We start from the raw sequence: 57,671 nt of genomic DNA on the forward strand, positions 1-57,671 counted from the left end.
TCTTGTCATTGAACACCTCAGGTCATGGTGGCGACTGTACCACCTAAAATGGTGTCCGGGATGATTAGACCACTACAGGGACATCAAACTCACCAACCAGCAGATTTTGACTATCCGGCCGTTCAGACCGGGCTATCTGATAGCAATGAGCTAAAGAGTACCTAGAGACCAGCCTTGCGTCCTTTATCCGCTGACGAATTCTGAAAAGAGTAAATTACCCCCACCTCACGCATCATCGATATCAAAGGCTCAGCTGCCTGCCGAAACCCGACTCTCGGTGAAGCTTGTTGCGTCGTGGCGTTGCTGCATGGGCTTGCGGTTAATTGTCCGCTGCAAGCCAGATAGAGGTAAAAACAGGAGCTGGAGAGAACCCGGAAGAGTGAGGGCACGGCACAAAAAATACGCAATCAAGTGATACTTGGTTGTTGGGTGCGTGATACCTGTCACTAAAAAATGCAATTAAATGGAATAGCATAGTCAAACATGACGTCTTGTATCGACTGATTGCATCATTTCTTTAGTGGCTTGGGGAACGCAAATGAAGAGCGTGGTCGGATTGATAGAAAGCAAATTGATGCCGCTGGCAGGGCGCCTCGCTCAACAGCGTCATCTGGGGGCAATTCGGGATGGTTATATCTCGTTTATGCCGTTCATCATCGTGGGTTCGATCCTGCTGGTCATCTCATCGTTTCCCAGCGACAGTTACAAAGCTTTTATGGCATCCATCTTTGGTGAGCAGTGGGGGGCGACGATTGAAGTGCCCTTTAATGCGATCTTCTCAACCATGGCGCTGTTTGTCTCTTATCTGGTGGCCTATCGTCTGGCGGAACGCAATGATATCGATAAAAGCTCAGCCGGTATCTTGTCGCTCTCCTGTTTCCTGATCCTGACGCCATTTAGCGTGGATGCGCAGGGTGCTGCGGTGATCCCCATGGAGTGGATCGGTTCCAAGGGTTTGTTTGTGGCCATGCTGGGCGCGATTGTCTGGACCGAGATATTCACCCTCTTCCTGCGTCGCAATATCGTGATAAAAATGCCGGAGGGGGTACCGCCAGCAGTACAAAAATCATTTGCTGCGCTTATCCCGGCCCTATGTATTCTCTCCATGGCGCTGGCTATCCGGGTCTTCTTTGCATCCACCGCTTATCACACCATTCATGAATTTATCTACACAGTGATTGCCATGCCGGTACGCCATTTTGGCACCTCCTATTTTGGCGCCATTTTGACGGTGCTCAGCATCAGCTCACTCTGGTCGGTCGGGATTAACTCCGGTTCCATGATTAACGGGATCCTGCGTCCATTCTGGATGGACAATCAGGCCGAAAACCTGGCTGCTACTCATGCCGGCTTGCTGCCCCCGCACGTTGTCACAGAGCAGTTTTACGACATGATCTGGATGGGGGGTTCCGGCGCGACCTTGTCGCTGGTCTTGGCGATGCTGATTTTTGCCCGTAGCCAGCACATCAAGAAAATGACCCGATTGGCCGCTGGCTCCTCCATTTTCAATATCAACGAACCCATACTGTTTGGCCTTCCGGTCATCATGAACCCCATCATGCTGATCCCGTTCAATCTGGTTCCTGTGGTGCTGGTGACCATCCAGTACATCGCGATGGCATCGGGTCTGGTCTCTACGACAACCGGGGTCTATATCCCCTGGACGCTGCCCCCTGTCATCAGTGGTTTTATCGTTACAGGCCATCTTAGCGGTGCCCTCATCCAGTTATTCAATCTGGTGATTGGCGCCATGATTTATCTGCCCTTCCTCAAGGTTCTGGATCGCCAGTATCAGGGGACAGAGAGCCCGGCCGAAAGTCATGGGGAGTCGTCACATTCACTGCAATCAAACAAGAAGGTAAGCAATGGTTAATCATCAATGGGGCATTATCGCCACCTGGCGGATGGCTTACGAAGGTCTGAGTGCCAGTGCCAGGCAGCTGGCTGACAAAGGGGATGCTCGCTCTGCTGTGTTGCAAGCAGTCAAACAGGTAGAGGATTATCCCCTCTACAAGTCAGTTGGATACGGTGGCCTGCCAAATCAGGATGGCGAAGTGGAACTGGATGCTGCCTTTATGGATGGCGACTCATTGGCCATGGGGGCCGTGGCTGGCGTGCGTAATCTGGCCAACCCGGTCATGATCGCGGCGGCGTTGAGCGAAGAGCGATTCAACAGTTTCATGGTGGGGGGCGGCGCTGAACAGTGGGCTATCCACAAGGGATTCGAGCAAAAGAAAATGTTGACCGAGCGGGCCTTGCAGCACTATCGCAAGCGCTGCCGCGAAACCCTGGCCCGTGGCCTCAATCCTTATACCGGCCACGACACAGTAGGCGTTATCACCCTGGATCATAGCCGCAAAATCTGTGTCGCAACCTCAACCAGCGGCCTCTTTATGAAGCGGCCAGGACGGGTGGGAGACTCCCCGGTCTCTGGTAGTGGTTTTTATGCCGACAGCACCATGGGGGCCGCGACGGCCACTGGCCTGGGTGAAGACTTGATGAAGGGGTGCATCAGTTACGAGATTGTTCAACGTATGGGGCGGGGGATGACGCCGCAGATGGCAGCCGAGTCTGCCGTCTATGAGCTGGAAGCCCGTCTGCTGGCCCGCTATGGGCGTGCCGGGGATCTGTCGGTCGTCTGCATGAATCGCGAAGGCGAGTTTGGTGCGGCAACCAATATCGACAGCTTCTCTTTTGTCGTGGCCAACCATGCCCTTGCACCGACGGTTTTTCTGGCTCGGCGTGAAGGCGATCATACCCTCTACAACGAGGCTGATGAGACTTGGTTGAATGCCTATCTCGCCCGTATCAGTGCCCCCGTGGAGGAATCCCATCATGCTTGATGCGTCAGTAACGCTCTGGTCTACCCCCTTGCCGGCGACGGCGCATTTGCTGCTGTGGCAGGGTGGGGCCCATGGCTATCGGGAGCAATCTGTCTTGCAGCCCATCGCGGCACTATTGGTTGAGTTGAACGGTCGTCAGAGCACCACGCTCGATGTCGGGTTGGCGGGGCTGTGCCAGCGTCTGACCTGGCTGGCGGCCGACCATCAGACGCTGCTGGAGCCGGCGGGATTGCGCGAGATGACCGATGCATTGATCCGTGTAGTACCCGGTGACGGAACCGAGTGTGTTGCCCTCGACATCACCCCCTTTTCGCTGGAAAACCCGGCGCAACGGACTGCGTTGCGCCACTGCATCGTCACGCTGCAAAACCAGTTCTACCAACTGCCTCTGCTCGGTTATCGCTCCGCCCCCAGCCATGCAGAGCCGGCACTGCGGCTGCTGGCAGCGCCAGAGCAGCATCCATTGGCCGAGGCGCTGCTGAAGGAGTGTTGTGCCATCAGCTACGGTATGCGACTTGCCCGGCGCATGGCTGATCGACCAAGCCAGGATTGTACGCCTGTGAGTGTGGCCGATGAGTTGGCGAGCTATGCCGCGCAGCATGACGAGGTCAGCTGTGAAATTCTCGATGAGGAGGCGATCCGTACCTTGGGATTGGGGGCATTGCATGCGGTTGGCAAGGGGAGCTTGAACCCTCCCCGCCTGGTCTTGCTCCGTTATCGGGGGGGCGGTGATGCCCAGCCTTACGCGATAGTGGGCAAGGGGGTCACCTTTGACAGCGGCGGCCTCTGGCTCAAAGAGGGCGAGGGCATGCGCACCATGAAGTACGATATGTGCGGTGCTGCCGTGGTGTTCGGACTGATTGATACCGTGCGACGTCTGACGCTGCCTCTCAATCTGGATGCCGTGCTGGTATTGGCTGAAAATATGCCGACGGATCGCGCCATGCGGCCTGGCGATGTCGTCACGACCTATGCTGGTCACACCGTCGAGATCATCAACACCGATGCCGAGGGGCGGCTGGTATTGGCGGACGGGATTGCATTTGCGGATCGTCAGCTCTCTCCTCGCTGCATTATCGATGTGGCCACGCTGACAGGCGCCGTCGTCAAGGCGCTGGGTTATGACATCAGCGGCTTGATGAGTAATGACCCTGCGTTGGGCTCAGCCCTGACCCGGGCGGCTGAGTCGAGTCGGGATCGCCTATGGGCATTGCCGTTTGACGACAGTTTTGAACCGCAAATCAAGAGCTATATAGCAGATTTCACCAATACTCCCCCGAATAACGCAGCGATTGCTGTCTCTGCGGGCTATTTTCTGAGTAAATTCTGTGGCAACCGTCCATGGGCTCATCTGGATGTGAGTGGTACCGCCTTGCGCCGTGGTGACTATACCCAGGCCAGTGGCCGCCCTATCCCTTTGTTGACGGAATTTCTAATCCAGCAAATCGCGCCCGCCCTGAATGGGTGAGCAGAAGGAGTTAAAAATGAAAAAGATCCTATTGGTATGTGATATGGGCATGTCTACCAGTCTGGTAGTGAAAAAAATGCAGGATGTGGCGGCCCGCCGTCAACTTGAGGTCGACATTCAGGCCAAAGGCATGCAGGAGTTCAAAGAGGCCATACAGTCGTTTGACTGTGCACTGCTGGGCCCGCAAATCAGCTACAAGTTGGCAGCCTGCAAGGAACAAGCCGCTCAATATGGCAAAAAAGTCGAATCTATCAATATGATGCACTACGGTATGCTGGATGGGGAAAAGATCCTCGACCATGCTCTGACGCTGATCTAAGGAGCGATCATGGAGCTCGAAGAACAGGTCATGACCCTGATTGTGAGTGCAGGTAGCTGCCGCAGCATGTTGATGGAGGCCATGAGGCATTCACGTAACGGGGAATTTGAACAAGCAGAGCAGTTGGTCGAGCAGGCGCGGGGGGCGCTCCACGCCGCTCATGCAGTGCAAACGAAGCTGATTGAAGCCGATGCTGGGGAGGGAAAACTGCCCGTCCAGATCGTGATGGTTCATGCCCAGGACCATGTGATGAACGCAGTCCTGCTGATGGATCTGACCCAGGAGATGATTGCGATTCATCGTCGTTTACCCCCAGTGACAACAAACTGTGATCAGTCAACAGCCATGGTCTGCTAAGGCATTGCTATTGTCAGGCATAAAGCTAAAAGAGGGAGGTGTGATACCTCCCTCTTCTCATTGTCAACCATCTTGCGCCGTCGATACATCACAACGAGGTCGCCAATCTCTGTGAGGCACAGAAGCGAAGCCAAACAGATTAGTCAATTTGCACACACTTCAATAGCAAGGCCAACCTCCTGACCCAAAAAACAGAAACATCAACCACGTTGCATTACTTAAAAATTGTGACATTTCACCAATTATTTCTTTTTTTAAAAAAAAGAGGCTCACACACCTCACAAGAAATTATAATTAATTGAAATAAAACAACTTATAAATCTATCACATCCCCTGCACCGACTGTTTTACGTGTTCTTATTCTGATATCCGCCATCAAAAGTGTGAACAGTGGCAACACCAAATGTCAATTAGACACTATTGATATAAGTATTGAAATACCAGGTAAATCCAGTGATTCATTACAATCATGTCAATAGGAGATGATTGATGTGTCTTGATAACACAACAGGCACGCATCTCGACCGATCTGTTCATTTGGTTTTCAAGCGTTGAGGGAAGGGTTATGGAAAAGAAGCGTATTTACCTGTTTTGCTCTGCCGGGATGTCCACTTCACTGCTGGTTTCAAAGATGAAGGCGCAGGCGGAAAAATATGATGTGCCGGTGCTGATCGATGCCTATCCGGAGACCCTGGCTGGCGAGAAGGGACAGGATGCCGATCTGGTGCTGCTGGGCCCGCAAATCGCCTACATGCTGCCGGAGATCCAGCAGCAACTGCCGGGCAAGCCGGTCGAGGTGATCGACACCCTGCTCTACGGCAAGGTCGATGGCCTCGGCGTACTGAAGGCGGCGGTAGCCTCCATCAAGAAGAGCCTCGCGCAGTAAGGAGACCCCTGTGAGCAACATCATCGCATCGTTGGAGAAGGTCATACTGCCCATAGCAGTCAAGCTGGGCAAACAACCTCATGTCAACGCCATCAAGAACGGTTTTATCAAGCTGATGCCCCTGACGCTGGTCGGGGCCATGTTCGTTCTCATCAACAACGTCTTTCTGAGCTTTGACGAAGGCTCCTTCTTCTACTCCATCGGTGTGCGGCTCGATCCTGCCACCATCGCCACCCTAGACGGCCTCAAAAGCATCGGTGGCAACGTCTATAACGGCACTCTGGGGATCATGTCCCTGATGGCCCCCTTCTTTATCGGTCTGGCGCTGGCCGAAGAGCGCAAGAGCGATCCCCTGGCATCGGGCCTGCTCTCGGTAGCGGCCTTTATGACCGTCACGCCGTTCAGCGTGGGCGACGCCTATGCGGTGGGCGCCAACTGGCTGGGCGGAGCCAACATCATCTCTGGCATGCTGATCGGTATCGTCGTGGCCGAAATGTTCGCCTTTATCGTCCGTCGCAACTGGGTGATCACCCTGCCTGACAGCGTGCCGGCCTCGGTCTCCCGCTCGTTCTCCGCGCTCATTCCAGGCTTTATCATCCTCTCCATCATGGGGGTCATCTCCTATCTGCTGAACGATGCGGGCACCAACTTCCACCAGCTGATCATGGACAGCATCGCCAAGCCGCTGTCCAATATGAGCGGTCTGGTCGGCTGGGTCTATGTGGTGTTCTCCTCCTTCCTCTGGTTCTTCGGGGTACACGGCATGCTGGCGCTCACCGCGCTGGAATCCGGCATTCTGTTCCCCTTCGCCCTGGAAAACGTCGCCCTCTACAACCAGTACGGCTCGGTTGAAGCGGCGCTGGAGGCAGGCAAACAGTTCCACTTCTGGGCCAAACCGATCACCGACTCCTTCGTCTTCCTCGGCGGCACCGGTGCCACCCTTGGCCTTATCCTGGCCATCTTTATGGTCTCCCGTCGCGATGACTACCGTCAGGTTGCCAAGCTGGGTCTGCCCTCCGGCCTGTTCCAGATCAACGAGCCCATCCTGTTCGGCTTGCCGGTCATCATGAACCCCATCCTGCTGGTGCCCTTCATTCTGGTGCACCCGGTACTGATGGGGATCACCATGGCGGCCTACTACGCCGGGATCATCCCGCCCATCACCAACATAGCGCCATGGACCATGCCGACCGGCCTGGGTGCCTTCTTCAACACCAACGGCAGCGTGGCAGCCTTCTGTCTGGCGATATTCAACCTGGGTGTCGCGACCATGATGTATATCCCCTTCGTGCTGATTGCCAACAAAGCGCAGAACGTCATCGATGAAGAAGAGGAGAGCGAAGAGGATATCGCTCTGGCTCTGAAGTTCTGATAACAGCCATTCCAATGACAGCAAGGGAGGAGCAAAACTCCTCCCCTAACAGCCTGGAGAAGTAACCCATGCAGTATCGTTTTCCGGATAACTTCTGGTGGGGCAGCGCCAGCTCGGCCCCGCAGATAGAAGGCGCCGCCAACCGCGGCGGCAAATCCGCCAATATCTTTGACTACTGGTTCTCCATCGAACCGCAGCGTTTCCACAACGGGGTCGGCCCGACCGACACTTCTACCTTCTATGACAACTTCGAGAGCGACATCAAGCTGCTCAAGCAGCTGGGGCACAACAGTTTTCGCACCTCCATCTCCTGGTCACGGCTGATCCCAGACGGGGTGGGCGAAATCAACCAGGAGGCGGTCAGCTTCTACAACGCCGTCTTTGACTGGCTGCTGGCCGAGGGGATCACCCCGCTTATCAACCTCTACCACTTCGACATGCCGATGTGCATGCAGGAGCGTGGCGGCTGGGAGAGCCGGGAAGTGGTGGCCGCCTATGTGCGCTACGCCACCCGCTGCTTCGACCTGTTTGGCGGTCGCATCAAGCACTGGTTCACCTTCAACGAGCCGATTGTGCCGGTCGAGTGCGGCTACCTTGGCCACTACCACTACCCCTGCGTGGTCGATTTTGGTAGGGCGGCCACCGTCGCCTACTACACCGCGCTGGCCCATGCCGGTGCCGTGCAGGCCTATCGCGCCTGCCAGCATGATGGCGAGATCGGCATCATCCTCAACCTGAGCCCGACCTATCCCCGCTCGCAAGATCCGGCAGATCTCGCCGCCTCCCGCATCGCGGATCTGCTGCTCAACAAGAGCTTCCTCGATCCGGCCCTGAAGGGGAGCTACGACCCCGAGCTGGTCGCGCTGCTAGAGCAGTACGACTTGCTGCCGCAGATCGAAGAGGGTGACAAGGCGCTGCTCGCCGCCGGCAAGGTGGATATCCTCGGCATCAACTACTACCAGCCGCGCCGGGTCAAGGCCAAAGAGGTGGCGTGGCAGGGTGTACCGCGCACGCCGGAAGATCTGTTCGACTACTACGAGATGCCGGGCCGCAAGATGAACCCCCACCGCGGCTGGGAGATTTACGAAAAAGGGATCTACGACATCCTCACCGACCTGCGAGTCAACTACGGCAACCTGCCCTGCTACATCTCGGAAAACGGCATGGGGGTCGAAGGGGAAGAGCGCTTTATCGGTCCCGAGGGACGGGTGGAGGATGACTACCGCATCCAGTTCATTCGCGAGCACCTCGAGTGGCTGCATCGCGCACTGGAAGAGGGCAGCGCCTGTCGCGGCTATCACCTGTGGACCTTTATCGACAACTGGTCGTGGCTCAACGCCTACAAGAACCGTTACGGCTTCGTCCGCCTCGATCTCAAGAGCCAGCAGCGCACCATCAAGAAGAGCGGCTACTGGTTTGCCGAGGTAGCGCGCAACCATGGTTTTAATTAACGGTTTCAATTAACGCATTTACGTAAGGAACGACACATGTTCGATCTGGACAACATCACTGAAGAGGCCACCACCAGCAACGATCTGGAAGAGGTGGTAATGGGGCTCATCATCAACTCCGGGCAGGCCCGCAGTCTCGCCTACACCGCGCTGAAAAAGGCCAAGGAGGGGGATCTGGCCGCCGCTCACCAGCTGATGGCCCAATCCCGCGAGGCGCTCAATGCCGCCCATCTGGTGCAGACCCAGCTAATCGAGGACGATCAGGGGGAAGGCAAGATCCCGGTCACCCTGGTGCTGGTCCATGCCCAGGATCACCTGATGACCTCCATGCTGGCCCGTGAGCTGATCAGCGAACTGATCGAGCTGCACGAAAAGCTGCAGAACCAATAACCTCCGGACGGGGCGAGAGGCCCCGTCATCTGCCCGCAGATCAGGAAGCGACTCATGAGCGTTAAAACAATCCGGGAAACCGAACTGTTTAACAACAAACCATTCCACATGTTCATCTACAACAAACAGGTGAGCGGAACCGGTTTGCACCAGCACGACTACTACGAGTTCACCCTGGTACTGACCGGTCGTTACTATCAGGAGGTCAACGGCAAGCGGGTGCTGCTGGAGCGGGGGGACGTGGTCTTTATCCCGCTCGGATCCCGCCATCAAAGCTTCTACGAGTTCGGCACCACCCGCATCTTCAACGTCGGGATCACCCGTACCTATTTTGACGAGCACTTCAAATACCTGCTGCCGGAACACTTCGTCGCCTCACAGGCCTATCCGCTCAAGAGCGAGTTCCTCAGCTACATCGAGTCGGTGCTGGTCTCGCCGGGGTTTAGGGAAGAGGCGCTGACCGAATTTCTCGAAGTGGTGACCTACGCGGTGATGAACCGGCTGCGTCACTACAAGGACACCTCCGCCAGCGATGATCTTCCGCTCTGGCTCCACGAAACCGTGGAGCGGATGCACGATCGCCCCCTCTTTGCCGAGGATGCGCTGGCCAACATGGTCTCCCTCTGTGGCAAGAGCCAGGAGTATCTGACCAGGGCCACCCGGCGTTACTACAACAAGACGCCGATGCAGATCATCAATGAGATCCGGATCAACTACGCCAAGATGCAGCTGGAGGTGACCAACAACTCGGTGGCCGATATCGCCTTCGAGACCGGCTACAACGACGTCAGCCTCTTTATCAAAAACTTCAAGAAGCTGACCTCGTTTACCCCGGGCAGTTACCGCAAATATCTCTATCCGAAATTCGAAAGTTCAGCCTGAGACCAGCGAGTTGCTGACCTAAACAACCCGGTTCAAGAGAACCAACCCATTGTTACCAGCCCCTGCCACAGAGGGCTGCGGCCCCTCTCACCCTGATGACAGAGCGGCCACCATCAAACCGATACAGATCGATGAAGAGGGATTTATGAGCGAGAAGATCAAGGTAGTCACCATAGGCGGCGGCAGCAGCTACACCCCCGAGCTGGTCGACGGTTTCATCAAGCGCTACGCCGAGCTGCCCATCAGCGAGCTGTGGCTGGTGGATATCCCCGCTGGCGAAGAGAAACTGAACATCATCTTCGATCTCTGCCAGCGGATGATCCGCCAGGCGGGCATCCCCATGACCCTGCACAAGACCCTGGATCGCCGCGAGGCACTGGTGGGCGCCCACTTCGTCACTACTCAGCTGCGGGTCGGCCAGTTGCAGGCGCGGGAGAAGGATGAGCGCATCCCCTTGAGCCACGGCATGCTGGGGCAGGAGACCAACGGTGCAGGCGGCCTGTTTAAAGGGCTGCGCACCATTCCGGTCATCTTCGACATCATCCGCGACGTCGAAGCGCTTTGCCCGGATGCCTGGCTGATCAACTTCACCAATCCGGCCGGCATGGTGACCGAAGCGGTGCGCCGTCATACCAACTTCCGCCGCTTTATCGGGGTGTGCAACATTCCGGTCGGTATGCAGATGTTTGTGCGCGATGCCCTCAAACTGACCGAGCAGGATCACCTCTCCATGGATTTGTTCGGCCTCAATCATCTGGTCTTTATCGGCGATGTGCTGGTCAACGGCGAATCCCGCTTTGACGAGCTGCTGGAAGGGGTCGCCGATGGCAGCCTGACCCGCGCCAGCTCGGTCAAAAACATCTTCGACTTGCCGTTCGACCCCGGTTTTATCCGCGGCTTGCGCCTGCTCCCCTGCTCCTACCTGCGTTACTACTTCAAGGAGAAAGAGATGCTGGGGATCGAGATGGGCGAGTTCTACAAGGGCGGTGCCCGGGCTCAAGTGGTGCAGCAGGTCGAGAAGAAGCTGTTCGAGCTCTACCAGAACCCCGAGCTGTGCGAAAAGCCCAAGGAGCTGGAGCTGCGTGGCGGCGCCTACTACTCCGATGCGGCCTGCGAGGTGATCAGCGCCATCTACAACGACAAGCAGAGCGAGCACTACGTCATCGTGCCCCATCAGGGCCATGTCACCAATATCCCGGCCGACTGGACGGTGGAGATGAGCTGCCTGATCGGGCGTGATGGCGCCATCCCCCACCCGCGCCTCACCCGCTTTGACGACAAGGTGAACGGGCTGGTGCACCTCATCAAGAGCTTCGAGATAGCCGCCGCCAAGGCTGCCATCAGCGGCGACTTCGATGACCTGCTGCTGGCGATGAACCTCAACCCGCTGATCCACTCCGACAACGATGCCCGCATCGTCGCCCGCGAGCTGCTGCTGGCCCACCGCGAACACCTGCCCAACTTCGCCGCCGCCATCGACGCCCTCGCCTGAGGCCAACACGCCCCGCCCGAACTGGCGGGGCGCTTAACCGCAAGGGAATCCTCATGAGCAAAAGATTGATCATCAACGCCGACGACTTCGGCCTCTGCCGCGCCCAGAACTACGGCATCGTAGAGGCGTTCGAGCACGGGGTCGTCAGCTCCACCAGCGCCATCGTCACCTCCCCCGCTATCGCACACGCCGCCTGGCTGGCCGAACGCTTCCCCGAATTGCCAGTCGGGCTGCACTTTATGCTCAGCTGGGGGAAGCCGCTCACGCCGCTCACCTCGCTGGTGAACGAGCAGGGCGAGCTCAACAAGGGGATCTGGCACAAGAGCGAGGCGGGAGAGCTGGATCTGGCCGAGATATCCGGTGAGCTGGCGAGTCAGTATCAGCGCTTTGTCGCGATTTTCGGCAAGCAGCCGACCCATATCGACAGCCACCACCATGTTCATATGTTGCCGACACTCTACCCGCTGGTGGAGGCTTTCGCCAAGGCGCATGGCCTGCCCCTTCGCATCGACCGGGGCGAAATAGCCCGCCACGGCCTGACCGTCACCCACCCGCAGAGCTGCGATCGGTTCGACGACCGCTTCTACGGCGCGCAGCTGACCCAAGCCAGCCTGCTGCAACTGCTCGATGAGGCCAGTGAACTGGGGGCCCATTCGCTCGAGATCATGTGCCACCCTTCCTTTGTCGATCTTGAAATGCAGGGCAGCTCCTACTGCCAGCCCCGCCTCAACGAACTGGCGATCCTGACCGACCCGTCCCTGCCCGCCCTTATCGCCGAGCGCGGTTACCGCCTCGCCAGCTATCGGGAGTGGCAATAGCCGCAGGCCATCAGGTGGACCGGTAAAAACCGCAGATGCAAAAAGCCCAAGCGGGTGACCGCTTGGGCTTTCTCTTTGAATATGGCGGAGGAGGTGGGATTTGAACCCACGGATGGTCGCCCATCGCCGGTTTTCAAGACCGGTGCATTCAGCCGCTCTGCCACCCCTCCGAACGGCGTGCATACTACGCTAAGCCCTTGTTCATATGCAATACATATTTCCTGTGGGATAGTGTGCGGGAGCAAAATGGCAGGTGGCTTGAAATTGTTCCTCGTCATCCCTATTTGTTCTACATACAATGCGTAAACATGCAGTAACAAACAGCGATCACGAGGCGGCTGCTCGCCGTCTCACCCGGACATCAAGAGGACACCCAAGATGGATACCCGTTCTATCTACACTGGCACCCAAAGTGCCGTACGCGATACCAACAAGGTGCTGCGTAACACCTATATGCTGCTCTCCCTCACTCTGGGCTTCTCTGCCGTGGTGGCGGGGGTCGCTACCGTGATGAACATGCCGCCGCTGCACTGGGCCGTGTTCCTGATCGGCGTCTACGGTCTGATGTTCCTGACCGAGAAGAATCGCAACAACGGCATGGGGCTGGTCTTCACCTTCGCCCTGACCGGTCTGCTGGGCTATAGCCTGGGCCCCATCATCAACATGTACATGAACAATGGTGGTGGCGAGATCGTGATGACCGCCCTTGGCGGCACCGCGCTCACCTTCTTCGGTCTGTCGGCCTATGCCCTGACTACCAAGCGTGACCTCTCTTTCATCGGCGGCATGCTGTTCGTCGGTTTCTGGGTACTGCTGGTGGCCATGATTGCCAACATCTTCCTGCAGATGAGCGCCCTGAGCCTGGCTCTTTCCGCCATGTTCATGCTCTTCTCCTCCGGGGCCATCCTGCTGACCACCCAGCAGATCGTGCGCGGCGGCGAGACCAACTACATCTCCGCCACCGTCACCCTGTATGTCTCCATCTACAACATTTTCCTGAGCCTGCTGAGCCTGCTTGGCGGCAACCGCAACTAATCAAAAACCCCGCTTCGGCGGGGTTTTTATTGGCTCCTGTTTCTGTCAGGATAAGTTGCAAATCAAGGATATGATGCGAAGCGGCCCTGATCCAAATCAGGGCCGCTTCTCGCTTGGCGGGGTAACATCCTGCCCTCGTTTCGTTCAAGGGTTGTTCCTGTTTCATGCCGATGGATCTCTCTGGCCTGCTGCGCCGACTGCTGACCGATAGTCACATCTACTTCGCTCTCAAAGTGCTGCTGGCCATTCTCGGTCTGCTCGCCTTCACCCTGGCCACCGGCAATATCCAGCTCACCGTGCTGCTCTCCCTCGGGGTCGTAGCGGGCGCCATCGCCGAAACCGACGACAGCCTGTGGGGACGGCTCAAAAACCTCGCCATGACGCTGATTTGCTTCATGTTTGCGTCCCTGTGCGTGCAGTATCTCTACCCCACCCCCTGGCTGTTTGCCATCGGGCTGGCCAGCTCCACCTTTATCTTCGTGATGGTGGGGGCGCTCGGCGCCCGCTACGCCACCATCAGCTTCGGCTCGCTGCTCATCGCCATCTACACCATGCTGGGGGCCGCCAAGGCGCCGGATCTCTTCTACCAGCCACTGGCGCTCGGCGCTGGCGCCCTCTGGTACGGGCTGGTCTCGTTTATCTGGCTCTGGCTGCTGCCCTACAAGACCCTGCACGAGCAGCTGGCCCAGAGCTACTTCGCCCTTGGCCGCTACCTGCTGGAAAAATCCCGCTTCTTCCCGGCGGACGAGCACGGCGCCCAGGCCATTCGCCATAATCTGGCCCAGCTCAACATCAATCTGGTGAGTGCGCTGACCCTCACCAAATCGGCCCTCAACGCCCGCCTGAGCCGCCGCCACCCGGCGAGCCCCGAGCTTGCCAGCCTGCTGCGCCTCTACCTGCTGGCGCTGGAAATCCACGAACGCGCCACCTCCAGCCACTACCCTTACAGCCGGCTGGAAGCGGAGCTCAAGCAGGGCATAGTGCTGGAAGGATTTCAGGAGGTGTTCCTGCAACTCTCCGAGGCGTGCCAGCGGCTCGGTTACGCCATTCTGGTGCACAAGCCCTACGCCCATAACAAGCGCATCCACTGGACGCTTGAGGCCCTTAGCGATCAGCTGGAGTTCACCAATCTCAAGCAGCACTACCCGAAAACCCTGCTGACGCCGATGAAGTTCCTGCGCCGCAATCTGGCCAGCATCAACCAGCTGCTCGGCAGCGCCGAAGTGCTGCAAAACCCCGAACAGCCGGAGCAGGAGCTGCCCGCGCTGGCGCGGCCACCCCGCCTGCCGCTGCTGACCCAGCTCAAGCAGCACCTCACCTTGCACTCCATGGTGTTTCGCCACGCGCTGCGCCTCTCCTTGGGGCTGGTGATTGGCTACGGCATACTGCAAGCCTTTGACCTGGAGAAGGGCTACTGGATTTTGCTGACCGTGCTGTTTGTCTGCCAGCCCAGCTACAGCGCCACTCGCCGCCGACTGGTGCAGCGGATGCTCGGCACCTTCGCCGGCATTCTGGTGGGCATTCCGGTGCTCTGGCTCTTCCCTGAGCTGCACATTCAGCTGGTGGTGATGGGGCTGGCCGCCTTCCTCTTTTTCACCCAGGTGCGCAACAACTACAGCGCCGCGGTCTGCTTTATCACCCTCTACGTGCTGATGGCGTTCAACCTGCTCGATGGCATCGGCTTTGCGATCCTCGGGCCACGGCTGCTCGATACCCTGCTCGGCTGCCTGATCTCCTACGGGCTGGTGGCCTGGCTCTGGCCGGACTGGCAGTACAAGCGGCTGCCAACGCTTATCGCCAACTCGCTCTCGGCCAACGCCCGCTACCTCTCGGCGGTGCTGGCAAGCCTCAAGCAACAGCGGGACGAGTCCATCGACTATCGGGTGGCGCGCAAGAGCGCCCATCTGGCGGACAGCGAACTGGCCACCGCCTGGCAGAGCATGCTGGTGGAGCCGCAAAAGCGCCGCCGCTTCCTCGATCTCTGCTTTACCCTCACCTGGCGCAACCACGCCCTGCTCTCCTACATCTCGGCGCTGGGGGCTCATCGCGACAAGCTGGAGGCCATCAGCGGGCTGGATGAGGTACGCCACCACATCTGCCACACCCTGGAGCAGGCCGCCGGCCATCTGGCGGGCAACCCCTCCAGCTCCATCGGTAGCCAGTGCCCGGTGATAAGTCCGGATAGCAGCGAGGAGCAGCTGATGCTGACCCAGCAGCTCAACCTGATCAGCGAGCTGGCGGATCAGCTGCTGCATCTGGCCAACGAGAGTCGGTTGCTCACCGGGGATCAAGGCGCTACCATGCCCGCCCAATCCTGATAGCCCCATTAGCGAGGAGCCCCCATGTCTGCGTCCGAAAAACATCAGCTGGAATTCAACGGCCAACTCATCGAGACCGATGCCAAGGGCTACCTGCTCAACAGCAACGACTGGAGCGAGGAGCTGGCGCTGGTGCTGGCAGCGCAGGAGGGGATCACGCTTGAGGAGCCGCACTGGGAAGTGGTGCGCTTTGTGCGCGCCTTCTATCTGGAGTTCAACACCTCCCCCGCCATCCGCGCGCTGGTCAAGGCGATGGAGAAGCAGTACGGCCCCGAGAAGGGCAACAGCCGCTACCTCTACAAGCTGTTCCCGGAAGGGCCCGCCAAGCAGGCGACCAAGATTGGCGGCCTGCCCAAGCCGGTAAAGTGCATCTGATCCCATGCATCTCATCCCATAACAACGGGGGCCGTAACTGCGGCCCCCGTTGTTTTTCATGCGTCTTTCTCACGCACCGCGCATTCATGCCACGCGCACTTCCAGCCAGCCTTATCCCCGCTTGTCAGCCAGCACGACCAGCTGCTCCGCCAGCCGGTGACCATGCAGGTAGGAGGCGATCAGCTCACTATCGGCACGGCCCAACTCAATCTGTTGATACCAGTGCTCCAGCATGGCGGCAAAGCCGCGCTGGGCCAGCACCGGCTGCCAGTCGCTGGGGCTAAGCATCTGTGCCTGCTTGTCGCGGGCGATGCTGCCGCGAGTGCAGTTCTCAAGGTGCAGGGAGAGGTTGTCGCCATAGGCATCGATGCGCTCCTCGGTGATCCCCGCGCTGCGGTTCATGCTGCCGCTGATGGCGCGATCGCCGCTCTGCCAGCTGACGCTCACCCCGGCCAACAGGCTGTTGTCCTTCGCATCCGGTCGCAATACCGCATGAAAGTCGCCGTCCGGCACGCCGCCATAGAAGCAGAGGCTGTCGAGCACATGGATAAAGTCGTCGAACATAAAATCCCGCGCCTTGCCCGGCAGGGCGAAGCGGTGTTTCTGCCAGTTCAGCTCAGTGAGCGGCTGGGCGCGCGCCTCGGCCATGGCGGGCAGATAGCGGCGGTTAAAGCCGGTAAAGAGGGTGCAATCTTGCGCGATGGCGAGGTTGGCCAGCGCCTCTGCCTCGGCCAGATTGTCGCACAGGGGCTTGTCAACAAAGGTGGGGATCCCTGCGCGCAGGCACTGCTCGGCCAGCTCGCGGTGAACGGCGGTGGCGGCGTGGATCATCACTGCGTCGGGGCGGCTGGCCAGCATGGCCGCCACATCGGTAAAGCACTCGGCGACCCGATACTGGCGGGCGAGCGTCTCCAGCACCGATGGACTCCGGGTGCAGAGCAGCGGGGTGACCCGCTCGTCGCTCGCCAGCAGCGGCAGATAGGCTTTTTGGGCGATATCCCCCAGACCAATCATGGCAATGCGCATCTCAACTCCTTTTCACTCGATAACGGGACAAGCGGATAACTGCCCGCACCATCGCAGGATTTGTCCCGCAGATCCAGCCTGCCGTTAGCAAACTGGCTGGCGTGCGCAGCTCTGTGCAAACGGCGACGTTATTTAGGCATGGCAAGATCGCAGACCGACTTGATCACCTCGGCCAGCCACTCGATGGCGAGATTGCCCTGACTTTTGCGGTGTCTGCCAACCACCACCTCGAACTGCTGCGGCGCCCCGGCCAGCTCCAGCATGCGAAAATCGCCGAGGGTGGCGATGGCCGACGGAATGCAGGCCGCCACGTCATTGACCGACATAAAGGCTTGCAGCGAGGTGTAACAGGGGAGCGTCGCCGAATCAAATTGGGACACCCACCTTTTTGAGCAAGCCACTATCAGGCTACTTGCAGGCCCAATAAGGGGAACAAATTGGGACACCCACCTTTTGCCCACCTTTTGGAGCAAGCCACTATTAGGCTACTTGCAGGCCCAATAAGGGGTGTGTATCCGAGCTGATGCCTGCAAAAGTAGGCTGGTGGGAGAGATTGTCAGGTTTAGAAAGCAACAGCCCCTGCACAGCCATTTATTGGACTATGTGCAATACCCGGAGCTATCAGCAGGGTGGATGCAAAGCTATCACAGCCTTGGTTGATGGCATCGTCGCTGGCCACAGTGGCGGGCAAACTGCTGACATTGATATCTGTCTCCCACCACTCTGATCCCTTGTCGCCTGAACAGCGTCACCTGCTTCAACCAGCGAACAGCATCGAGTCCCAATCGTTCCAGAATGGGTCCAAATTGGGCCGGAATATGACCCCGCTTGTCGGGCCGAATAGCACGACCAGTCCAATCAACCAGCATCAGGTAGTCGCTGAAGGTATAAGGCAGCTCTTCAGGCTTACCCTGGCGGGCAAACGGCAGCAAAAGTGGTGGCAAAACCTCAGTAGTAGCAGGCGCGTCAAGGCGCTGTTTGATACTGGTGTATTCACTCTGCTCTGGCCGATCGGTCAACGCAGCTCGTATCGGATTGAGGTCAACATACGCCATACAGGCCAACAAGGCGGATTCGGTGAGCAAAGCCTGACTCTTGAAGCGCCCCTCCCAGAAATGGCCCTTGCAACCATCTTCCTGATTGGCCTGACGGGCCAGATTTTCATTGAGTAGCCGAATAAACCAACTTATGGAGTGAAGCCGCTCCCGCCATTGGGCCAGCAATTGCTGCACGACAGCCAGTTCAGGCTCGATCAACGTCTCCCCCTGATACCAGCGCCTGACCAAATGCGGCCACTGGAATAGCCCCGCCCAGCGCTCAGCCACCTCCCGCTCACTCCAGTTGGCTGCGGTATCGGGCTCCACCTTGAGCACCAGATGATAATGATTGCTCATCACCGCATAAGCACAAATGCCAATTGCAAACAGCCGCGATAGTTGCCCCAACTTGTCGACCACCCACTGACGCCGATGCTCATAACTCTGGCCAGAATGGGCATCGTCACCACACAGAAAGGCTCGCCGCACACAGCGGCTGACCACATGGTAGTAAGGCGTATCCTGCAAGCTGATTTGACGTGAACGGGCAATGGTCATGGCACATCCCTCAACGGTGACCTCTTAAGTCAAGAACAGCCCTACGCCACTGTCAAAAAGGTGGGTGTCCCGAAAAAAGGGATTCTATTGCCCTCCCTATAGCCATCCTCTATCCCCTCCCCTTGCTTACTGCTTTATCAGAAGTCATCAGCCTGTCATCTGGCTGACATCCCGCGGTCATTTTCAAGCCATAGAGTTTTTCACTTATTTTTCATATGGATAGATAAGGAACATCATGACTTTCCCGCGCTCTTCTTATGTGGCTATTGCCGTCTCGCTGGTCTTGCTTGGCGGCTGCCAGTCAGAGAACGAATCGTCTGCCGACAGCCAGGGCAAAACCGCCTATCAATACAGCACCAAAGCGGTCTACAGCCCGCAGCAGCAGGCGGAGAGCTACGAGCCAGCGCCACAGGGGTTCAGCCCGGTCTTTACCGAGATGGTGGCGCGCCACGGCTCGCGCTCCCTCTCCAGCCCGAAATATGACGTGCTGACCAAGCTGGTCTGGGAAGAGGCGCAGCGTCAGGGGGCGCTCACCACTCTCGGGCAGGGGCTGGGAGGCAAGGTCGATCTGGTGACGGCCGCCAACCAGAAACTGGGCTATGGCCTGCTCTCGGCGCTGGGCAAGGAGGAGCACGCCAATCTCGCCACCCGGCTGGCGGCGCGGCTGCCGACCCTGCTCAACAGCAGCGAGCCCCACTGCATCAAGGTGGTCACCTCGGGCAAGGACAGGGCCAACGAAAGCGCCTTCTACTTTATGGAGAGCCTCAAGCGCGACGTGAACTATGTCAGCGACTCGGCGCAGTGCTACCTCAAGCAGGATGACCCCTCCAAGATCGACAAGAAACTGGTCAACAAGTTCGAGCTCTACTTCCACAAGACCACCCCCGAGGGGGATTACGCCCGCTACCTGCCCGCCTATGAGAACTATCAGCGTTTTATCGGCGACGAAGATGCCGCAATCGCCCCGGCCCCCGAGCTGGCCAGGGCGCTGGATCAGCTTAAAAACCTGAGCAAGACCAAAGAAATGGCCCGCAGCATGCTGGAGCGTATCTACAGCAAGGGCTTTGTCGACTATCTGGCGGGCGGCGTCGAGTTTGTCGCCGTCAACCCGGAAGATGGCGGCATGACCTATGTGCGCGACGAAGTGGATGCCGCCCTGATGCTCTACAACCTCTTTATCATCGGCCCCGGCATGATCCGCGAAGCGCAGGCACAGGGCAGCGAACCCTGGGCGCTGGAGCAGTTCCTCACTCCACAGGAGTCTGCCTGGTTCTCCTACCTCTCCGATGCGGAAGATTTCTACGAGAAGGGGCCGAGCTTTGCCAACCAGAGCGCCCCCTACGCCATTGCCCAGCCGCTGCTCGACGGCCTGTTTGGCGAGGTGCAGCGTCAGGTGGTGGAGGGCGAGCAGAGCCGACGGGCCACCCTGCGCTTTGCCCATGCCGAAGCCATTATCCCCCTCGCCGCCCTGATGAAGCTGGAAGGGAGCCGTCAGGGGGCCAGCCCGGATCAGCTGTTCAGCCAGCAGAACAACGAGTGGCGCGGCGGCTGGGTCTCCCCCTATACCGCCAATATTCAGTGGGATATCTACCAGAACGGGCAGCGGCAGGTGCTGGTCAAGATGCTCTACAACGAAAAGGAGATCGCCTTTAAGACGGGCTGCCAACCCTACCAGAGCGGCAGCCACTACTACGACTTCGAAGAGCTCAAGCGCTGCTACGGCTATAACGGCTAACCCTTCACGCGCCGGATATGGCAATCTCAAGGGGCGACCAGCAGGTCGCCCCTATTCACTCCCCTTCCCTGCTTGCCAGAGATGAATATGGCTATAAAGCCGCCTTCCGGTTCCATTTGCTGATCAAGCGCAAAAAATGATTAATTTCTGATAGTTAAATCATTTTAAGGCTCGCCTCGGCAGTTTCGTTTGGCTTACCATAGCCATTCAGAACCTGTTGAGCTGCGATGGGTAGCTGCCAGCGCAGGTCAAGGGAGCATATTGGAAGCTGTAATCCACGGGCGGTAGCGTGGAAATTGGTTGTGATACGCCTTACAAAGAGGGATGGATCTCCCGTATTTCATTTCTCTCGAGTGAATTTAAGATGTTCAATGGATAAAAAATCTCCTCCACCATATACTGTATGCATGTACAGCCTACTTACTGAAGGAGCTGCATCTTGATGCTAAGCAAATTTATTCGTTATGCACTAACAGCGAGTGCGGTAGCTCCTGTCTGCATCACATTTGCTTTTATTGCATATACGAATGGAAAGCCGATTTGGAGTGTAATCTATTTAACATTTGCTTTACTCACTATCTCTTCATGCAGATGGATTGTAAATTATGCAATAAAGACATGTGGGCCAACGACAAAAAATATTCGTTCTGTTTCACCTGCCGATAAAGAAATAACCAATTATTTTCTCACTTATCTTTTCCCTTTAATAAGTGGACCAAGTGAGTTTCTGAAAATAGAAATGTCTATTTTCTTTTATCTTAGTTTGTTTGTTTATATTAGCTTTTCTGAGTCATACAGCGTAAACCCTGTAATGTCATTTTTAGGTTATAAGTTTTATGAGGCTGAAGATGATACTGGTGTAGGCTTTATTCTTATCTCAAAAGAAATGATCATTAATGGAAATGTTGATTTTTTCAAGGTAGTAAAATTAACTGATCATACATATATTGCAGTCTAAATTGGAACATAAAGTATAGGATGTCTCATGGAATTATTTTTAATAACAGATGGTAGTGTCGCTGCAAATATACTAAAAATAAGTGCTGATACAGACACACAAACAGCCATACATACACTTTTCATTGAACAAAATGATGATTTCGAAGCAACCTTTACAGATGAAGTAGAGTTTTGTGGCGGTTATACAACAAATGAAAATGAATGTTTTTGCATCAATGGTTTCGATGATACATTAGGTGTTATTGATGCTATAAATAGGCCAAGTGCAATTCCTGAATGGGATCCTGAAACGATTTCAGTTTATAACATACGAGCTTTATTTGTAGGGATTCCAGGCAGAGGTGAGTCTGCTACAAAAGTGTTATTACAGTCTTTTGATAAGAGACAAATTATAGATAATACACGAACTCTTTTTCAAAATATAACTCGGGATAAAAAAACTTTTAGCTTGGCGAAATCTGAAGGGCTTTCCTTGGATGTGAAACTAACAGCGATTCTTCTTGGAGATAAGTTATTTTTCAAAAACTTCAATAATCTTCGTAGAATATTCAATGTCGATAGTTATTTCAGAGAAGCAACAAAAGAAGAATTGGTCATTTTTTCAAAACATTCCCACTTTAAGTTAAATGATGGATTTGATTTTGATGTGATCGCTGATTCAGTAATAAGAAAGAAGGTAACTCTGATAAACAAGTCATGTATTTTACAAAATAAAAGTGTTAATGAGCTTAGCAATGCAGCACAACAACTTGGCGTAGACATTGAGGTCGACTCCTCAGATATCAACAACCCCAAAATAGTAATGCCTATGTTGAGAAAAGATGTAAAACGTCTTTTAGCATTTTTAGATGAAGATTATTTCATTTCTCAGATAACACATACAAAATTCCGGTCAAATTCAAAAGTTATCGCAAAATAACCAATAGCAGTTTTTAAATTGAAGATCCTCACAATGAGGCTCTTCAACTTTATCCCAGATTATTAATCTCATAGGTGATAGAATATACTCTGACCATACAACGGCTAGATATAAACGAAGAACCCCCTAAGCTCTCTGTTAAAAATAATAAGGCCTTCAGAATGTTACAGCATATTAAAAAGTATTACAAAGGGAAATGCCCGCACTGCTCAAATATAATTGAGTTTCACAAGGTGATATTCTTAGTTGATAATGACCGTGGTGAAATGATCTCCCAATGCGAAAACTGTGATGGTACATTTAGAATTCCAAGTATAAATCCAGATGAATCATATATCGTATCAGGAGCAGAGAAAATTAGATTTCTTGACTATGATATTCATGAACCTACAACATATCAAGATATTCATGGCCTTATAGAATTTGATGGAAAGTTAGATGACTTAGTTGTTAAATATAACACTAGTACCAAATCTTTATACAACTGCGCAAATTGCAATAGTGGACTGGAAGTTGAGGCACATTCACATTTTGAAAGCATTTTTGAAAAAATGGCCAATCAATATTATAACTACACTGTACTTGATATTAAAGGCTACGGTTATAATCCAGAAAAAGCTATTGTTGCCATCCATTTTAATTGTCAGTGCGGTACACCACACATTGGTATATTCTACAAAGACTACAATCACAATGAGTTTTCATCGTCAGATTTTAATTTAGGAAATATTCGTGGTGCAAAACAGTTAGAAGACAATATAGATGGAACATATTCAAAAACAGAGTGCATGGAGATACTAAAGAAAATTTTAGTTAGATGGGAACTATTTCATGACAAAATATATATTATATCTCCTTTTGTAGGGCATCAATATATAAAAGAGGATAATTTACTTGACATATGGTTCAGCATCCTAAGTCAACTTTCAAAAAACAAAGCAAAAATAATAACCCGAACTGCATCACTGAATCTTTTCAAGAAGGCCATAAGCTCTGCTATTATGGATTATAAGACCCTGAATGAATATGATCTTAGCGTGAATTTAATTGACTCAGCAATCCCTCTTCAGCGATCCCATGCAAAAATATATTGCGCAGTGTCTGAATATGGCTGCGAAATAATACATGGTTCAGCGAACATAGCTTATGGACCTAGCACGGAACAGATTACTTTCAAAAAGTTCTCATCATATACTCAATTATATGATAAATTCTTGAAAAACTTGGAAATCAATACTATTGGTAGCAATGTATACCTACCAAATGAAATAGTTAGGAAAAAAAATGATTCAAATATACTTTTTGATGAGTTAAATGGATTCAATGTCAAAGAAATTAAAAAACCTGATTTTTTCAAAGATTTGCTTTAATGATAAAAAAGTATAATTATAATAGCTTGAATCTACAATTATTTCATAACACTGACCTCAAATTCTCATAAAAATTACGATGCGAATGAGGTATGGCAATATTATTCAACAAGCCCACATAAAAGGCGACCATCCGGTCGCCTTTTTTATTTCTATCGCTGTTCAATCAGGAAAACTTACCGCGCAGGTCGCTTGGCACCATTGCCTTTAGCCGCAGGCTTGCCGCCCTGAGTGGTGGGTTTGGCCCCCGGCTTGGCAGAGCCTGCGCGGGTCGGGGCCTTGCCCTTATGGGCGGGTTTTCCGGCAGGTTTGCTCTTACCCGCATTCTGGCCAGCATTCTTGCCTTCGCCCTGTGCGGCCGGTTTGCCGTTAGCCGCCCCTTTCTGTAGCTGGGAACCCACCGGCTTGCCGCCCGTCGGCTTGTTGCCTGCGCCATTACCGCGCTGATGGGCAATGTTACTGTGGCGAGTCAGGGCCGGTTTCATACCCTTGCCGCTGGCGGCGCGCTCGTTGCGCCGCTCATTCCTACCTTCTGGCGGCACCAGACAGCCGGGGCCATTGCCAATCAGGTGGCCCTTGCCCATGGCGAGCAGGGCTTCGCGGATCATCGGCCAGCCAGCGGGATCGTGGTAGCGCAGCAGCGCCTTGTGCAGACGGCGACGGCGCTCGCCCTTGGCAACAAACACATCGCCACCGGTGCGGCTCACCTTGTTCAACGGGTTTTTCTCCGTGTAATACATGGTGGTGGCGTTGGCGAGCGGCGACGGGTAGAAGTTCTGCACCTGATCGAGCTTGAAGCGGTTCTCTTTGACCCAGAGCGCCAGATTGATCATGTCTTCATCCGTGGTGCCCGGGTGGGCGGAGATAAAGTAGGGGATCAGGTACTGCTGCTTGCCCGCCTCTTTGGAGTATTTATCGAACAGCTCCTTGAACTGGTAGTAGCTGCCCATGCCCGGCTTCATCATCTTGGAGAGCGGCCCCTCCTCGGTGTGTTCCGGCGCGATCTTGAGGTAGCCGCCGACGTGGTACTTGGCCAGCTCTTTGATATAGCGGGGATCTTCAACCGCGATGTCGTAACGCACGCCGGAGGCGATGAGGATCTTCTTGATCCCCTTGAGGTCGCGCGCCTTGCGATAGAGGTTGATGGTCGGGCTGTGGTCGGTGTCCATGTGCGGGCAGATGGTGGGCCAGACACAGGAGGCGCGACGGCAGGTCTGCTCGGCTTTGGGGCTCTTGCAGCGCAGCTTGTACATGTTGGCGGTGGGGCCGCCGAGATCCGAGATGACCCCGGTAAAGCCCGGCACCTTGTCGCGGATATCTTCGATCTCTTTCAAGATCGACTCTTCCGAGCGGCTCTGGATGATGCGCCCTTCGTGCTCGGTGATGGAGCAGAAGGAGCAGCCGCCAAAGCAGCCGCGCATGATGTTGACCGAGGTCTTGATCATCTCGAAGGCGGGGATCTTCTCGTTGCCATAGGCCGGGTGCGGCACCCGCTGGTAGGGCAGGCCGAATACGCCGTCCATCTCCTCGGTTTCCAGCGGGAAGGCGGGCGGGTTGACCCAGACGATGCGATCGCCGTGAGCCTGCGCCAGGGCGCGAGCACAACCGGGGTTGGTCTCGTGGTGCAGAATGCGCGAGGCGTGGGCATAGAGCACCTTGTCCTCTTTCACTCGCTCGAACGCCGGCAGCTTCACATAGGTTTTTTCCCACGGCTTGGGCTTGGGCGGCTGCACCAGCACCGGCTGGGCTTCCTGCGCGGCAGGGGCCGATTCGGTGGCGTCGTCCGAGCATGGGGCCCCTTCCATATAAGGGTTCATGATGGGATCGATGCGGCCAATCTGGTCGAGCTTGCTCGAATCCACCCCTTTCCAGCCCGGCAGCGGCTCCTTGCGGATAACGGCGGTGCCGCGAATATCCTGCATGGTCTCGATGGTCTCCCCCGCTGCGATACGGTGAGCCACTTCCACCAGCGGCCGCTCGGCGTTGCCGTAGATGAGGATATCGGCCTTGGCATCGAGCAGGATGGAGCGGCGGATGGTCTCGGACCAGTAGTCGTAGTGGGCGATACGGCGTAAGGAAGCTTCGATGCCGCCGATAACGACGGGCACCTCCTTGAAGGCCTCTTTGCAGCGCTGGGTATAGACCAGGGTGGCGCGATCCGGTCGCTTGCCGCCCACATCCCCCGGGGTGTAGGCGTCGTCGTGGCGCAGCTTTTTGTCGGAGGTGTAGCGGTTGATCATGGAGTCCATGTTGCCCGCGGTCACCCCGAAGAAGAGGTTCGGTTTGCCCAGACGCATAAAGTCATCCTTCGATGACCAGTCCGGCTGGGCGATGATGCCGACCCGAAAGCCCTGCGCCTCCAGCATGCGGCCGATGACCGCCATGCCGAAGCTCGGGTGATCCACATAGGCATCCCCCGTCACCAGAATGACGTCGCAGCTGTCCCAACCCAGCTTGTCCATCTCTTTGCGGGACATGGGCAGGAAGGGCGCCGTGCCGTAGCACTCGGCCCAATAGCGGGGATAGGAGAAAAGGTTGGGTACCGGCTGCATTTTAACCACCTGGAACAATTCGGGTCGCGCATTATACCGGTTGCGGCCAAGGGGAGCGATGGCTTTTTGTCCCCAGCATTCGCACGGGAAAAGGCGCTTTGCCATCCAACACCCGCATCACGCCACCACAAACAAGCACGCCCGCAGGATGAGTGCGGGCGATCTTTGACTGCAACTGCCGCACGGTGAGCCAGGCAAATGCCGAGGGCTCACCGCCTGAATGGTTACTGACTCAAATCCTTGTCGATCCAGTATTTGGAGCCGGAGATGTTGGCATCGAACAGCAATCCCTTCTCGCCGATCTGGTAGATGGCCATGCCGCCGTTGTATTTGGCGGTCAGCTCGGCGCTCTCCTTGCCAGCTACCACACCCACTTCGGAAGTGGCCTCCCAACCCTGGGTCACGAAGGCATCGAATCTGGCCTTGTCTTCAAACAGGATCACCTGCTGATAGAACTTGCCACCGATACCGGCCGCCAGCCCCGCGCCAAACATCTTCATATAGGTGTGTTTGCCACTCTTGCGATTGATGGCCACCCCGGCGCCCTGATTGGTATGCAGCATCAGGGAGAACTTGCGCGAATCGAATACTGCGTAGCCATACGCCTTGTCAAACAGCAACTTGGCTGAAGGCTGTTCATTGAACAGCCGCACCAGTGCCGTGTCGGCCATGGTGTTGAGCGCCACCCGCGCCTCTTGCGGGGTTTTGGGCTCCAGCATCTCGTCGAGCTTCTTGTCGGCTACCTTCAGCCACTCCTTGCCGGTGGCGATGCTCTTGTCGGTCCAGACCCCGGCGGTGTTGAACGCCTCTTCACCCCAGGCAGAGATGGAGGCCCAGCTCTTTTTGGAGAAGTCGCTGACGTCCTGCCACACCTCCTTGCCCGTCTCACTCACGGCGGTGCCGAGATCGGCGGCGGCAGCCTTCAGTTTCTCCCAGTCGGCATGGCTGGGTGACACCACCAACGTCAGTGACAGGGCCAGCAACCAGTTACGCTTGTTCATTTTTTCACTCCCGTATTGTCGAGTGTCTGGGTTACCCGGTGCGATCCCCTACAACAGGCTACCCGGTGAAAATCACTCCCGCATTATCGGAAGGGGAATCCGGTTAAGCAATCATTGAGTCCTGTTTATCCCACCAAAGCGCGACAGCCGTTAATAAAAAGGCTGCTCATCAGAGAGGAGCAGCCTTGTTGAACACTGTGAAACCGGACGGGCTTATTCGACCATCATCACCTTGCAGGTGTTGGTACTGCCGACGGTTTCCATCTTGTCACCGTGGGTCAGCAGTACCATGTCCCCGCTTTGCAGCAGCCCCTTATCCTTGAGCACGGCCAGCGCGTCGCGGCACACTTCGTAGACCGGTTTGGTCTCGTCACCGTCGAACAGCACCGGGGTCACACCACGGTAGAGGTTGGCCCAGGCCAGGGTCTTGTTGTGGGGGGACATGGCGAAGATCGGCAGACCGGAGCTGATACGGGACATCAGCAGCGGCGTGGTGCCCGATTCGGTCAGCGCCACGATCGCCTTGACCCCTTCCAGGTGGTTGGCTGCGTACATGGTGGACATGGCAACCGCCTCTTCCACCGAGGTGAATGTGTAGCTCATGCGGTGGTTGGAGACGTTCAGGCTCGGGTGCTTTTCGGCACCGACACAGACGCTCGCCATGGAGGTCACTGTCTCGATGGGGAACTGACCGGCTGCTGTTTCGGCAGAGAGCATCACCGCATCGGTACCATCCAGCACGGCGTTGGCGACGTCCATCACTTCGGCACGAGTCGGCAGCGGCGCGTTGATCATCGATTCCATCATCTGGGTAGCGGTGATCACCACGCGGTTGAGACGACGGGAGTGACGGATCAGCTTCTTCTGCACGCCAACCAGCTCGGGGTCACCGATCTCGACGCCCAGATCGCCACGGGCAACCATAACGGCATCAGAGCCGAGGATGATATCTTCCATCGCCTCATCGGTGGCGACGGTCTCGGCGCGCTCGACCTTGGCCACGATCTTGGCATTGGAGCCAGCTTCGCGAGCCAGTTCGCGGGCGTAACGCAGATCATCACCGCAGCGCGGGAAGGAGACGGCCAGATAATCCACGTTCATCAGCGCGGCTGTCTTGATATCTTCCTTGTCTTTCTCGGTCAGGGCTGGCGCGGAGAGACCGCCCCCTTTCTTGTTGATGCCCTTGTTGTTGGAGAGCGGGCCCGCCACAGTCACAGTGGTGTGGATGCGGGTGCCTTCCACGCTCTCGACTTTCAGTTGTACACGGCCATCGTCCAGCAACAAGATGTCACCCGGCACCACATCGTTTGGCAGGCTCTTGTAGTCGATGCCGACCTGCTCCTGACAACCTTCACCCTTGCCCAGGGCTGCATCCAGCACGAACTTGTCACCGATGGCGAGATAGATCTTGCCATCCTTGAAGGTGGATACACGGATTTTCGGGCCTTGCAGGTCACCCATGATGGCAACGTGGCGGCCGAGCTTGGCAGCAATGTCACGCACCTGATTGGCGCGCTGGATATGATCTTCAGGAGTGCCGTGAGAGAAGTTCATCCGCACCATGTCGGCGCCGGCGCGGATAATCCCTTCGAGGATCCCTTCGCGGTCGGTGGCCGGACCAAGTGTGGTTACAATCTTTGTACGTCTAGGCATGAAAGACTCCAATATGAAGTTGAGATAACTTGAGATTCTGCCCCATCAAACCGATGGCTCGATGCACCCGCTTGCAAACCATCCGGGTGGTTTTTGTTATTAAGTTACAATACCACATCAAGACTACACCAAGGAGGGTGGCATAGACAGTCGGGGGCCAAAGCCCCCGACGATTCAGGAAGAGTGTGGTGTTTCAAAGCGGGATTCGCGCAATCCCTCTTTTACCTTCTTCAGGTTTTCACGAAATTTCATCCCCCGGCGCAGGGTAAATCCGGTTGCCAGCACATCCACCAGCGCCAGCTGCGCGATGCGGGAAGCCATCGGCATGTAGACATCGGTATCTTCCGGCACATCCATGGAGAGCACCAGGTTGCACTCGCGCGCCAGTGGGGAATCCTTGGCGGTCATGCCGATCACTGTGGCGTCGTTCTCGCGCGCCAGCGCGGCGATCTCGACCAGCGCCTTGGTGCGGCCGGTATGGGAGATCAGCACCACCACGTCCCCTTCGCTGCTGTTGATGCAGCTCATGCGCATCATGACGATATCGTCAAAGCTCACCACCGGGATATTGAAGCGGAAGAACTTGTTCTGGGCATCGCGGGCAACGGCTGAGGAGGCGCCAAGACCAAAGAAGCTGATCTTCTTGGACTGGGTCAGGATATCGACACAGCGGTTGATGGCCGAGATATCCAGGCTGTTCTTGGCGGCATCCAGACAAGCCATGGTGGATTCGAAGATTTTGGCCGTGTAGGTATCGGGGCCGTCTTCTGCTTCCACATGACGATTGACGTAAGGAGTGCCATTGGCCAGGCTTTGGGCCAGATGGAGTTTGAAATCGGGGAAGCCTTTGGTATCGAGGCGACGGCAAAAACGGTTGACGGTCGGTTCACTGACGTCGGCCATTTTGGCCAGGGCGGCGATGCTGGAGTGGATGGCGGTCTGGGGAGACGCCAGGATCACCTCGGCAACCTTGCGTTCTGATTTACTGAAACTTTCCAGGTTGTTCGTAATTTTATCAAGGGTATTCATCATCACCACCAGACGTTTTTGTAATTTAGCTTCAGTGTCTTTGCACTAAATCTACGGCTAAGCAGGTTTCCAATCAAGCTGATGACTATACAAGACAAGCGGTTATCGCAACTAACGCCTGCCGTACAAAGTATGACTCATCTCTAATTATTTCGTACTTTTCGTTACAAAACGTCACCTCACTGTGAAACCGCTTACAAATGTTGCAAAGCAACAACACTGTGAGCAGGCGCACGTTTGTATCGATCCGGCGGGTGAGTGAGCCTGAGCTCGGATAGAATGGGCCGTCATAATCCAACAATAATGTCGGGACACCACAGTCGTCCCCATCCTGTAACGAAGGAGTTGTTATGCAGCATACCCATGCGCTGGTCGGCGATGTCGGCGGTACCAATGCGCGTCTGGCCCTGTGTGAGCTGGCCACCGGTACTATCTCTCAGGCAAAGACCTACTCAGGTCTGGCCCATCCCAGCCTTGAAGCCGTGGTTCGCCTCTATCTGGAGGAACACAAGGTCGAGGTGGCGGAAGCCTGCATCGCCATCGCCTGCCCCATCAATGGTGACTGGGTCGCCATGACCAACCACAGCTGGGAGTTCTCCATCAGCGAGATGCAGAGCAATCTCGGGCTGGCGCGCCTGCAAGTAATCAACGACTTTACCGCGGTCTCGATGGCGGTACCGGTATTGGCCGAATCGGATCGCATCCAGCTGGGCGGCGCCGCACCGGTAGCTGGCAAACCCATCGCCATCTATGGAGCGGGCACCGGCCTTGGGGTTGCGCATCTGGTCAAGGCGGGCGATCAGTGGTTGAGCCTGCCGGGCGAAGGGGGTCATGTGGATTTTGCCGCCAACACCGAAGAGGAAGATGCGGTGCTGCAGGTGATGCGTGGCGAACTGGGCCATGTCTCGGCCGAGCGTTTCTTATCCGGCCCAGGCCTAGTCAATCTCTATCGCGGGCTGGTGAAATCCGATGGGCGTGAGCCGGAGCCGTTCGCTCCCAAAGACATTACCGAACGTGCGCTGGCGGGCGAGTGTCTGGATTGCCGCCGCACCCTGAGCCTGTTCTGCGTGCTGATGGGCCGCTTTGCCGGCAACCTGGCGCTCAATATGGGTACCTTTGGCGGCGTCTATATCGCAGGGGGCATAGTGCCGCGCTTCCAGGAGTTCTTCACCAGTTCCGGTTTCCGGGTTGCCTTTGAAGACAAGGGCCGTTTCAAATCCTACCTCAAGGATATTCCGGTATTCCTGATCACCCATGAAGGGCCTGGCCTGCTCGGCGCTGGCGCTTACCTGCGCCAGTCGATGGGGATTACCATCTGATTGTAAGGTGGAGTGAAACTGAAACATCCGTGGTTCAGCATCGATTCAGTGTGGATGGCATATAGTAATGGCACGTAACCAAGAGGGTTGTACTTCACAAGGAGTGGAAAGCGACTCTCATCCGCTGGATACGTTTGTCACCTGACAAGCCTGAACTGTTTCAACCGGCCTTTTGGCCGGTTTTTTTTATCTCTGTGCCCCGAAATTACTGGGACAACGCCTTCAGCTGTGCCTTGTCGGGCGGGTTGTTCCAGTCGATGGGGCCGTGGGTAAAGCGGTACTGCAGCCGTGGCAGGCTGGTCTCCAGCCACTCTTCCCTAAAGTAGGCATACCCATGATTCCAGTCAGGATCATTGGCCCAACCAGTTTGCAGGAAGTAGAGGCGAGTGCCCTGCCCTTCCGGCACAAAGCGCAGACAAACCTGAGTCTTCTGCTGACGAATATGGGGCAGACTGGGCGGAAAATTCCAGCTAAAGCTGAGCAAATCATAGGGCATGACAGCCATGACCCTGCACCCTTCACTGCCCCGTTCACCCAGTGGAGCATCCGGCCTGAAGTAGATTTCGAAGGGGCCATTCGGTTCGGCTACCATCAAACACTCGGGAGCCAGAAAACTGCGCAGACCACTCTCTGTCGTCCAGGCGTGCCACACGTCATCGATATGAGCCGGAACAAAAATGTTGCCTTCAATCTGTTTATTGTCCATAAATCAACAATCCTCACGCCATCCATACAGGGGACTTCGGCAGTATAGCCCCATGACAAATGTATTGGACAGCCCTTAATCACACCCTTGTCATTTGCCCCAGATAACCTTGCCCGCGTGCAACAGGGAACAGTGACCGCCCTTGGGAGAGCATGATGATCAGGCGCATGGAAGAACGTGATATCACCCCGCTGGCCAAGCTGTTTTTACAAGGCCGCAGACAAACCTTTCACTGGGTAGACCCCTCCCTGTTTCACCTGGATGACTTTATCGAGCAGACCCGGGGAGAAGAGATATGGGTGGCTGAGCGAGGGGGGACGCTCTGCGGATTTATCGCCGTATGGCAACCCGATCACTTTGTGCATCATTTGTACGTTGCGAGCGACTGGCATGGTCAGGGGATTGGGCGAGCGCTGCTCGAACATGGTCTGGCAAATAATCCCCGCACGGCATCACTCAAGGTGGCAACCCGCAATACGGCGGCCGTGGCCTTCTATCATCGGCTTGGCTGGCAGCATGGCGACGAGACCGGGTACTGCGAGCTCACCGGTCCCTGGTGCAAGCTGTGTCGTGAGTAGACAACAGCTCTCCAGACTGTCATGCATGGGCCCGTAAAGGGAAAATATCGATCCGGGATTGCATGGCAGAATATGAGAACACCACGACCCCAGTTGCGCGCGTGATCGCGACCACCGCTCGCACCGAGGATCCCCCGCAGGGCGTATGTGCTTTCTAGACCCGAAACAGCTTGAGCAGGGTATCGAGCTGACCGGAGAGCTGGCGCAAATCGCTGCTGGCTTCAGCCACTTGCACCACCCTGGCCGCGCTCTCGCTATTAAGGGTGGCAATCCGGTTCACGCTATGGCTCACCGCCTCTGCTACCGAGTGTTGCTCTTCCGAGGCTTGGGCAATATACATGTTCATCTCGCGGATCAGACTGACCTGGTTTTTAATTTTCTCCACCGATACCTGTACATCGGCGGCTTCGGCTCCCGCACGAGAGGCCTGCTCCTGGCTCAACTGCATCCCGGCACCGACATTCTGGGTCGCCTGTTGCAGCCGTTTGATGCTGGCACTGATCTCTTCGGTCGACTGACGAGTGCGCCCCGAGAGGGTTCGCACTTCATCGGCCACCACCGCAAAACCTCGCCCCTGATCCCCAGCCCTCGCCGCCTCGATGGCGGCATTGAGCGCCAGCAGATTGGTCTGCTCGGCAATACCATTGATCACTTCGATAATATTGCCGATGCTGCTGCTCTCGGTAGAGAGGGAGCGCATCAGCCCCGCCACCCGTTCCACCTCTCCCACCAGCTGATGAATCGCCTGATTGGCATGACCGGCCAGATTGTAGCCCTGCTCGACATAAAGGTTGGCCTCATCGGTCGCCGTAGCAGTCTTCACTGCATTACCTGCCACCTCCTGCACCGCCTGGCTCATCTCGGTAATGGCAGTCGCGACCTGATCCAGCTCCAGTTGCTGGGCATCACTGGCGCCCCGAGTATCCGCCGCAAGGGTGTCACAACGTTCCGCGGTCTGCAGCACGCCAGCAGAGAGCTCGTTGATTTCGGCCACCATCTCCTGAAGCTTGGCAATAAAGTGATTGATGTTGGTGGCCAGCGCGCCCATCTCATCCTGACGGCTGATCTTCAGACGCCGGGTCAGATCCCCCTCTCCTTTGGCCAGATCAAACACCGCCCGATTCATCTGATGGAGCGGCCTGAGCACATTGCGATGAATCAGTACCATCAGCAGGGCGATGATGCAGAGATCGAGCACCAGGATCTGCCAGACAGTGGTGATCAACTGCTGGCGCAGTTGGGCCTTAATGGCGGCATCACTGGTTTGCACCAGCAATCGGGCCACGGTATTTTTCTGGCCGCTGTCGTCATAGACCAGATCATACCCCCCATAGGCCGCCGTATCGGCGGGTATGGCCGCTACAGGGGAAATAGTGCCCGCTGCATCGCGGGCAAACCCGGCCACCAGCTTCTCCTTGTTGACCACCAGCAGTGTGCTGAGCATATCGGCCGCCAGCTCGGATTTGAGCGATGCCTCGATAAAGGCCGACTCATAATTCCACAAAGGGCCAGGCAAGGAGAGCTGCAGTCGCTTGATCGCCTGCTCGACCAGCTGAGCCTGTTTGCTGTAGCTCTCTTCCCTCACCGAGCTGTAGTTATAACCACCAAACAGTACCAATAGCAGACTCACCGAGAGGGAAGTCAGTACGGCAATCCTGAACTTCAGACTTTTCCAATCCATGACTTCCTCCCGGTATTAACGGCAGCAGGAACAGTACAACTTACTGGTACTTGGCGTTGATTTTCTCGATGGTGCCGTCGGCTTTCATGGCTGCCAGAACCTCGTTGAGCTTGTTGATGAGTTCATCGGGCGTATCCTTGTTAAACGCCAAACTCATCTGGGTTTCCTTGAACACGAAGACCGGCTTGGGTGAGGCCACCTTCTCCTTGCTGGCCAGATAGGGCGCCAGATACTGGCCGGTTGCCCAGAGATCGATACGACCGGCCTCCAGTTTTTTCACGTTGGCGGTGTCATTGGCTGCCAGCTGCAACTTGGCAAATCCCTGTGCCTTGAGATACTCGGCTGCCGCATCACCGTTGTAGCCCCCCACCGAATACTGCTTGGCCTCTTCCAGTGAAGAGACTGTGATATTGGCCGTCGAGCTGGAGAAGAACACCCAGTTGTTATTGACCAGCGGCCCCACCCATTTGAACAGCGCCTCACGCTCCGGGGTACGAGTCGTGGAGTAGAGTGCGGTGTTGGGAGTGCTGAGGGTATCTTCATACGCCCGCTTCCAGGGCATCAGGGTCAGCTTGTATTCGACGCCGGCACGCTTGAGCAGCTCTTCGACCACCTCGGTCGATAGCCCGACAATCTTGCCCCCCTCCCCCTGCATGTTGAACGGAGGGTAATCCTCGGTCATCACGTTCAGTGGCGCAGCCTGAACAGCGCTTATCGCCATCATGGAAGAGACTGAAAAAATTGCACTTTTCCACAGCAGTTGATAGTTCATTGCAACCTCGCTTTGCTTGCCATTCATCCCTGAACATCCGCCGTTACCGATGGCGGTGCACATCTGACCCGCTGGGGTCATGCCGGCTTTCACGGCTCGCCGCCCACCCATGTGCAGCAGCAAACAGATCCGGATTTTGCCAGTGCGCAACGAAACACAACCGGCGGGGGAGGCTCACGACAAATCGAGGTGGAAACATGCCAGGGCAGCATGAGGGGAGTGTGGAGGGGGCGGATAAACCTCTGCCATACAACAGCGCTGTGGCGAAGCAGAAGCGCATCGTTTAATGACCAGGGTCTGGGAGAGAAATGATAGAAAACGCCAACATCCATTTTCCCATACTGCTCGAGGAGACCTCAGAGCCAAACCTGTCCTTTAGCTAAGGTCACGAAAAGAGATACGTCAAATGAGAGTGCTAACCCCCTCATCTGCTTCCAAATTAGATTCCAGATGAGCTCCGCCGAGCCGAAAAGTGGCGCTAGATAACCGAAACAGAGAAGGCCACCGCGAGGTGGCCTTCTACAAGTCAACGTGAACGTCTGGTGAAACTCAATCCTTGGCCGCGTCCATCACACCCTCTTCGGAGTGCGCAGGCAGGATCAGGTTGAGCAGGATGGCGGCAACGGAGGCCAGGCCAACACCGGCCAGCGCGAAGTCGCCAATCTTCATCTCCAGCGCACCGACACCGACAGTAAGAGTCACGGCGACGATGGCGATATTGCGTGACAGCCCCAGATCCACCTTGGATTCCACCAGCGTCTTGAGACCGATGGCAGCGATGGATCCGAACAGCAGCAGCATGATACCGCCCATCACCGGCATCGGGATGGAGGTGAGCAGCGCATTGAACTTGCCGAAGAAGGCCAGAATGATGGCAAACACCGCAGCCCAGGTCATGGTGACCGGATTGAAGTTACGAGTGATCATCACGGCACCGGTCACTTCGGCGTAGGTGGTCACGGGTGGGCCACCGATGAAACCGGCGAAGCAGACGCCGATGCCATCACCGGCCAGCGTACGGTGCAAACCCGGATCCTTGGTGTAATCCTTGCCAGTCACGCCACCAATCGCCAACACGCCACCGATATGCTCGATACAGGGGGCGATGGCTACCGGCAACATGAACAACGCAGCAGCCCAGTTGATCTCCGGGGTTTCGAAGTGGGGCAGCGCCAGCCAGGGGGCGTTCACCATGCCATCGAAACTCACCTGGCCCATGAACACCGCCGAGACATAACCGGCAATCACACCGCACAGGATGGGGATCAGCTTGATCCACCCCTTGCAGAACACAGCGGCAATCAGGGTGACCGCCAGCGAGATACCGGCCAGCGTCAGCGCAGTCCCCGCAGGAACCACCTGCTCACCACCGGCGCGGCCCATCGCCATGTTGCAGGCAACCTGAGCCACAGAAAGACCGATCACCATGATCACCGGGCCAATCACCACCGGGGGCAGCAATTTGTGCACAAAACCCATCCCTTTTGCCCGGATCAGCGCAGCCAGAATGAAATACATGAAACCGGCGGCAAACAGGCCAAACATGGTGGATGGCAATCCCCAAGTCTGGGTGGCGTAGATGATGGGAGCGATGAAGGCAAAGCTGGAACCGAGGAAAATCGGGACCTGGCGGCGGGTGCAGAGTTGGAACAACAGGGTGCCCACACCGGCGCCAAGCAGGGCCATGGAGGGGTTCAGTCCGGTGAGCAGGGGCACCAGAACCATGGCACCGAAGGCGACAAACAGGATTTGCAGCCCGGCGACACTTTGCTTGACTAAGGAAAACATGGATGTCCTTAATTTTTTGATAACTGATGGGGATATTTATCACTTTTCAGTCATCACAAGACTTTTTCAAGGCACAAAATGAACACAAATACGTCACCTGTTACCTTTTACTGCTTGGGAAGGGCATGAAACTGGCTTTTTAGGCGGGATTCGTTGCTACAAGCATCGAGTATGCGATTTTACGCATTATTGTGACGAACGCCAATCGTTTTTCCATCATGTTTATTGTGTTCATGGTCAAAGATGCCACCGCTAGGGGGCGCTCTATAATGGATCCTGTGAATCAAGATGGACAAGGAGTCCCCATGTCACAGCCCCCATTCAAGGCCAGCCAGCGCAGATTGCTTATTGGCTCGGCCATCGCACTCGCCCTGTTTGCAAACCCGTTCAGTTATGATTTCGCCCACAATGAGTGGCAAATGAATCAGGCCTATGCCAAGTCCTGCTTTATCGCCGGCACTCGCATCACGATGGCCGATGGCTCCACCCGCCCCATAGAGACGCTCCGGGTCGGTGAACGAGTGCTGGATCAACACGGCGGCAGTAACCGGATCCTGGCGGTCGAACGGGTCATACTGGGCAAACGCAGACTCTACGGGATCAATGATCTGCCCCCGTTCTTTACCGCAGAACACCCTCTGCTGACCACGCGGGGCTGGGCAGCCATCTCACCGGCCATGACACGAACCGAAAACCCGCAACTGGCAGTGCTGCCGCTATTTACCGGCATGCAGATAATGTGTCGCCCGGCACCTGTCATGGTGACGGGCAATCTGGCCCTGCAATCCCAGCCGGAATTACTGCTGGTTGAGTCACTCTGCTGGATCGAGGCGCCTCCCACTACCGCACTCTTCAATCTGCTGCTCGATGGCAGCCACAGCTACATCGCCAATGAGCTGATCGTTCACAACAAAGATGGCGATGGTGGCAGTGGGGGCAGCAGTGGTGGGGGCAGCAGCAGTGGTGGTGGCAACAGCGGCGGAGGCAGCAACAGCGGCGGAGGCAGCAACAGCGGCGGAGGCAGCAACAGCGGCGGAGGCAGCAACAGCGGCGGAGGCAGCGACAGCGGCGGTGGCAGCGACAGCGAGGGGGGCAGCGATGACAGTGGCGGCCAGGGCGAGCATGCCGGCGGAGAGCAGCATGGTGGAGGTGAACGGCATGCTGGTGGAGAAAAACATGCAGGGGGAGAACGCCATGGGGGTGGCCGCGGATTTGGCAATGGCGTTGATGACAACGGTGTAGATACCGTCGATGCCAATGGCAACAAGCTCAGAGGTGACGGCACCATCGATGACAACGGCGTGGATGCCGTCGATGCCAACGGCAACAAGCTCAGAGGTGACGGCACGGTCGATGACAACGGCGTGGATGCTGTCGATGCCAACGGCAACAAACTCAGGGGCGATGGCACGGTCGATGACAACGGTGTGGATGCTGTCGATGCCAACGGCAACAAACTAAGAGGTGACGGCACGGTCGACGATCGTCAGCAAGTGCTTACCGATGAGCAGGAGCGGGCGCTGCTCAACAACGGCTTTCGCCAACAGGGGCAACCATGATGCGTTATCTGCTAACACTCCTCCTGCTCGGCCTCGCTGGCTGCGCCACGGTCGACACTCCGCCGCTTTACCATCAGATGGATAAGGCAGATATTCAACTGGCCAATCAGGCCCTTGCCAAGGCGCTGGAAACCCGCACCAAAGGGCAGAGCCTCACCTGGTTCAATCCGGCTAATCGTCACTCGGGTAGCGTCACGCCGCTGCGCACCTTCCGCCATACCAGCGGGGAGTGGTGTCGCGACTATCGCGAGCAACTCTATATCGGCAAGGCGAGCCAGCAGTGGCAGGATACCGCCTGTCGCAATCAGGAAGGGCGCTGGCGACCATTGCGAATTTAGTGAATGCCACGGGGTAAACGAAAGGGGGTAGCAGCGCTACCCCCTTGTCATCTTTACCGACCCGTTATCCGGACGGTGAATACGCGGTTATACCCGACGATAGGGCAGGTAAACCGGCTCCCACATGTGGTTGAGGATATGCTGCTGCAGATCCTGACCGATCAGTGGGTGGGAGGGATCCCGGCGCACGATATCCTTGAGCACGGCGGTCGCCACATGCACCGAGATGCTGCGCAGCTCGCGAATGCGGGGATACACGGCCCCTTTCGCCAGGTCCACCTCGCTCACGCACTCAGCCAGCGCAAAGGCGGCGGTAGTGAAGACATCGGGTGTGATCTCGCGGATCTGGCTGACGATGGCCGCCAGACCTACACCGGGGAAGATAAAGACGTTGTTGCCCTGCCCGACCCGGAACTCCTGCCCCTCGTAGCTCACATCCTTGAACGGACTGCCGGTTGCAACGATGGCTTTGCCCTTGCTCCAGCGGTAGATATCTTCCGGCAGCGCTTCACAGTTGGCGGTAGGGTTGGAGAGCGGGAACACCATGGGGCGCTCGCAATGCTGCAGCATCAGCTGGATGTGCTCTTCCTGGAAGGCCCCGCCCGAGCCACTGGTACCCAGCAACACGGTAATGGGCACATGACGCAGCACATCGGCCAGATTGGCCTTGCCGGGCACCTCGGTATCCCAACCCGCCAGCAGCAGCCCAGGTTTGGCGTAGCGACGCTTGTACTCGTCGAGCCCGTCCCGGTTGTCGCACACCAGCCCCTGGGTATCCAGAATGTAGATGCGATCGCGGGCCGCCTGCGGATCCATCCCCTCGCGGATCATCCCCGCGCAGATCTGATCCGCGACGCCAACCCCACCGGCGCCAGCGCCATAGACCAGATAGTTCTGCTGGCCCAGGGTCTCCCCCTTGACCTTGACCGCGCCGATGATACCGGCCAGCACCACGGCACCGGTGCCCTGAATATCATCGTTGAATGACGGCAGTGACTGCTGGTAGCGGGCCAGATTGTTGAAGGCATTGGATTTGCTGAAGTCTTCCCACTGGAGCACGGCATTGGGGAAGTGGCGCTTGACCCCCTGCACAAACTTGTCGATGAACTCTTCGTACTCCTTGCCGCGAATACGCTTGTGGGGGCGGCCCAGATACATGGGATCATCGAGCAGTTTCTGGTTGTCGGTGCCCACATCCAGCGCGATGGGCATGCAGCAGGCGGGGTGAATACCGGCTCCCAGGGTATAGAGCGCCAGCTTGCCGATGGGGATGCCCATGCCGCCAACACCCTGGTCGCCGATCCCCAGAATGCCCTGGCTGTCGGTGACGACTATGATGCGGATCGATTTGGCATCGAAGTGGCGGGCCTGACTGCCCATATCATCCACGTTGTCCGGAGTGATGTAGAGGCCGCGCGGCTTCTGGAAGCGGTGGCTGAACTCCTGACACGCCTTGCCCACGGTCGGGGTATAGATGTAGGGAGTCATCTCCTCCACATGGCGTGACAACAGGGCATAGAAGAGAGTCTCGTTGCGATCCTGCAGGGCACGCAGGTTCTGGTACTTCTCGATATCGCTGCAAGCGCTCTTGAACCCCTCATACACTCGCTCGAGCTGGGCTTCAAAGGTTTGTACCTGAGGCGGCAGCAAACCATCGAGATCAAAATCGGCCCGCTCCTGTTCGGTGAAGGCCGTGCCCTTGTTGAGGTATCGATTGTTAAGCAGATCAGTGCCGGTCAGTGCAACGGGGCGAAAATCCTGTCCCTGTGCATCTTTCCACAGCAGATATTGTCCGGTAGCCATAGTCATTCTCTTTGATTTACGTGAAATTGCCGTTCGGCAGGAGAGCAAGACTCATAATGAAATCAATCATATGACGTTTACTCGATCGGTTTTGTGAGCTTGGGCATACCCTGCGGCCAAAATAGGCGCCCGGCGACCCCGGCGAGACAAATATCCACGGCAAGGAATGAGACTCATGTTAGCATTGCGGGCAACCCAGCCCCTTTCACCGCATCACAGCCGGGAGTGATCTGATGCCCTCACCTCTGCCAGCCTGCTCCCCCTTCTTCCTGCCATGCGCCTGATCCCGCTGCTTGCACTGTGGTTGTTTCTGGCCTGCCAGTCGGCTCTCGCCGCACCGGGTCGGGTGCTCAACATCATCGTGGGTGAATGGCCCCCTTTCGTCTCCGAGCAGTCAAAACAGCACGGTCCCGTGGCCCACCTCATCAGCGATCTGTTCAAGGAAGCGGGCTATGAGGTGAAGTTCCACTTCGCCCCCTGGGGCCGGGTCTATTCGCTGGCGGCCAACAGCCAGCTCTACGACGCCACCGCCGTCTGGATGCACAAACCGGAGCGGGAGCTGGATTTTCAGTTCAGCGAAGCGGTGCTGCAGGAGCAGTTTGTCTTCTTCTCCCTCAAATCACGGCAGCTGCGGGCCGAGCGCCTTGAGCAGATCATCGGCATGCGGTTGGGGGGCGATATCGCCTACAGCTACGGGCCCGAGCTGGACAAGATGGTGGCTGATGGCGAGGTAACCCAACAGAAAGTCACCGACGTGAAACAGAATTTCGGCAAGCTGCTGCGCGGGCGGATTGACCTCTATCCGCAAGAGCTGCGAGTCGGCCTGGCCGAGTTGCAGAGCCAGCTCGACCCCGCCAGCGCGGCACTCATCACCCACAGCCAGACCCCTTTTCTGCGCAACGACAGCTTCGTGATGTTCCCACGCAAGATGCCGGATTCAGCCAAACTGCGGGATCAGTTCAATCAGCAGTTGCAGCAGGCCATCGCCAGCGGACGTTATCAGCGCTACTTCGAACGGCTGGCCCGGGGGGGCTATTAACCTTGGCGAGGCAAAAACAGAGGGGATAAAACAACGGTGGCGGCCCTTTGTGGCCGCCACCTCTGTGATGCTTGTCAGCGGCCGGCATTAGCCGCTGATGCCCACCTCCAGCTTGAACGGCGTCTTGGCCTTGCTGCTCTCGGCCGCCCCCATCTGGTAGACCCGAATGGTATAAGTGCCCTTGGCGGGCAGGGTTGCCTCAAAGTTGTTCCCGTCACGCGAGCCAACAAAGATCGCCTCCCCCTTGCTGCCCGGCGGCAGAATATTGAAGTAGGGCTTGCCGGTCAGGATCACCACCATGCTCTGGCCCTTGTTGGCCGTCAGCTTGTAATCGAGGGTCTGGCTACCTTGAATGGTGCCGTTGATGGTTGCCCCTGACTCCCCCTTCTTGAACTGCACCTGCTGGGCCTTGATCCCGTCAGCCGCCTGCGCCACGCCCGCAATACCACCGAAGAGCGCAGATGCACATACCGCTGCCAGCCATGCTTTTCTCATCATTTGTCATCCCTTGTGTGAATGGAACCCCTGTTACTGTTGCTCAAGGTGGCCCAAAAAACCATCGCCGTTTGCGGCATCGCTCAATCAATTTGCCATCACCATCGACCCGCCATCAAAAGGGGCGCCGCTGCGCCCCTTCTCTTTTACTCTTTGTCGACCATCAGCTTGATTTGCCCGACTTGGGCTCATCGAGGGTGTGCTTCACCTCTTCATACCAGAGGTCGTGGTGCTCCTTGGCCCAGGTCTCGTCCACCTCGCCGGTCACCATCCCCTCCAGCGCCCCTTCCAGCTGGAACAGGCCCATGTAGATATGGAAGATGAAGCCGCAGATAAGGATCAAGGCGCCTACGATATGGATAAAGCTGGCCCACTCCATCTGGCGGCGCAGCTGGCCGAAGATGGGGAAGTCCAGAAATAGTCCGGTCGCCACCACGATGCCGCCAAACCAGATCAGCAGCCAGAAGATCGCCTTCTCGCCACCGTTGGAGAAGCCCGCCGAAGGGTGACTCCCCTTGTGGGGCCCCAGCATGCCGCCCGCCTTCATAAACCACTGCACGTCCACCATGTTGACGATGTTGTGGCGGAACCACTTGATGAGCACTCCCATCAGGCAGAGGAAGAAGAGCGGCCCCACGTAGTTGTGGAACACCTTGGCGAACCAGATCCAGTTCTCCCACACCCCGAGGCTCACCACCGGCTTGATGAAGTACTTGCCGTAGATGATGGCCAGCCCCGACCCGGAGAGGGTCAGGAACATGGCCGCCGTGGTCCAGTGCAGCGCCCGATCGAGCCGGCTCCAGCGCTTGAGCTTGCGCCCGGTGCGTGGCTTGGAGAGCTTGGTCTGCCCCACCACCAGGTACATCAGGCCACACATGGCCAAGGATCCAAAGATGGCGATGGCACCGAGCGGCGACACCCATTTGGTCTTCACCTCGAACCAGAGCTGGCCCGGCACCGAGATAAGCACTCCGTGCTCCGGCGAGCGGGAGGTGGTCACCCCCTCCTGCCCATCCTTCACCGCCCGCCAATAATCGGCGCCGGCAAAGCCGACCGCCTCTTTCTCGGCATCGGCGAAACTCGCGGTACTCACCAGCAGCAGGGCAGCAAACAGGGCCATTAGCCAGGTTTTCATGCCGCCCCTCCCTGCTTGTTCAGCTTGCTGGCATCGTGGAACAGCTCATCGCCATTACCCCAAGCAGCATCCTTGGCACCGCGATAGGCGACCCGCTCGCGGAAGATGTCGGAGATCACCTGCGCATCCCCTGCCAACAGCGCCTTGGTAGAGCAGAGCTCGGCACACATGGGCAGCTTGCCCTCGGCGATGCGGTTGGCACCGTACTTCTGGCGCTCCGCCTCGCTGTGATCCTCTTCCGGGCCGCCGGCGCAGAAGGTGCACTTGTCCATCTTGCCCCGATCGCCAAAGGCGGCGGTTTTCGGGAACTGGGGCGCCCCGAACGGGCAGGCAAACAGGCAGTAGCCGCAACCGATGCAGAGATCCTTGTTGTGCAGCACTATGCCGTCGTCGGTGTGATAGAAGCAGTCGGCCGGGCAGACCGCCATGCAGGGGGCGTCGGTGCAGTGCATGCAGGCGACCGAGATGGAGGTTTCACCTGGCAGGCCGTCGTTGAGGGTTACCACCCGGCGGCGCTGGATGCCCCACTCGAGGGCATCGTCGTTCTCGTTCTTGCACGCCGTCACACAGCCGTTGCACTCGATGCAGCGCTTGGTGTCACACATGAATTTCATTCTGGCCATGGGATCAGGCTCCTACTTTGCGAAAACGGCACAGGGTGACCTTGGTCTCCTGCATCTGGGTGACCGGGTCATAACCATAGGTGGTGACTATGTTGACCGACTCCCCCAGCACATAGGGGTCAGACCCTTCCGGATATTTGGATCGCAGATCCTTGCCCTCGAAGTGGCCGCCGAAGTGGAACGGCATAAAGGCGAGCCCCGGTTTGACCCGCGGGGTCACCAGTGCCTTCACCTTGACCCGGCCCCCTTCCGGCCCCTCGACCCACACATCCTGACCGTCGCGCACGCCGACGTCGTTGGCATCCGCCGGGTTCATCTCGACGAACATCTCCTGCTGCAATTCAGCTAGCCAGGGGTTGGAGCGGGTCTCGTCGCCGCCCCCCTCGTACTCCACCAGACGGCCGGAGGTAAGGATGATCGGGAACTCCTTGCTGACATCCTTCTCCTGCACCGATGCATATTGGGTCGGCAGGCGCCACAGGCTCTTGGCATCGGGCCAGGTGGCGTAGTCGGCCAGCAAGTCGCGGCGCGGGGTGTAGAGCGGCTCGCGGTGCTTGGGCACCTGATCCGGGAAGGTCCACACCACACAGCGCGCCTTGGCGTTGCCGTAGGGGACGAAGCCGTGTTTGATGGCGACCCGCTGGATGCCGCCGGAGAGGTCAGTCTTCCAGTTCTTGCCCTCGGCCTCTTTCTTCTCGGCCTCGGTCAGCTCATCCCACCAGCCAAGCTGTTTCATCAGATCGGCAGTGATCTCGGGATAACCGTCTTCCACCTCGCTCCCCTTCGGCCAGGAGTCTTCGGCGAGCAGCGAGACCCCCTGATACTCGATGCCGAAGCGGGCGCGGAAACCGCCACCCCCTTCCGAGACCGGAATGCTGGTGTCGTAGAGAATGTGGCTGCCGGGGTGTTTCATCTCCGGGGTACCCCAGCAGGGCCAAGGCAGACCGTACACTTCGCCACTGACCGGGCCGCCCTCGGCCTTGAGGTTGGTCTTGTGGAAGGTGTGCCAGTTCTGCTGGTGCGCCTTGAGCCGCTCCGGGCTCTGGCCGGTGTAGCCCACGCTCCACATGCCGCGGTTGTATTCGCGGGTGATGTCTTCCAGCAGTGGCTGGTTGTTCTCCACCTTGATGTGCTTGAACAGCTGGTCGGCAAAGCCGAGCTTCTTGCTCAGCAGATACATGATCTCGTGGTCGACCTTGGATTCGAACAGGGGTTCTATCACCTTGTCACGCCACTGCATGGAGCGGTTGGTGGCGGTGACGGAACCATAGGTTTCGAACTGGGTGGTAGCCGGCAGCAGGTAGACGCCGTCGGTGCGATCGTTCATCACCGAGGCGACGGTGGGATACGGGTCGACAATCACCATCATGTCGAGCTTTTGCATCGCCTTCTTCATTTCCGGGCCGCGGGTCTGGGAGTTGACCGCATGGCCCCAGTAGAACATGGCGCGGATATTGGAGCCCTGCTCGATGAGATCGGCGTTCTCCAGCACACCATCAACCCAGCGGGAGACCGGAATGCCGTTGTTGTTCATCGGCAGCTTGCCGTTGTAGGCCTTGTTGTCAAAGCGCGCCTTGATCCACTCGTAATCGACGTCCCACACCCGGGCCCAGTGCTTCCAGGAGCCCTCTTCCAGCCCGTAGTAACCGGGCAGGGAATCGGAGGTGACGCCAAAGTCAGTGGCGCCCTGCACGTTGTCGTGACCACGGAAGATGTTGGTGCCCGCTCCGCTCTTGCCCACGTTGCCGAGGGCCAGTTCGAGGATGCAGTAGGCACGGGTATTGTTGTTGCCGGTGGTGTGCTGGGTGCCACCCATGCACCAGACCACGCAGCCGGGGCGGTTGTCGGCCAGCAGCTTGGCGGCGCCATAGACCTGCTGCTCGTTGAGGCCAGTCACCCGCTCCACTTCGGCCGGAGTCCAGCGCGCCACCTCTTTTTGCACCTCATCCATGCCGTAGACGCGGGTGCGGATGAACTCTTTATCTTCCCAGCCGTTCTTGAAGATGTGCCAGAGCATGCCCCAGATAAAGGCGACGTCGGTGCCCGGACGCAATGAGAGATACATGTCCGCCTTGGCGGCGGTGCGGGTACGACGCGGGTCGACTACCAGGATCTTGCAGCCGTTGCGCTCTTTCGCCAGCAGGATGTGCTGCATGGCGACCGGGTGGGCCTCCGCCGGGTTGGAGCCGATAAACATGATCGACTTGCTGTTGTGCATGTCGTTCAGGCTGTTGGTCATGGCGCCGTAGCCCCAGGTATTGGCTACGCCAGCAACCGTGGTGGAGTGGCAGATGCGCGCCTGATGATCCACGTTGTTGGTACCCCACAGGGACGCCATCTTGCGAAACAGGTAGGCCTGCTCGTTGGAGTGCTTGGCAGAGCCGAGCCAGTAAACGCTGTCGGGGCCGGACTCCTTGCGAAGACGCAGCACTTCGTTGCCAACCTCTTCGATGGCCTGATCCCAGCTGATGCGCTGCCACTTGCCGCCCACCAGCTTCATCGGGTACTTGAGGCGACGCTCACCGTGGCCGTGCTCGCGCAGGGCCGCCCCCTTGGCGCAGTGACCGCCAAGGTTGAAGGGGTGATCGAAAGCCGGCTCCTGACCGGTCCAGACACCGTTCTGCACCTCGGCATAGACGCCGCAGCCCACCGAGCAGTGGGAGCAGATGGTGCGCTTCACCTCGACCGGCACCTCGGCTGCCACGGTTTTGGCCTCGGCCCGCTGCATCATGGCTGGCGCCAGCCAACCGGCGGCCACGGCGCCACCGGCCACCAGACCCGAGTTGACCATAAAGGCGCGGCGGGTCAACCCCTGACCGCGAATGGCCTTATTGCCCTGCTCGCCCACTTGGGGCTGCTCGGCACGTTTTGTCAGTTTCATGAGTTCTCCTTCACTGATCCGGCTCAGTCGGTGCCGCGCAGGGTGCGATAAAAGTCGTGAACATGGGGGGTCTCCCGATAGCCCTTGTCAGGCTCGGTGTCGTGGGTCAGCACCTCTTTGCCCACCACCCGACCGGTGGCACCGGCCAGTACGCCTATGGTGGCGACCACGCCAACTCCCTTGATCAGATTGCGGCGGGACGGGTCTTTCAGCTGTTCATCGCTCATTCTTGTGACCTCTGTTGTTGTTCTTGCCGGCGCCTGCGCGCCAGCTTCGCGTCCAATGGGATATCTCGTCTGCTCGTTTTGTTGCGGGTGGACAAAAGCGTTCAGCCCTTCACCACGCAGGCGCCAAACGGCAGGCGCAATTCGTTTTCCAGCTTGAAGAAATCTTCGGCAAGGGCCCCGACCGCCCGGTAGAAGCTGCCCCCTTTCGCCTGTTGCTGATCGCGGCAGCAGGCGAGTACCCAGGGGGCAAGGTGGCGCTCATAGAAGCGGTTGCGCTCTGGATGCTGCTCGCCAATCAGTACCGCCATCACCTCACAGAGGGCTGCGAAATGATCTTCCGGCTCGCACACTCCGCTCTGGCGCTCAAAACCGAGGGACTGGAGATCTGCACGCAGCACCGCCAGCGGCAGCTCCATCAGGGAGCCGGTGAGATACCAGGAGGCAAACGGCACAATCTCTCCGCGCCCCAGTCCGATAAAGAGATCCTGATACTCCTCGGCAAGCTCGTTTTCGTGGTGGCCGCTGGCCGCCAGCTGCACCAGCCCGAGCCCTCTGGCAAAGGGGCCCGGCATCGGCTGCAACCCTTGCAGCCAGGCGAGCTGTTCGCCACGGGGAGCGGCGCGCCAGAGGCTTGCCAGCAGGGCGTAGAGATCGGCGCTGCTCTGTTCCAGTTCGGTCATGCTCAGTTCGCCAGCCTTTTCGTTATGTTGTTCACTCATCACTGGCCCTCACACCTTGAGCTGGGAGACGGGATCCGCCGCCAGCACAGCAAACACATCCTTGACCCGACAGTCCTCACACATCAGCAGCCGCTGGGCGGCCTCGTTCTGGAAGTGGGAATGACCGGCCAGTTTTTGCTGGATGCGGCGGATCATCGAGGCGGGCGCAAACGGCTTGCCGCAACGAATGCAGCAGGCGGCCTCTTCGGCTTTCAGGCTCTGCACGGCGCGGCGCGCCTCGGGCACGGGTTGCAGGCGGGGCACCAGTACGATGGCCTGCTCGGGGCACGCCTTTTCGCACATGCCGCACAGGATGCAATCCTGCTCGATAAAGTTGAGACCCGGAGTGTGCCCCACCGCATGCAGGGCACGGCTCGGGCAGACCGCCACGCAACCCATGCAGAGGGTGCAGTCAGACTCTTTGAGTTCCACACTGCCGTAAGGAGCGCCATGAGGCACTGCCAGCGGCTCGCGGCGCCCTTCGTTGGCCAGCCAGAGGGCATCGAAGGCGGCAAACAGGTTTTCCCGTTTGTCTCCTTTCAGCGGCTTGTCCAGCAGGGCAACGGCTGGCTGGCCGGAAACAGGCTCACCAGCATCAGTGTCAAACAGAGCGATGCGATCGGCAGAGAGACCGGCGCCCGCCAGCAGCACGGCGGCGCTCGCCAGCTCCCGCTCAACCAATGCCCGCACGCTTGCGGGGGCATCGTCGCCCAGCGCGATGCGCACCGTGCTGGCGCCATAGGCCAGGGCAGTAAACCAGCTCTCGATGCCTAAACTGGCGCTCTCCTCCACCCAGATCGGCAGCCAGTTGGCGGGCAAGCGGGTGAGTTCGGCTTCCACCCATTCGCGCTCGTTTTCACCGGCGATCAGCAACTGAGGCGCGTCGCCGCCCGCCTCCCGATAATGCTTGAGCAATCGGAACAGGTAGTCGCCGCTGGTGTTGGCGTCGGGCTGGTGATAGGCAATCGCCCCGGTCGGGCAGGCAGAGGCGCAGCTGCCGAAGCCCTGACAGAGATGGGGATCGATCTGGATGCGACCATTGATGGGCTTGAGGGCATCGGTCGGACAGACATCGAGGCAGCGGCTGCAACCGGGCACGCCTCGGGCGGTAAAGGCGCAGGCCTCGGGGTCGAGGCGAAAATAGCGTGGCTTGTCGAAGATACCGGTCAGCGCACAGAGCTCGGCGAGTCGTTCGGCCAAGCCAGTATCATCGGCCAGATACAGATAGCCGACCGGCGGGCGCTCCAGCGCAAACAGCGGCGTACGGCCCAGATCGGCCACCAGATCGAAGCGCGGTTCGCGTGGCTGTTCACTAACAGCAGCCGCTTGTTGTGGAAAGCCTTGTTGTGGGAAGCAAAGCGCCGCCAGGTTAACCCGCTCACCCTGCCCATTGAGGCCGGTAAGCTGGAACTGCCCCAGATACCCTGTCAGGCTCGGCTCGCGCAGGGTCAGGGCTGCGAGGGATGCGGTAGCATCAAAGATGGCTTCGAGATCGGCCGCCTCGGCGTCATGGACCGCTTCGGTCACCAGTAGAGTCGGCTTCACCCCGGCGGGCAGCAAGCTGGCGGCGCGGCGAATGCGATCTTCCGGGCCGACCAGCAGCAGGCGCCCCTGACTCTGGTAAGAGACAGTGGCCGGGATCAGGTTGTCGGTCTTGACCGTATGCTGCAGGGCATAGGCGCGCGCGCGCGCGTTATGCGCGGCCGCCCCCGCCCCATGGGCAAGATTGGAGGCTAGATTTGGGGCCAGATTTGGCAATGTTTGTTCAGTGCTCACATACACTCCTGCGCGCGCCACCTCATGGGATGGGCGCTTGTTGGTAAGCCGAGAGAGCAAGAGGCGAGCCAACTCCCCCGGGAAAAAAGTGACTGACAGGGAGTCAGGATCCTGAGGGTTCCATTCCCCCACCTTTAGTTGGGACATTTTGTCCACCAGAGGAAACCAAAATGTCCCGATCGTCGGTGTGGGTTTGAGAATGGTTATCAGCCAGCTCGTCGGCGGCAGGTTCGCTGGCAACCGCCACCGGTTCAGCGGAGCCGCTGGCCGGATTGGCCGATTCGCTCTCCAGGGCGATCACCTGATCCACCAACCAGTTGCGCAGCCCGGCGGTCAGGGCCGCGGGCAGCAATTCCGGCTGGCTGAAATCCTGGGTGTAGTCGTCGAGCCCATCCGGTTTATGGCTGCGAAACATAGTCCGCAGCGCCTCCTTGTCGGGGAGTTTGGCCTTGCCCCGCTGGGCTGTTGTTAGCGGCGGTTCGCCACTCTCGGCCCTCTCAATGGCAAGGGATTCACAGCTCCCCTTGTCAGTGCTGACTACGGGGCTATCCAGCGCAGTATCTGGAGTTTCAGCTTCACCACTGTCTTCGATGGGGGCGGCAACCGCCTCGGGAATGGCCTCTTCCCGTGGCTGCAATACCTGATGCTTGCGCGCCTCACTCTTGCGAGACGACCAGCGTTTGAGGAACTCACTCATGGGCGCGATTTCCGCTGTCACTGCCACGCTCGCGGCCATCGGGGCCGGTGGCTTTAACGGCACCGCAGCTGGCTTGATCCTGGCTATCGACACCCAACTGATCCTGCGCCCGCCCCTTGCCCTTCTTGCCCTTGCGACGGGCCTCCAGCAGCTCGCCGTGGCGGCCGATAAAGGCCTCCACCCAGGCTTGCAGCGCCTCGGGCAGCGGGCAGGAGAGCACCTGCCGCTCGCCATCCATATAGGCAGCGGCCACAGTCTGGCTCAGGGTCAGACCATCAGCCACAAAGCCAGTGTCCACACGGCTTCCGGTGACAAACAGGCGGGGCGAGCCGGAGCTCAAATTAAAGCGATAATCCCCCCGCTCATCGCGAAACAAGGTAAGGGGCAAGGCACCGGCAGCCTCAGGTTCAGCGGGGTGGAGCGCTGCTATCTCAAAACGGCGGCTCTGCCAGCGGCCAACCTGGCTGTCGATGGCCTTTAACTCCAGTTGCAGCCAGCGCTGCGGGGGCAAGGTATTGGTTGTCTCTTGCACTGTCACGGCTCCCATCAGAAGGTCTCTGCCGGGCCGCCCTCCCCCGTGCGCCACCCCGTTCGGGGCAGATCAGAGCAGAACATTCAGGGCGGCCACGGCCATCAATGGGATAAGACTTAGCAAGAGTGGGGCCAAGGCAGGTTTGGTGGTTGATGGGGACTTTGATGCGGGTTGGCACTGAGCGTAGGTTGGTGCAGAGCACAGCGAAGCCCAACATGCCGCGTAAAACCAATTTTCCCACATCCCTATCCAGCTTGATGTTGGCAATAACCGAGTGGTCAGATAATTGCCTATATCAACAAGATCACGCGGTAAACGTTGGGCTTCATTTCGTTCAGCACCAACCTAGGATTTAGCCAGCATCCAATATTTCATACAAGGTAAATAATTACATTTAAATACATATTACAAATTTTTTTGTTCTGATAATGCTTGTGAAAAAAATTTAGACAATGAAGCAGGATCAAGTATCTCATCAATACATACTCCGACATGCTTAGCAAAATCCTCTATTACAGCAACCGGTTCCATTGAAGGAACTTTCGGCTTTGCCAATTCAATTCTTAATGACCAAAAAGAACTTGATTTATAAAATTCATCTATTGATTCAGAATCAAGCTCAATGAATAGATTATGCGCAAGCTTATTCCTTATTTTGTTAAGCTTTCTAACTCCGGGAATCAATTCATTTAAAACTATAACATCACATCTTTCTATCAAATCTACTTTTCTAGCAAATGATGCTCGTTCAACACTCTCATTTTCAAATTCATTTCTCTTACTCAAAATATATCGAGTCATGAAGTGTTCAACAAAAAGATGTGCACGAAGAACCCGCCCAATTAAATCAGTGTTTTGATTCCATGCCTCATTTATTTCATTCAGCTTTTTATCTAACCGTTCATTCAGTATATCTTTACCTCCTGCCAGTTCTATAACACGTAAAATCAGTTTGTCGTTATGCATAATTCCCCTTTTATAACCTCAATAAACATTGAGGTATCTAAATTAGTCTACAAATCACTTGGATGCTAAATTTTCTATAGCATGTGCACTTTTAATCGCCAAATCCAAATAGCGCTCTGCTTCACTTTGTGAAATTGCAAAATCAGGCAAATGGCTAGCTTTATTCCTTAATTGCCTAAGTTCATTTATCAACTCAATACTATCCTTACCAAATTTACCCGTACTAATGAGGTTGTCTTGAATTAATTTTGCACTTGTTCTTTTGAATGTGCTCCCCATGACCAAGTTACTTTTAACTGCTGCGGTTTCGATTAACGTCCATGCTTCAACAATTGCAGCTCGAGGTGAAATCTCTGCAATCTTGTATAATAAATCCCGCTGATTAATATCCTCAGGTGTATCACCTCTCAAATCAACATCGTTGATATCATTAATTTGGAAGGCCTTTTCCTCTGCCTTTTCCAAGTTTTTGGAAAAACTGATTTCTGTTTCTCCATGCTTTAAAACAGTTAGCCTTCCCAACAACATCCGAACTTCACTTCGAAATAAATAACCAAGCCAAATAATAGACACAGGCCATGCCAATGCTTTAATAATTTCTACTAAATATCCCATCCTATCCCTCTCATAAACTTAATACTCTGTACTTAATAGTAAATTGGCACCCCATTGCTATGGTTATAAAATAAATAGCTTTTGTCCAGATAAGTTTATTCAAGATGCTGCACATATTTAACAATTCACATTTCAATCATGATGTAATGAGCTTCATTTTGATCATTTGCCATCTATGGATGCTCATAAACCAAAAACAATCTGGAACAAAACTTGCTGTATACCTCCCCTTAGATCCCGGCAACCGGTCGCGAGGGGCCCATGACACCGACCTTTATCAAAAGCAATGCAGCAGCCCAGCTCACCATGGCCGTCGAGGTGATGGATGAACAGGGCACAATGAACACCCGCCAAATCGCCTGTGAGCGGCCACTGACTGTCTACCTCAACTGGAAGGAGATAGTGACCCTGATGACGCTGGGGGCCCGCCCCGAGGCGCTGGTGCTGGGTTACCTTAAAAATCAGGGCTTTATCGAGGATATCTCGGCCATCGAGTCGGTTATCGTCGACTGGGAGAGCGAGGCCGCCGCCGTGGTGAGCAGCCAGCAGGCTGAAGATCTCGACAAATCGCTGGAGAAGAAGACGGTCACTTCCGGCTGTGGTCAGGGCACCATGTATGGCAGCGTGATGAAGAAGCTCGAAGGGGTGGTCTTGGCGGCGCCCGAGCTTAAACAGAGCACCCTCTACGCCCTGCTCAAGGCGCTGTCGGCCCATAACGAAACCTACAAGATGGCGGGTGCGGTGCATGGCTGCGCCATCTGCCGCGGCGCGGAGATCCTCTCCTTTGTCGAGGATGTGGGGCGCCACAATGCGGTGGATACCCTGGCGGGCGAGCTATGGATGCGCGGCGAGAGTGGCCACGACAAGATCTTCTACACCACAGGGCGACTCACCTCGGAGATGGTGATCAAGGTGGCGCAGATGGGCATTCCAGTGCTGTTGTCGCGCTCCGGCGTCACCCAGATGGGGCTGGATCTGGCCCGCCAGCTCGGCATCACCATGATTGCCCGCGCCAAGGGGCGCCATTTCGAGGTATTCAGCGGCCACGACCATATGGTGCTGGACGAGAAGCCGCCGGTGCTGGCGCCCAGTCCGGCTGGTCGCGGGATGCGGGATTAAGTCATGAACGAATTTATGAATGTGAAGCAGGTGGCGGAATACCTCGATCTCAACGAGAAGAAGGTCTACCAGCTCGCCAACGAGGCGCGCATCCCCGCCACCAAGGCGACCGGCAAGTGGCTGTTTCCCCGCTCCCTGCTCGACCGCTGGCTGCTCGGCAGTTGCCACGAGGGGGTGATGAACGACCGGCTGCTGCTGGCAGGCTCGGACGACGTGCTGCTTCACTACGCCAGCAGCCGCTTGGCGCAGCAGCTCGGCACCCAGGCACTGGTGGGCTACACCCCGTGCGGCACCCGTCAGGGGCTGGCGATGCTGGCGCGCGGCCATGTGGATCTCTGCGCCATCCACTGGGGGCAGGCCGAGGAGGCGCACCTGCGCCACCCGGCGCTGGTGCAGCAGTATCAGGGCCACCGGCAATGGGTGATCGTTCATGGATTTCGCCGGGTGCAGGGGCTGGTGCTGCGCCAGGGGTTGCAACCCAAGGAGGCGAAAGAGGCGCTCGACTGGCGCTGGGCCATGCGTCAGGAAGGCGCCGGCAGCCAGCGCGCCCTGCAGGAGTGGCTGCAAACGCAAGGCGAGTCGCTGACCCGGCTGGAGCGCACCCTCGAGGTCAACAGCGAGCGGGAACTGGCCGCCGCCATCAGCCGCGGCGATGCGGATGTCGGGCCCGGCGCCCAGAGCACCGCCACCGAGTTTGGCCTCGGCTTTATGCCCTTGTCGCAGGAGTGCTTCGATCTGGTGATGCCGCAGGGGGTCTTCTTTCGCACCCTGCTGCAACAGCTGATCGGCTGGCTGCAATCCCCCGAGGGGCGCGAGCTGGCGGCCCGCCTCGGCGGCTATGACCTGACCCAGAGCGGCAAGCTGGTGTGGAGCCCGCAGTAAAGAACCACTCACCCACCGACAAAACAGCCCGCCAACCATGTTGACGGGCTGTTTTTATAACGGGCCTTTTTATAACAGCATCAATCGCTTGTCTCACGCCCCTCGGCATTGAGGGCGATGCGCCACCCTTCCAGTTTCGCGGGCTCGCTGCCGCTGGGCAGCAGGGCGTGGCTGCGCAGCCGCACGGTAAAGCAGCTCCCCTGCCCCGGGGTGGAGTCCACCAACAGCTCCCCACCCCAGCGACTGATAATGCGGTGACTCAGGGCCAGCCCCAGCCCGGTGCCGGTAGCGCGGGTGGTGAAGAAGGGGTCGAAGATCTTGTCGATAATCGCCGCTTCGATGCCGCTGCCGTTATCGATCACCCGCACCTCGGCCCCGCGCAACTGACTCAGTTCATCGACCCAGTCGCGGCTCTCGACCCGGATCTCCCCCTGCTCCCCCAGCGCGTGACTGGCATTGACCAGGAGGTTGATCAGCACCTGCAACAGCTGCTGGCGATCCGCCTCGATGGGCTGCAGGGCCCTGAGATCGGCCACCAGCTCCACCTGCTGCTGGCGCAGGGCGGAACGCACCAGAGTCAGGCTCTCCTCAATGATGGGGTTGAGGTGCTGCCACACCGGCGCCGTCTCGTAGTCGCCGGGGCGAGAGTATTGCAGCAGGCTGCGGGTGATGGTGCGGATGCGCTCGATCTGGGCCAGCACCAGCGCCAGCTCTTCGCGCACCGGCTCGGCCGCTTCCCCCAGATCCAGCTTCATCAGCTCCACATTGCCGAGGATCACCGCCAAGGGGTTGTTGATCTCGTGGGCAACCCCGGCGGAGAGCTCGCCGAGAGCCGCCAGCTTCTCGCTGATCAGCAGCTGCTGGCGCGCCTCGGTCAGCATATGAATATGATCTTCCAGCTCGGCAGTCTTGAGCTCGAGGCTTTGGGTGCGCTCGGCCACCTTCTGCTCCAGTTCGTCGGCGCTGCGAGCCATCTGCTGCTGGTGCGCTTCTTGCCTGTCCAGCATGGCGTCAAACTGGCGACCGAGTTGGGCCAGCTCGTGATCGGGGTCGAGGGCCAGCGGGCCGATGCGGGCCGACTCCCCGGCCTGCACCTGCCGCACCACCTTGTGCATCCGCTCGATGGGGGTGAAGAGATCCCGCGCGCCGCGATAGACCAGCAGGCCGGAGAGCAGCAACAGCAGCACCACGCCGGAGCCCAGCTCCACCAGATTGGTGAGGTAGGTGCGGATGATGGGCCACTCGAGAAAGCCGACATAGAGCATGCCGAGCCGTTCGCCCCTGGCCCCCAGCAGCGGCTCGTAGCCAGAGACATACCAGGCGTCGTGGACGAAAGCGCGGTCTATCCAGATATCCCCCTGCCCCAGCACCTGTTCGCGCACCGGTGGCGAGACCCGGGTGCCCACCGCCCGGCCAACCTGACGGCTGCTGCTGACCGGCACATTGGTGCTCACCCGCAGATCATCGAGAAACAGGGTGACCGTACCTATGCTCCCCTCTGGCAGGGTGTTTTTGGCAAACACCTGACCCTTGATCTCATCCACCAGCCGGGTGCTGCCGTTAATCAGCTCCCCCCCCTCCAGCACTGCCCAAAGGGATCCGTCGCGCCCCATCACAGGGGTCAGTGAGAGGCTGATCAATCCCCTGTTCTCCACCACCCTGGTGCCATCCCGCTGCCACAGCACAGCCCGCTTGGCCAGTTGCGGGGAGAGGGCGAGCATCTCCTGCTGCGACCAGACCACGAAGTGACTGACGCTGCGTCCGGCACTCAGGGTCGTCAGCTCCTGCGCCGTCAGAGCCTGAAGCTCGGCGCCGCTGCGCAGGCGCAGAAAATCGAGACCATAGTTGGCAGCCAGCGGCATCACCCACTCGTCCAGCCGGGTTGGTGACTCACGCAGCCGCAGCTGAAAAGCCCAGGCATCCCGAAGATGTTCGAGGTGCTCGGCCTGACGCTGCTGCTGCACGCTGACCGCATGATGGGCGACGCCAAGGTCGCTGCGCACCGTGGTGAGCAGGTTCTGCCAGCTGTAGGTGAGGGTCCAGTAAAGGGTGAGCCCTATCATGCCCGCCAGGGTGAGCATGATGGGTACCGAGGTGAGCAACAGCAGGCGCCAGCGCACTTTGGTTCGCACGCAGCGGGGGAGCAGAGTCAGTTTCATCGCCACCCCATCCGATCACCCTTTATCATTCGATGGCCCACTCCTTGAACTTGCGATCCAGCGTCTTGCGCGCCACCCCGAGCACCCGGGAGGCGGCCGACTTGTTGCCATCATGGCTCGCCACCACTTGCAGAATATGAGCCTTCTCCACTTCCGCCAATGGCCACTCCAGCGGGTAGCCCGCCTCGCTCCCGCCGGCTTCGGCAGGCTTGACGCTCTGCCAATATTCAGCGGGCGGCTTGCCCAGCAGCAGGCAGCGCTCAATGAGGTTGCGCAGCTCGCGCACGTTGCCGGGCCAGGGATAGGCCTGCATCGCCACCACATCCTCGTGGGTCCAGCTCAAGGAGCCCATCCCCATCTCGGCGGTGAGCTGGCGGGTAAAGTGGTGTACCAGCGCGGGGATGTCGTCGATGCGATCCCGCAAGGGGGCGACCGGCAGCGCCACCACGTTGAGGCGATAGAAGAGATCTTCGCGAAAGCGGCCCGCCTCCACCTCGGCCTTGAGGTTGCGATTGGTGGCGGCGACGATGCGCACATCCACCGACAATTCGCGCTCTGCCCCCACCGGGCGGATGGCCTTCTGCTCCAGCGCCCGCAGCAGGGAAGCCTGCATGGCAAGGGGCATCTCGCCGATCTCGTCCAAGAAGAGCGTCCCCTGATGAGCGACCCGGAACAGGCCGTCACGCCCCTTGCGGGCGCCGGTAAAGGCCCCCTGCACATGGCCAAACAGCTCGCTTTCCAGCAGTTCCGGGGCGATAGAGGCGCAGTTGAGGGGCACAAAGGCCCCCACCCGGCCGGAGAGCTGATGCAGGGCGCGGGCCACCAGCTCCTTGCCGGTGCCGGATTCCCCCTCCACCAATACGGCGGCATTGGAGGGGGCGACCCTGGCGATCAGGGTCTTGAGCTCGCGGGTCTTGGCACTGTCGCCGATCAGGGTGGGCGGGAACAGCTTGCTCACCTCCCGACGCAACAACAGGTTCTCCCGCTCCATCTGACGGCGCTCGATGACCCTGTCCACCGCCTGCACCATCTGCTCCAGGTTGAAGGGCTTGAGGATAAAGTCGCTGGCGCCGAGGCGCAGCGCCTTGAGGGCGGTCTCCATGTCGCCAAAACCGGTCATGAAGATGATGTCGCTGCGACGGGTGCCGGGCTCGATAGCCTCGTGCCACTCGATACCGGAGCGTCCCGGCATCCGGATATCGGCGATGATGAGATCGAAGTGAAGGCGGCAGCGCAAGGCTTCCGCCTCCTCCACACTGGCGGCTGTCTCTATCTGGGCGAAACGCTTGGCCAGCGCCTTGGCCAGAAAGCTGCGCATGCCGGGCTCATCGTCAACGATAAGCAGGGAGAGGGCAGACCAGAGACCGGGAGAGGCTGTCATGGAAAAAAGTACCTCGAATACAGGTAAGGTCGAAG

Annotated in this window: 50 protein-coding genes, 1 tRNA gene and 1 pseudogene; 26 read left to right on the forward strand and 26 right to left on the reverse strand. The window is 57.6% G+C overall.

Annotation, left to right across the window (positions count from 1 at the left end; translation table 11 throughout):
- Positions 1–538 precede the first annotated feature (538 nt).
- The 12 genes from G5182_RS14790 to chbG all read left to right on the forward strand — a co-directional run bounded on the left by G5182_RS14790 (position 539) and on the right by chbG (position 12,278).
- Positions 539–1,873: a PTS sugar transporter subunit IIC gene (locus G5182_RS14790; protein ID WP_227342229.1), complete on the forward strand. Its 1,335-nt coding sequence runs from the start codon at positions 539–541 to the stop codon at positions 1,871–1,873.
- On the forward strand, positions 1,866–2,843 hold the full coding sequence (locus G5182_RS14795; RefSeq protein WP_227342228.1) for a N(4)-(beta-N-acetylglucosaminyl)-L-asparaginase: 978 nt from the start codon (positions 1,866–1,868) through the stop codon (positions 2,841–2,843). The genes G5182_RS14790 and G5182_RS14795 overlap by 8 nt, the downstream gene beginning before the upstream one ends.
- Positions 2,836–4,311, forward strand: coding sequence for a leucyl aminopeptidase family protein (locus tag G5182_RS14800; RefSeq protein ID WP_421254474.1), 1,476 nt, complete (start codon positions 2,836–2,838; stop codon positions 4,309–4,311). Before G5182_RS14795 ends, G5182_RS14800 begins: the two co-directional genes overlap by 8 nt.
- A gap of 16 nt (positions 4,312–4,327) precedes the next feature.
- On the forward strand, positions 4,328–4,630 hold the full coding sequence (locus G5182_RS14805; RefSeq protein WP_227342225.1) for a PTS sugar transporter subunit IIB: 303 nt from the start codon (positions 4,328–4,330) through the stop codon (positions 4,628–4,630).
- Positions 4,631–4,639: 9 nt separating this feature from the next.
- Positions 4,640–4,987 (forward strand): PTS lactose/cellobiose transporter subunit IIA, encoded by a 348-nt coding sequence (locus G5182_RS14810; protein ID WP_227342223.1) that lies wholly within the window; start codon positions 4,640–4,642, stop codon positions 4,985–4,987.
- Between the two features lie 565 nt (positions 4,988–5,552).
- The gene (locus G5182_RS14815) at positions 5,553–5,873 is read left to right on the forward strand and encodes a PTS sugar transporter subunit IIB (RefSeq protein WP_005350034.1); all 321 of its coding nucleotides are present in this window, start codon (positions 5,553–5,555) and stop codon (positions 5,871–5,873) included.
- Between the two features lie 10 nt (positions 5,874–5,883).
- A complete protein-coding gene (chbC, locus tag G5182_RS14820) occupies positions 5,884–7,245 on the forward strand; it encodes a PTS N,N'-diacetylchitobiose transporter subunit IIC (RefSeq protein WP_227342221.1) in 1,362 nt (453 codons plus the stop codon).
- 68 nt (positions 7,246–7,313) lie between these two features.
- Positions 7,314–8,696 carry a glycoside hydrolase family 1 protein gene (locus G5182_RS14825; protein ID WP_227342219.1) on the forward strand — a complete coding sequence of 461 codons (1,383 nt, stop codon included), beginning with the start codon at positions 7,314–7,316 and terminating at the stop codon, positions 8,694–8,696.
- Positions 8,697–8,732: 36 nt separating this feature from the next.
- A complete protein-coding gene (gene chbA / locus G5182_RS14830; protein WP_005350025.1) occupies positions 8,733–9,086 on the forward strand; it encodes a PTS N,N'-diacetylchitobiose transporter subunit IIA in 354 nt (117 codons plus the stop codon).
- 54 nt (positions 9,087–9,140) lie between these two features.
- Entirely contained in the window at positions 9,141–9,968 is an 828-nt protein-coding gene (gene chbR, locus G5182_RS14835) for a transcriptional regulator ChbR (protein WP_069554568.1), read from the forward strand.
- A 145-nt stretch (positions 9,969–10,113) separates the two neighbouring features.
- Positions 10,114–11,460, forward strand: a complete 1,347-nt coding sequence (locus G5182_RS14840) for a 6-phospho-beta-glucosidase (protein WP_227342218.1) — start codon at positions 10,114–10,116, stop codon at positions 11,458–11,460.
- Between the two features lie 53 nt (positions 11,461–11,513).
- Positions 11,514–12,278: a chitin disaccharide deacetylase gene (chbG, locus tag G5182_RS14845; RefSeq protein ID WP_227342216.1), complete on the forward strand. Its 765-nt coding sequence runs from the start codon at positions 11,514–11,516 to the stop codon at positions 12,276–12,278.
- Positions 12,279–12,360: 82 nt separating this feature from the next.
- Here chbG and G5182_RS14850 read toward each other — a convergent pair.
- Positions 12,361–12,448: transfer RNA gene (locus G5182_RS14850), tRNA-Ser, on the reverse strand.
- Positions 12,449–12,656: 208 nt separating this feature from the next.
- On the opposite strand from G5182_RS14850, the gene G5182_RS14855 reads away from it, so the two are divergent.
- The 3 genes from G5182_RS14855 (at position 12,657) to G5182_RS14865 (ending at position 16,006) form a co-directional block, all read left to right on the forward strand.
- Complete coding sequence (locus G5182_RS14855; protein ID WP_005338308.1) at positions 12,657–13,313, forward strand: Bax inhibitor-1/YccA family protein; 657 nt, start codon at positions 12,657–12,659, stop codon at positions 13,311–13,313.
- Between the two features lie 164 nt (positions 13,314–13,477).
- Positions 13,478–15,631 (forward strand): YccS family putative transporter, encoded by a 2,154-nt coding sequence (yccS, locus tag G5182_RS14860; protein ID WP_421254475.1) that lies wholly within the window; start codon positions 13,478–13,480, stop codon positions 15,629–15,631.
- A gap of 24 nt (positions 15,632–15,655) precedes the next feature.
- The gene (locus G5182_RS14865) at positions 15,656–16,006 is read left to right on the forward strand and encodes a TusE/DsrC/DsvC family sulfur relay protein (RefSeq protein WP_019446869.1); all 351 of its coding nucleotides are present in this window, start codon (positions 15,656–15,658) and stop codon (positions 16,004–16,006) included.
- Between the two features lie 111 nt (positions 16,007–16,117).
- On the opposite strand, the gene G5182_RS14870 is transcribed toward G5182_RS14865, so the two are convergent.
- The 3 genes from G5182_RS14870 to G5182_RS14880 all read right to left on the reverse strand — a co-directional run bounded on the left by G5182_RS14870 (position 16,118) and on the right by G5182_RS14880 (position 18,627).
- Entirely contained in the window at positions 16,118–17,032 is a 915-nt protein-coding gene (locus G5182_RS14870) for a Gfo/Idh/MocA family protein (protein WP_227342212.1), read from the reverse strand.
- A 128-nt stretch (positions 17,033–17,160) separates the two neighbouring features.
- Positions 17,161–17,412, reverse strand: coding sequence for a hypothetical protein (locus G5182_RS14875; RefSeq protein WP_227342210.1), 252 nt, complete (start codon positions 17,410–17,412; stop codon positions 17,161–17,163).
- Between the two features lie 264 nt (positions 17,413–17,676).
- Positions 17,677–18,627 carry a transposase gene (locus G5182_RS14880; protein ID WP_227342209.1) on the reverse strand — a complete coding sequence of 317 codons (951 nt, stop codon included), beginning with the start codon at positions 18,625–18,627 and terminating at the stop codon, positions 17,677–17,679.
- A gap of 235 nt (positions 18,628–18,862) precedes the next feature.
- Between G5182_RS14880 and G5182_RS14885 the strand changes: the two genes are divergently transcribed.
- The 4 genes from G5182_RS14885 (at position 18,863) to G5182_RS14900 (ending at position 23,611) form a co-directional block, all read left to right on the forward strand.
- A complete protein-coding gene (locus tag G5182_RS14885) occupies positions 18,863–20,362 on the forward strand; it encodes a histidine-type phosphatase (protein WP_421254476.1) in 1,500 nt (499 codons plus the stop codon).
- A 442-nt stretch (positions 20,363–20,804) separates the two neighbouring features.
- Positions 20,805–21,320, forward strand: coding sequence for a hypothetical protein (locus G5182_RS14890; RefSeq protein WP_421254477.1), 516 nt, complete (start codon positions 20,805–20,807; stop codon positions 21,318–21,320).
- A 27-nt stretch (positions 21,321–21,347) separates the two neighbouring features.
- Complete coding sequence (locus G5182_RS14895; RefSeq protein WP_421254478.1) at positions 21,348–22,241, forward strand: Kiwa anti-phage protein KwaB-like domain-containing protein; 894 nt, start codon at positions 21,348–21,350, stop codon at positions 22,239–22,241.
- Positions 22,242–22,402: 161 nt separating this feature from the next.
- Entirely contained in the window at positions 22,403–23,611 is a 1,209-nt protein-coding gene (locus tag G5182_RS14900; protein ID WP_421254479.1) for a hypothetical protein, read from the forward strand.
- 176 nt (positions 23,612–23,787) lie between these two features.
- Here G5182_RS14900 and G5182_RS14905 read toward each other — a convergent pair whose 3' ends face one another.
- The 4 genes from G5182_RS14905 to G5182_RS14920 all read right to left on the reverse strand — a co-directional run bounded on the left by G5182_RS14905 (position 23,788) and on the right by G5182_RS14920 (position 29,849).
- Positions 23,788–26,163 carry a YgiQ family radical SAM protein gene (locus tag G5182_RS14905; protein WP_421254480.1) on the reverse strand — a complete coding sequence of 792 codons (2,376 nt, stop codon included), beginning with the start codon at positions 26,161–26,163 and terminating at the stop codon, positions 23,788–23,790.
- A 224-nt stretch (positions 26,164–26,387) separates the two neighbouring features.
- Positions 26,388–27,164 carry a beta cell expansion factor BefA gene (befA, locus tag G5182_RS14910; protein ID WP_005347598.1) on the reverse strand — a complete coding sequence of 259 codons (777 nt, stop codon included), beginning with the start codon at positions 27,162–27,164 and terminating at the stop codon, positions 26,388–26,390.
- 213 nt (positions 27,165–27,377) lie between these two features.
- Positions 27,378–28,817 (reverse strand): pyruvate kinase, encoded by a 1,440-nt coding sequence (gene pyk / locus G5182_RS14915; protein ID WP_266134250.1) that lies wholly within the window; start codon positions 28,815–28,817, stop codon positions 27,378–27,380.
- 174 nt (positions 28,818–28,991) lie between these two features.
- Positions 28,992–29,849: a MurR/RpiR family transcriptional regulator gene (locus tag G5182_RS14920; RefSeq protein ID WP_005347620.1), complete on the reverse strand. Its 858-nt coding sequence runs from the start codon at positions 29,847–29,849 to the stop codon at positions 28,992–28,994.
- A gap of 344 nt (positions 29,850–30,193) precedes the next feature.
- Here G5182_RS14920 and glk point away from each other — a divergent pair.
- A pseudogene (gene glk / locus G5182_RS14925) lies at positions 30,194–31,165 on the forward strand (glucokinase); the annotation flags it as partial.
- A gap of 205 nt (positions 31,166–31,370) precedes the next feature.
- Here glk and G5182_RS14930 read toward each other — a convergent pair.
- Entirely contained in the window at positions 31,371–31,871 is a 501-nt protein-coding gene (locus G5182_RS14930) for an SRPBCC family protein (protein WP_421254481.1), read from the reverse strand.
- Positions 31,872–32,026: 155 nt separating this feature from the next.
- On the opposite strand from G5182_RS14930, the gene G5182_RS14935 reads away from it, so the two are divergent.
- Positions 32,027–32,449 (forward strand): GNAT family N-acetyltransferase, encoded by a 423-nt coding sequence (locus G5182_RS14935; RefSeq protein WP_266134392.1) that lies wholly within the window; start codon positions 32,027–32,029, stop codon positions 32,447–32,449.
- A 154-nt stretch (positions 32,450–32,603) separates the two neighbouring features.
- On the opposite strand, the gene G5182_RS14940 is transcribed toward G5182_RS14935, so the two are convergent.
- From G5182_RS14940 to G5182_RS14950, 3 genes are all read right to left on the reverse strand, one after another.
- Complete coding sequence (locus G5182_RS14940; protein WP_421254482.1) at positions 32,604–34,130, reverse strand: methyl-accepting chemotaxis protein; 1,527 nt, start codon at positions 34,128–34,130, stop codon at positions 32,604–32,606.
- Between the two features lie 40 nt (positions 34,131–34,170).
- Positions 34,171–34,902 (reverse strand): substrate-binding periplasmic protein, encoded by a 732-nt coding sequence (locus tag G5182_RS14945; RefSeq protein ID WP_227342193.1) that lies wholly within the window; start codon positions 34,900–34,902, stop codon positions 34,171–34,173.
- 549 nt (positions 34,903–35,451) lie between these two features.
- Complete coding sequence (locus G5182_RS14950) at positions 35,452–36,690, reverse strand: uracil-xanthine permease family protein (protein ID WP_005347636.1); 1,239 nt, start codon at positions 36,688–36,690, stop codon at positions 35,452–35,454.
- 305 nt (positions 36,691–36,995) lie between these two features.
- Here G5182_RS14950 and G5182_RS14955 point away from each other — a divergent pair, with 305 nt between their 5' ends.
- Positions 36,996–38,249, forward strand: coding sequence for a Hint domain-containing protein (locus G5182_RS14955; RefSeq protein ID WP_227342191.1), 1,254 nt, complete (start codon positions 36,996–36,998; stop codon positions 38,247–38,249).
- On the forward strand, positions 38,246–38,587 hold the full coding sequence (locus tag G5182_RS14960; protein ID WP_227342189.1) for an RT0821/Lpp0805 family surface protein: 342 nt from the start codon (positions 38,246–38,248) through the stop codon (positions 38,585–38,587). Before G5182_RS14955 ends, G5182_RS14960 begins: the two co-directional genes overlap by 4 nt.
- A gap of 87 nt (positions 38,588–38,674) precedes the next feature.
- Here the strand turns inward: G5182_RS14960 and G5182_RS14965 are convergent, their stop codons facing one another.
- A complete protein-coding gene (locus G5182_RS14965) occupies positions 38,675–40,390 on the reverse strand; it encodes an NAD-dependent malic enzyme (protein WP_058055721.1) in 1,716 nt (571 codons plus the stop codon).
- Between the two features lie 274 nt (positions 40,391–40,664).
- Here G5182_RS14965 and G5182_RS14970 point away from each other — a divergent pair, with 274 nt between their 5' ends.
- Positions 40,665–41,429 (forward strand): substrate-binding periplasmic protein, encoded by a 765-nt coding sequence (locus tag G5182_RS14970; protein ID WP_421254483.1) that lies wholly within the window; start codon positions 40,665–40,667, stop codon positions 41,427–41,429.
- Between the two features lie 87 nt (positions 41,430–41,516).
- Here G5182_RS14970 and G5182_RS14975 read toward each other — a convergent pair whose 3' ends face one another.
- From G5182_RS14975 to G5182_RS15025, 11 genes are all read right to left on the reverse strand, one after another.
- Positions 41,517–41,927 (reverse strand): DNA breaking-rejoining protein, encoded by a 411-nt coding sequence (locus G5182_RS14975; protein ID WP_421254484.1) that lies wholly within the window; start codon positions 41,925–41,927, stop codon positions 41,517–41,519.
- 160 nt (positions 41,928–42,087) lie between these two features.
- Complete coding sequence (locus G5182_RS14980; protein ID WP_421254485.1) at positions 42,088–43,059, reverse strand: formate dehydrogenase subunit gamma; 972 nt, start codon at positions 43,057–43,059, stop codon at positions 42,088–42,090.
- A complete protein-coding gene (gene fdh3B, locus G5182_RS14985) occupies positions 43,056–43,682 on the reverse strand; it encodes a formate dehydrogenase FDH3 subunit beta (protein ID WP_005334799.1) in 627 nt (208 codons plus the stop codon). The genes G5182_RS14980 and fdh3B overlap by 4 nt, the downstream gene beginning before the upstream one ends.
- 4 nt (positions 43,683–43,686) lie before the next feature.
- Positions 43,687–46,563, reverse strand: a complete 2,877-nt coding sequence (locus G5182_RS14990) for a formate dehydrogenase subunit alpha (protein WP_421254486.1) — start codon at positions 46,561–46,563, stop codon at positions 43,687–43,689.
- A 23-nt stretch (positions 46,564–46,586) separates the two neighbouring features.
- Positions 46,587–46,790: a transcriptional initiation protein Tat gene (locus G5182_RS14995; protein ID WP_005303194.1), complete on the reverse strand. Its 204-nt coding sequence runs from the start codon at positions 46,788–46,790 to the stop codon at positions 46,587–46,589.
- A 101-nt stretch (positions 46,791–46,891) separates the two neighbouring features.
- Complete coding sequence (locus tag G5182_RS15000) at positions 46,892–47,509, reverse strand: TorD/DmsD family molecular chaperone (RefSeq protein ID WP_421254487.1); 618 nt, start codon at positions 47,507–47,509, stop codon at positions 46,892–46,894.
- A 9-nt stretch (positions 47,510–47,518) separates the two neighbouring features.
- On the reverse strand, positions 47,519–49,285 hold the full coding sequence (locus G5182_RS15005; RefSeq protein ID WP_421254488.1) for a 4Fe-4S binding protein: 1,767 nt from the start codon (positions 49,283–49,285) through the stop codon (positions 47,519–47,521).
- Between the two features lie 103 nt (positions 49,286–49,388).
- Positions 49,389–49,982 (reverse strand): DUF3306 domain-containing protein, encoded by a 594-nt coding sequence (locus tag G5182_RS15010; protein WP_421254489.1) that lies wholly within the window; start codon positions 49,980–49,982, stop codon positions 49,389–49,391.
- Positions 49,975–50,529: a DUF3305 domain-containing protein gene (locus G5182_RS15015; protein ID WP_236356184.1), complete on the reverse strand. Its 555-nt coding sequence runs from the start codon at positions 50,527–50,529 to the stop codon at positions 49,975–49,977. Before G5182_RS15015 ends, G5182_RS15010 begins: the two co-directional genes overlap by 8 nt.
- Before the next feature lie 390 nt (positions 50,530–50,919).
- Positions 50,920–51,480: a hypothetical protein gene (locus G5182_RS15020; RefSeq protein ID WP_421254490.1), complete on the reverse strand. Its 561-nt coding sequence runs from the start codon at positions 51,478–51,480 to the stop codon at positions 50,920–50,922.
- 54 nt (positions 51,481–51,534) lie between these two features.
- Positions 51,535–52,095, reverse strand: a complete 561-nt coding sequence (locus G5182_RS15025; RefSeq protein WP_139463448.1) for a DUF4145 domain-containing protein — start codon at positions 52,093–52,095, stop codon at positions 51,535–51,537.
- Positions 52,096–52,356: 261 nt separating this feature from the next.
- Here G5182_RS15025 and G5182_RS15030 point away from each other — a divergent pair, with 261 nt between their 5' ends.
- Complete coding sequence (locus G5182_RS15030; protein WP_323968682.1) at positions 52,357–53,214, forward strand: formate dehydrogenase accessory sulfurtransferase FdhD; 858 nt, start codon at positions 52,357–52,359, stop codon at positions 53,212–53,214.
- A 15-nt stretch (positions 53,215–53,229) separates the two neighbouring features.
- The gene (locus G5182_RS15035; protein WP_013723539.1) at positions 53,230–54,096 is read left to right on the forward strand and encodes a helix-turn-helix transcriptional regulator; all 867 of its coding nucleotides are present in this window, start codon (positions 53,230–53,232) and stop codon (positions 54,094–54,096) included.
- A gap of 80 nt (positions 54,097–54,176) precedes the next feature.
- On the opposite strand, the gene G5182_RS15040 is transcribed toward G5182_RS15035, so the two are convergent.
- On the reverse strand, positions 54,177–56,255 hold the full coding sequence (locus tag G5182_RS15040) for a sensor histidine kinase (protein ID WP_421254491.1): 2,079 nt from the start codon (positions 56,253–56,255) through the stop codon (positions 54,177–54,179).
- Positions 56,256–56,280: 25 nt separating this feature from the next.
- Complete coding sequence (locus tag G5182_RS15045) at positions 56,281–57,636, reverse strand: sigma-54-dependent transcriptional regulator (protein ID WP_421254492.1); 1,356 nt, start codon at positions 57,634–57,636, stop codon at positions 56,281–56,283.
- Positions 57,637–57,671 lie beyond the last annotated feature (35 nt).

The organism is Aeromonas sp. 600948, from assembly GCF_049174875.1.
Lineage (GTDB): Bacteria > Pseudomonadota > Gammaproteobacteria > Enterobacterales > Aeromonadaceae > Aeromonas > Aeromonas veronii_A.

Excerpts from the sequence above, each read along its gene's own strand:
- G5182_RS14790 (WP_227342229.1), top strand. The coding sequence starts at position 539 with ATGAAGAGCGTGGTCGGATTGATAGAAAGCAAATTGATGCCGCTGGCA.
- G5182_RS14795 (WP_227342228.1), top strand. The coding sequence starts at position 1,866 with ATGGTTAATCATCAATGGGGCATTATCGCCACCTGGCGGATGGCTTAC.
- G5182_RS14800 (WP_421254474.1), top strand. The coding sequence starts at position 2,836 with ATGCTTGATGCGTCAGTAACGCTCTGGTCTACCCCCTTGCCGGCGACG.
- G5182_RS14805 (WP_227342225.1), top strand. The coding sequence starts at position 4,328 with ATGAAAAAGATCCTATTGGTATGTGATATGGGCATGTCTACCAGTCTG.
- G5182_RS14810 (WP_227342223.1), top strand. The coding sequence starts at position 4,640 with ATGGAGCTCGAAGAACAGGTCATGACCCTGATTGTGAGTGCAGGTAGC.
- G5182_RS14815 (WP_005350034.1), top strand. The coding sequence starts at position 5,553 with ATGGAAAAGAAGCGTATTTACCTGTTTTGCTCTGCCGGGATGTCCACT.
- G5182_RS14825 (WP_227342219.1), top strand. The coding sequence starts at position 7,314 with ATGCAGTATCGTTTTCCGGATAACTTCTGGTGGGGCAGCGCCAGCTCG.
- chbA (WP_005350025.1), top strand. The coding sequence starts at position 8,733 with ATGTTCGATCTGGACAACATCACTGAAGAGGCCACCACCAGCAACGAT.
- chbR (WP_069554568.1), top strand. The coding sequence starts at position 9,141 with ATGAGCGTTAAAACAATCCGGGAAACCGAACTGTTTAACAACAAACCA.
- G5182_RS14840 (WP_227342218.1), top strand. The coding sequence starts at position 10,114 with ATGAGCGAGAAGATCAAGGTAGTCACCATAGGCGGCGGCAGCAGCTAC.
- chbG (WP_227342216.1), top strand. The coding sequence starts at position 11,514 with ATGAGCAAAAGATTGATCATCAACGCCGACGACTTCGGCCTCTGCCGC.
- G5182_RS14855 (WP_005338308.1), top strand. The coding sequence starts at position 12,657 with ATGGATACCCGTTCTATCTACACTGGCACCCAAAGTGCCGTACGCGAT.
- yccS (WP_421254475.1), top strand. The coding sequence starts at position 13,478 with ATGCCGATGGATCTCTCTGGCCTGCTGCGCCGACTGCTGACCGATAGT.
- G5182_RS14865 (WP_019446869.1), top strand. The coding sequence starts at position 15,656 with ATGTCTGCGTCCGAAAAACATCAGCTGGAATTCAACGGCCAACTCATC.
- G5182_RS14870 (WP_227342212.1), bottom strand. The coding sequence starts at position 17,032 with ATGCGCATTGCCATGATTGGTCTGGGGGATATCGCCCAAAAAGCCTAT.
- G5182_RS14880 (WP_227342209.1), bottom strand. The coding sequence starts at position 18,627 with ATGACCATTGCCCGTTCACGTCAAATCAGCTTGCAGGATACGCCTTAC.
- G5182_RS14885 (WP_421254476.1), top strand. The coding sequence starts at position 18,863 with ATGACTTTCCCGCGCTCTTCTTATGTGGCTATTGCCGTCTCGCTGGTC.
- G5182_RS14890 (WP_421254477.1), top strand. The coding sequence starts at position 20,805 with ATGCTAAGCAAATTTATTCGTTATGCACTAACAGCGAGTGCGGTAGCT.
- G5182_RS14895 (WP_421254478.1), top strand. The coding sequence starts at position 21,348 with ATGGAATTATTTTTAATAACAGATGGTAGTGTCGCTGCAAATATACTA.
- G5182_RS14900 (WP_421254479.1), top strand. The coding sequence starts at position 22,403 with ATGTTACAGCATATTAAAAAGTATTACAAAGGGAAATGCCCGCACTGC.
- G5182_RS14905 (WP_421254480.1), bottom strand. The coding sequence starts at position 26,163 with ATGCAGCCGGTACCCAACCTTTTCTCCTATCCCCGCTATTGGGCCGAG.
- befA (WP_005347598.1), bottom strand. The coding sequence starts at position 27,164 with ATGAACAAGCGTAACTGGTTGCTGGCCCTGTCACTGACGTTGGTGGTG.
- pyk (WP_266134250.1), bottom strand. The coding sequence starts at position 28,817 with ATGCCTAGACGTACAAAGATTGTAACCACACTTGGTCCGGCCACCGAC.
- G5182_RS14920 (WP_005347620.1), bottom strand. The coding sequence starts at position 29,849 with ATGATGAATACCCTTGATAAAATTACGAACAACCTGGAAAGTTTCAGT.
- G5182_RS14930 (WP_421254481.1), bottom strand. The coding sequence starts at position 31,871 with ATGGACAATAAACAGATTGAAGGCAACATTTTTGTTCCGGCTCATATC.
- G5182_RS14935 (WP_266134392.1), top strand. The coding sequence starts at position 32,027 with ATGATCAGGCGCATGGAAGAACGTGATATCACCCCGCTGGCCAAGCTG.
- G5182_RS14940 (WP_421254482.1), bottom strand. The coding sequence starts at position 34,130 with ATGGATTGGAAAAGTCTGAAGTTCAGGATTGCCGTACTGACTTCCCTC.
- G5182_RS14945 (WP_227342193.1), bottom strand. The coding sequence starts at position 34,902 with ATGAACTATCAACTGCTGTGGAAAAGTGCAATTTTTTCAGTCTCTTCC.
- G5182_RS14950 (WP_005347636.1), bottom strand. The coding sequence starts at position 36,690 with ATGTTTTCCTTAGTCAAGCAAAGTGTCGCCGGGCTGCAAATCCTGTTT.
- G5182_RS14955 (WP_227342191.1), top strand. The coding sequence starts at position 36,996 with ATGTCACAGCCCCCATTCAAGGCCAGCCAGCGCAGATTGCTTATTGGC.
- G5182_RS14960 (WP_227342189.1), top strand. The coding sequence starts at position 38,246 with ATGATGCGTTATCTGCTAACACTCCTCCTGCTCGGCCTCGCTGGCTGC.
- G5182_RS14965 (WP_058055721.1), bottom strand. The coding sequence starts at position 40,390 with ATGGCTACCGGACAATATCTGCTGTGGAAAGATGCACAGGGACAGGAT.
- G5182_RS14970 (WP_421254483.1), top strand. The coding sequence starts at position 40,665 with ATGCGCCTGATCCCGCTGCTTGCACTGTGGTTGTTTCTGGCCTGCCAG.
- G5182_RS14975 (WP_421254484.1), bottom strand. The coding sequence starts at position 41,927 with ATGATGAGAAAAGCATGGCTGGCAGCGGTATGTGCATCTGCGCTCTTC.
- G5182_RS14980 (WP_421254485.1), bottom strand. The coding sequence starts at position 43,059 with ATGAAAACCTGGCTAATGGCCCTGTTTGCTGCCCTGCTGCTGGTGAGT.
- fdh3B (WP_005334799.1), bottom strand. The coding sequence starts at position 43,682 with ATGGCCAGAATGAAATTCATGTGTGACACCAAGCGCTGCATCGAGTGC.
- G5182_RS14990 (WP_421254486.1), bottom strand. The coding sequence starts at position 46,563 with ATGAAACTGACAAAACGTGCCGAGCAGCCCCAAGTGGGCGAGCAGGGC.
- G5182_RS14995 (WP_005303194.1), bottom strand. The coding sequence starts at position 46,790 with ATGAGCGATGAACAGCTGAAAGACCCGTCCCGCCGCAATCTGATCAAG.
- G5182_RS15000 (WP_421254487.1), bottom strand. The coding sequence starts at position 47,509 with ATGAGTGAACAACATAACGAAAAGGCTGGCGAACTGAGCATGACCGAA.
- G5182_RS15010 (WP_421254489.1), bottom strand. The coding sequence starts at position 49,982 with ATGAGTGAGTTCCTCAAACGCTGGTCGTCTCGCAAGAGTGAGGCGCGC.
- G5182_RS15015 (WP_236356184.1), bottom strand. The coding sequence starts at position 50,529 with ATGGGAGCCGTGACAGTGCAAGAGACAACCAATACCTTGCCCCCGCAG.
- G5182_RS15020 (WP_421254490.1), bottom strand. The coding sequence starts at position 51,480 with ATGCATAACGACAAACTGATTTTACGTGTTATAGAACTGGCAGGAGGT.
- G5182_RS15025 (WP_139463448.1), bottom strand. The coding sequence starts at position 52,095 with ATGGGATATTTAGTAGAAATTATTAAAGCATTGGCATGGCCTGTGTCT.
- G5182_RS15030 (WP_323968682.1), top strand. The coding sequence starts at position 52,357 with ATGACACCGACCTTTATCAAAAGCAATGCAGCAGCCCAGCTCACCATG.
- G5182_RS15035 (WP_013723539.1), top strand. The coding sequence starts at position 53,230 with ATGAATGTGAAGCAGGTGGCGGAATACCTCGATCTCAACGAGAAGAAG.
- G5182_RS15040 (WP_421254491.1), bottom strand. The coding sequence starts at position 56,255 with ATGAAACTGACTCTGCTCCCCCGCTGCGTGCGAACCAAAGTGCGCTGG.
- G5182_RS15045 (WP_421254492.1), bottom strand. The coding sequence starts at position 57,636 with ATGACAGCCTCTCCCGGTCTCTGGTCTGCCCTCTCCCTGCTTATCGTT.